Raw genomic sequence first — 56346 nt, forward strand, 5'->3', positions numbered from 1 at the left:
TTTATTAAATCTACTTGGTAAATTAGAATTTGTAAGTATATCTATACTTACAATTCTTTCTTCAAATAGACCATGTCAGTTAATCGCTTTCCACATTCATAAATTGGATTATCATAATTTTCTATAAAGAAATCTTTAATTCTATGAGATTCTATAAATCCACATTTTTCATAAAAAGGTACTGTTAAAGGGCTATCACCTGTTCCTACATACATAGTGTCACAATCATTTTTAAAGTATTCAAAAATATACTCAACCAATTTTTTTCCATATCCCTGACCATGAAATTCTTTATAAGTAGCAATATTTTTTAGTTCAGATGTTCTATCATCTTCTTTAGTCACTACACAAATTCCTTTTAAACCATCATCATATATTGCAAACATAATACCTCTTTCAATGTATTTATCAATCATATTTTCTTGCTCATCTGCTAATAGTAGCAAATCTAAAAAATGTTTTTTATTATCCTTTACTATTTCTATTTTCATTTTAAAACTCCCTAATATAAAATAATCGCTCCTACAAATTCCTATTTATCTACATGATATCAAAAGTACCTTTGTTTCGTATTATATAATAATTTTAAACTTTCTTACATTTTATACCACATAGTTGCAATCAAAACGAATACAACAAACATCTTCTTCGCTTAACCAAAATTCAATAAACCAATCTTTTTCTTTGTCTATTCCCCCTATTAACCAAAGACCTACTAGCAAAAATATAGAAAAAAATATTTATCCTCACAATTATAATAATAATTGCGTACAATCTTCAATCTGCATAATTCCAATATATAGACATATTGAAAACATCACTATAAGAACAGTTCCTGCTATTAGGCTTATTTTTTTTCATTATTTTATTTAAATAAATTAAGCTCTCTCAACCCTAACCCAAATGAAAATATACCTAAAGCCATAGGACTTACTACTAAAATATTTGTATCCATAAACAAATTAAACATTAAGCTACTAAGAAATATAAGACCAGCAATAATAGTCACTGTTTTTGCACTTCTGTCCCATTCACTTATTTCAACTTTCATATAAAATCCCCTTTTCCAATGATATAATCACTTTTTAATCTACTATCCAAATTGGAATTTATCTTCATATATAACTTATTTTCATTATATATTACCTAATTATTTACGATACTTTGTTAGTAATTCTTTAGGAATATGACAGTAATCATTCGGGTGTTTACTTAATCTATCTTGATGTTCATCCGCACTTCTTACATAATTAGTAAGCGGTTCAACTTCAACAACTATTTTATTACTATCATTTCGGCTAGATATATAATTTATTGCTTCCTCAAGGTGGTTATTATTTCCACTATAAATACCTGTTCTATATTTTAGACCAATGTCATTACCTTGTTTATTAATGCTATACGGGTCAATTATTTCAAAAAAGAATTCTATTAGTTGAGTAACTGAAATAACACTTCCATCAAAAGTTGTTTTGACACACTCTGCATAACCGTCATAATCACTATTTAAAGAATTAGTTTTACCATTCGCCCTTCCTGCTTCAGTAGCTACTACTCCTGGTAATGTTTTAATAAATGCTTGTACACCCCATAAGCATCCACCAGCAAAATAAATAATATTCTTATCCATATATTCTTTCTCCTCTATATTTAAAGTTTATTCCAAAAATTATTATTATTGAATTTATTTAACATTATAATAAAAATATTAATCTAATTGTTAAATTCCTATTTATCTATTAAATAATTTTTTATTATTACTTAGATTTAATCTCATAACTTGCAGTCTTATAAGTTATAGCCTTTCCTTTTAAATCATCATTTTCATATTGAACAACTTCAACCTTATGAGTTCCTTCTTTTAATGCATCTTTTTCTAGTGTTAAAGTTGTTTGAGTCATTTCCCCAAGTTGTTCTTTTGCATTAAGCATCCCATCTACATATATGTATGATAATTTACTTCCATCAAAAGTTTCTGCATCTAGCCCTATTTGGCTCATCATTAAATCTTTATCAGCAAATAAAACTGGAACATTCCTATCTTTAGAAGTTCCTCCTTCTGTTGATAGTACTATTGTCCCATTTCCTAATTCTTCACTAAGTCCTTGTGGTATATCTTTTTTAGCCACAGTTTCTTGTTTTTTAGTAGTTTCTTTCTTGCTAGAATCTTCTTTAGAAGTAGGATTTGTTTTATTTGAACAACCCATCAAGCTCATTGATAATATAGCACATAATGCTAAACCAGTTATTTTACTATTAATTTTCATAATTACACTCCTTAATTTATATTTATTATCTATAGTATAGGCTATTCTTTATGTCTAATTTTGTAGAAATATATATTTTCTTAAAAATATAAGTAACGAAAAAACCTCTTTCATCCTCATTTTCAACGTACTTAATTAAATCAAATGATTTTTTTAAATTCTCAAAATCACTAGGTTGAATCAAATCTTCCTCCCTAATTTTGCAATCAACTTTATGTTTATGCCCAAAACCACAAATAAACAAAATTCCATCATCAGATAAATGTCTTTCAATCTCATCAAGTTGATCCTTGCTTAATCTGTAATGATTTATTAATATATTATCAAATACACCAATATCATTTAATGAGTTTTGTTTGCTTAAATCAATTAATTTAGTATCCACCGAATGATTATTTCTTTTAGCAAATGTGTTTAAACGCTCAATAGCTTTAGCACTAAAATCAACTCCTGTTACTTTAAAATTATTTTTAAGTAAAAATAAAGTATTTCGACCATCTCCACAGGCTACATCAAGGATAGAACCTTCTTTAAAATACATAATGTTTTCAACTATTGATTTTTCTGCGCTAAGTGGACTATCTTTTCTATTGATGAATTTATCATCCCAAAATGCCTTATTCCCCATATATTCCATTTCTCAACCTCCATTTATAGAATGTCTTGATTTACATAATAAATTTTCATTAGATTTTTTAAAAATTAGTGATGATAATAAGACTTTAAAAATGCCATTAGAGTTGTTGAATTAAACTTTAATGGCATTTATATTAATAAATATTGTAGATATGAATGGTAGTGTAAATTAATTTGTAAATCTTAATAAATAACCATTGGGGTCTTGTAATAAAAATTCTTTTTGTTCAGTTATTTTATCCCCCTGCTTATAATTATTAATCATTAGTTCTCTAAAAATAGTAACATTATGACTAGTAACTTTATAATACAAACTATCAATATCTTTAACTTCAATAGAAAAGTTAATTCCTCTTCCTAAAGGATATTTCAGCTCACCTATATTCCATCCATCATCATGCAATTGTTCAAACATAAATTGGCTGTTTTCAAAAGATATAAAAATAAAACTATCTTCTATCCTTTCATACTCCAATTTAAATCCTAAAATATTCAAATAAAAATCTCTTGTTTGTTCTATGTTAAATACGGTTAATTCAGGTATTAACTTATTAAATATCAAATATATCACCTCTAAAAATTGGAATTTATCGTTATAACTTATTATTTTAATGATTTACTTAAGTCTTAATTTTATAATCGATTAAAATACTTAACCCAGCAAATAGAATTACTAGATTAACAAGAGTTCTTCCTGATATTATTTTTAATATTACTAATAACCCCATTATTGCATAAGAAAATCCCTTAACTAAATTTATAAGAAATTTAATTTTATTATATTTTTCTATATATGTTTTATCATATCCTTCTTTTATAGTTGCAATCACAAGTGAAATTCCCAATACTATAAATAATACGCTTAATATTGTTATCATCTTAATCTCACCCCCTAAATTCTAATTTCCGGTGTAACTATATCTTTATAATTGAATCCAATATCGTTGTTTTATATTTCCATCCTCTATAACTTCATTTTCTAAAATACCACCATTTTTAATAATAGTATTAGCTGAAGGAACAATTCCATCTTTCAAATTTATGCCTTTTGAGTTATTGTTAGATTCAATTAAAAACTCCTCAAACTTATTATCATTACCTTTCATTGAAAGTGGAGTTTATTTTGCTCTAAGCAATTTTATGGTGAAAAATATAATTGAACCAAACATTAAAATTAAAAATACAGGGAGAAACCATATAGGTAAATTCTTACCTAACGCTGAAATTATTGTTAAATACACAAAATTCATTACAACTAATAACTTAACTGTAACAAGCATATTTTTTAGAATTAGATATACACGTTCTTTATTTTCTGCTGTAACTGTAACTCCTGTATTCCAAGCCTGTGGAAACTGTTCTAGGGTTGTCATTCCTAGATACGTTATCCAGCCAACTATAGGAAGAATCAGTAATTCTCCTTTATTTCCCCATCTATCTACTACTCCCATAGAATTGTAGTGCCCTGGTATCTTATCTGGGATGTTATTCCAATTTATCCCTAGGTATATTATTATTCCCAGTAATAATATTAAACAAATAAGATTTGCTACAATATGATATTTACTTCTTTTTATTTGCATAAATATCATCTCCTTTCAACTTACAATTTTTAAAACTTTTATAAATTTCTATTTATCAATCAGCTAAATTGAGATAAGTATCATCTAATAAAAAAGGCATGTTATTTTCTAATATATTACCTATCCATTCTATCCTTTACATTTTGATAGTCCTCAACTGTATTAGATGGATAAATAAATTCTTTATTTTCTAATGTTATATAAATTTTATTTTTATCATGGGTTATATTAAGTGTACTATTTTCATCATCTAAAATATCGTGTTTACCAGAATCTAATGAACATCTATATATTCCCTTATCCGTATAATTTCCATCTTCATCTGGGAACATATATAAATCCCAAGGCTGTAGATTGTATTCTTCTTCACCTATAGTTACAGTTCCTTTTAACACTTCACTAAACATGAGTCTTTGCCAAACAAAGTAAGATTTATGTATTTTCCCGTCTAGTTCAATATCAATTGTACTCACTTTATTGCCATTTTCATAAACTTGCACATCTTTATATGTTTCCTTAAATGATTTAGGATATATAAATAAAACTACACCTATTACGCCTATCACTATCAATTTCTTTAATGTCTTCATTTTTATCTCCCATATCAAAATATTAATTCCCCAATTTATAATAATTCTAAGCTTAATTCTAGCACCGCTTAGAACTTAACTATATGTCTACTAAAACAGATGTTTTATTGAACAGTAAATGAAGTTACTAATTTTCAAATATATATTATCATTAGCAATTTCATATTATTTCTAAATACTTCTTAATAACTAATTCATGTCTTTTTAATAACTTATCTGGGATTTCTGATATATCAAAAAATCTACAATCTAGTGTTTCATCTCCATCTGCGCATAAAGTTCCTGTAAAACACTTAGTATAATAAGCAACTAGTACTACATAATATTCATCACCGTTTTGTAATTTTATATAATTATCTTCCTCTCCTGAAAATACACCTATCAGCTTCAAATCTTCTACTACTACACCAGTTTCTTCAAATACTTCTCTTTTTCCAGCTGATTCAGTTGATTCACCTAACTCTATTAATCCACCTGGTATTCCCCATGAACCATAAGGCTCACTTCGTTTCTGAAGCAATATTTCATTTAATTCATTTACTACTATTACGGCTGTTGCAACTAAATTAATAGCTTTATTTCCGATTAATAATCGTAAATCTCCTACATATCCCATAAAATTCCCCTTTTTTAATATTTTAATTTATTCTCACTATTACTAGATTAATTATAACAAAATTCTTAAATTGCTAAGTGTCCACTAAAACAGATGTTTTATTGAACATTTACTTCTTATTACCTTCCTGCAAATTGATCTCCCACTATTTCTTTCAAATCAGATATTATTTTTTCATCATCTCCAATATATTGAACTATAATTTTTCCTTTTTTATAAAAATGAGGAGTTTTTGACCATTCAATTTGTATCGGATTATCAGTTCTATTAATTTCACTAGCATCTTTATTTATAGTACTTGCTTCTTTTTCCATTTCTTCATTATCTTCATAAGAATATATGATTACATCTGTATCATATAAAGTAACTTGCTTACCATCGATTATTGTACTTTTATTTAAAAGCATATATTGAGATATAGGTGTTAGTAAACCTTCTTGCAAATCCTGTCTTTTATATTGATATCGTTTTGATTTCATTTCATTTTCAAATTGTTTTAAATCAAGCACACGCTCTGATTTCTCTGCACTATTACAACCTATTACTCCAATTAAACTAATAATTACTAATAACCCTAAAATTAATAATTCCCTTAATTTTTTCATTTCCATTCCCCCGTTTTAAATACTATATAACTTAAATAATCTCTTCTACAAATCCTTATTTATATTATTTAACCTTAATTAATGTATCTATATTGTCATATAAATCTTGTGTTATCTTCCAAATACCACTATAAGGTTGTTCAATATAATATCTGTCTTTTGTTTTGTATACATAAGCTATACTACTTCCATCTTTAGAATGAAAAAACTCTAATTTTATACAATAGTCTACACTTGTTGGTGTGTCATTAATGGATTCTTTATTTGTTTGTTTAGAATTTGATTTAATGCTGTCTATAATCTTTTTTATTTCTTCATTACCTGTAATTGTAATGTGTTTATTATTTTCTTCTGTATATTCTGATAAAACTATGCTTTCTAAATCAGCTTCATTTGGCAAAGTAATTTGCATTTTGTCACAACCCACAAAACTTAAACTTAATAATAAAATCACAATTAAAGTGCTAAAAATTTTACTTCTGTCCATCATTTATCCTCCATTAAGTTCTTATTTTGGATATGCTCTACTATAGAAACTTTATTTATTTTTATTACTATCTAATACTACCCCAATAAGTAACCCAAAGGATAAACCCATAGCTAAATTTTTAAATACTAAACCAAAAATAACACCAAAGCATAATCCTAACCCCAAATAACTTATATTTTCATTTTTCATATATTATACTCCTTAATTTCTATAGATTATCTATAGTATATTCTATTCGTTATGTCTATTTTTGTAGAAATTTGTTTTAAATGGATATATGCTAAAAAATCAGCTATCCATTATATGAGATAGCTGATTTATATATATTAATTAATGCTTAATTTATTTTTCTGTTTAACATAAATTCTAAAACAAACATCTTCAATTAATGAATACATACTACTTGTTATAAAGTATAGCCCTATTGATACAGGCGTTTTAGCTGTTAATATAAAACTCATTATAACTGTAGTTATAGCCATTTGTTTATTAAATGCTATTTGAGTGCTTGCCTTAAAATATGGTATAAAGCTTATCAAATTTGGTGCTAACATAGTTAAAGCGTATATACAAGGTATTATAAATAAATTATCAGATACATTTAAACTACTTATCCACGGAATTAACGCACTTGAAGATACTTGTGTCATATTTAAAAATGTATTATAAAGCGCATAAACCACTGGCATTTGTAGTATAAGTGTTGAACATCCTAGCATACTTTTCATACTTTCTGCTGAATGTTTTTGTAGTTGCTTTTCAAGTTCCTTAGTATTATTTTTGTATTTTTCTTTTATATGGCTCATCTGTCCTACCAAGTCTTGTTGTTTTCTCATAGCAAACCTTTGTTTTAAAGATAGTGGCATTAATAGTAACTTTACCATTAAGGTTATAAGCACTATAGCTATACCTAAATCTCCTGTGAAACTGAATAATGTATTTAATAAATCTTGTAATATACTTGAAATGAAATCCATTTTATTTTCTCCTTTAAGTTTTAATTTTTGGGTTATAAAAGGTTCATTTCAATTTAAAATAAGCTACAATATCTCCAAACATCATACTTTTGAAAACCAAAGTATTGCTTAGGCTCTAGTATTTGAGAATACTTGAATCTGTTTAGAAATATATTCTTTATTAAGATATATTCAATTTTATGAGATATTCTTCTTTTACAAAAGTAAGCTAGACATCCAATTACTGATAGTACGAAAGTCATATAAATTAATATGTATATCATACTGTCTAGATCTAACTTCATTTGTTCACCTCATTAAAAATTCATAAATATTAATCTAAGTATAGTATATCAATCTTATGTTGTAAATATTAATCTATGATTATAACTATTTTTATCTAAAACTGTAACTATTTTCATAATAAATTATATTAAACAGTTTTAACTATTACACAAGTTTCAATTACTGAAAAATCTACCCCACCTTGACCTGCTGGTGATACATTACCTAATATTGCTTCATCATTTTACTTGATCTATATTATTTTTTTAAAAATATAAGTAACAAAAAAACCTCTTTCATTCTCATCAAGATGATCCTTACTTAATCTGTAATGATTGATTAATATATTATCAAATATACCAATATCATGTAATGAGTTTTATTTGCTTAAATAAATTAATTTAGTATTCACTAAATTAATTTAATTGTATGAGAAATCACAGTTTATCAGCTGTCCACTAAAACATATATTTTTATTAATAAACTAAAAAAATTACAAAAATAATATGTGTAATGAAAAAAGAGCTACATTAAGATTTAAAGTAGCTCTTTGAATTAAATTGAAATTTAATCTCTACATTTTTTATTACATCTACAACATGAAGGACAACATCCACATCTACTACACCTATTTCTTATTAAAAATCTCCTGCGACATCTAGGACATCTAAAACGTCGTTTAAAAAAGCAACATATATTCATTAAATCACCTCTATAAAAATAATTAAAAAATATAAATTTATATCAATACTTTTTATATTATATGCAGAAAATGTATTTTTTGTGATTATTTTGATAGAAAAGATATAAATTGTTATAAAAATGCTTGAGCTTAGCATTATACCAAGCCTTAGAATGGATATAAATATATTAGATTAAGGAGTGAATTTAAAATGAAAAAATTTACCTATTCAGAATTATTAAAGGTATATAAAGAAAGATTAGTGAATGAGTTTCACAATGAAGAAATAAAACCTTATGAATTAATAAAAAAATTATTAGAAGAAGATAAATATATGGGATATGGGCTTTATGAAGATGATAAACTCGTAGCATATGCATTCTTATGCAAATGTGAGGATAGTGAATACATAATGTTAGACTATTATGTGGTAGAGTCTGAATTTAGAGGGTCAGGGTATGGAAGTAAGTTCTTAAGTGAGCTATACGAAGTTACAAAGTCATATAAAGGTATAATAGGTGAGATAGAAGATCCAAATTATGCAGTTGATAAAGATGACTTAGAATATAGAGAAAAAAGAATTAAATTCTATGAAAAAAATAAGTTATATCACACAAATGTTAGGAGTTCTGTATTTGGAGTAAAATATATAATTATGACTAGTGGCGAATTCATTGAAGAACAAGTTGTAAAAAGTTTAAAAAGTATATACAATGAATTGTTTGGTATAGACGCATTAGACAAACAAATTGAAATAAGTATAGTTTAATAAAAAAGGTGTGGTTAAAATATTTTGAAGAATTATACATCAATGTTTTAAAATTAAAAATCAATTTTTAAGTTCCATATATTGTCTTAAAAATTGATTTTTATTTATATATTAACAATTTATAGGAATGACCTTATTCCCTCGTAGGTTAAACATCAACTGCCGAATTTAACATTTATTACTTTCCAATAAAATTACTTCAAGCTATACAAATCAATACATCTTATTGCTCTCTTTAATTATCTTTTTGAAATATTCCTGTAAATCTGTTTCATCGTTGCGTCGACCTAAGTTTAACTCTTTTGACATGACTTCAATTTCTTCAAGCATGTCATGAATTTGAACTTCAATGGTAAATTTGTTCCAAACACCAATGAGTTCTTGTACTTTAGGATCAGTAATAGGTAATTGTTTTTGATAGCAATATTTTAGATTTTTTTTGAATTTTTTAGCATTCTTGATAATCGCTATCTTTTCAATAAAAGAAATACTTTCTTTTATAACGAGTGCTTGCGTTAAAACTTTTTCTTCTGGTCTTAAGTTATCAAAAAAGGTTTTATTAATATCTAAAAGGTGATGAAATTCATTTAAATATTGAAAGACTAGGGTTTGATTCACAAATTCCTCTCGTGTTTGCGGTAGCGGTTGATTTTGAAATTCTTCCATAATTTTATCGCTCTCTGCAATCGAGTCAACAGTGTTATTCGCATCGTGGAGATTTCGGGTAAATTGCTCTGTTAGGTTAGCAAGAATCGTTTCTTGTTTTGAATTAAGTTTTACTTTATCGAGAATTTGGGACAATCTAGCAAGGACATCAAACTGTAAAAACCTCATCTCCATGTACTGAGCATAGTAACTTACTTCAATCAAGACGTAGTTTTCCTGATCTTTATTTGCTCTCGTTTTTGCTCCTTCTAATAAATCTTTAACTGATGAAAATAATTTTTGTTCATTTACCTCATCATCTGTATGTCGATGAATTTTATCTACTAGATAACCAACAATCGTTTGAAATTGTTCTTCAATTTGATCTTGATCATCAGTAATTCGTCCCAGCATTTTTGGCATATAAGTATTCACGATAAGTGCAACTCCTGTCCCGACTACCATCAATGCAACTTCATTTAAAAGTAAAGCCCCGCTAATAAAACCTTCTCCTAATAGATGCGTCACTAATACGGCGCTCGTTGAAATTCCTTCGCTTGCATTAAATTTAACAGCGAGTGGGATAAAGCATAATAAAGATAATCCAAATGCTACTGCATTAAATCCAAATACTAAAAACATGACACTCCCAATCGTCAATGATAATACAGTCGCTTTTAATCGCTGATTCACCACATCAAAGGATTTACGTCGTGTATCTTGAATACTTAATAGTGTAATAATGGCTGCCGCATAGGGATAGCTTAGTCCCAATACTTGGGCCAAAACAATCGCAACTGTCCCTCCAATTGCCGTCTTAATGACTCTCAGTCCTATTTTTATCATTTTTCATCACTCCTCTTGTATAAAAAGTTAACTCATTTTCTCAAACGAGCTTCTTTATGTCTTATCAATAAGTTATTCATTATTTTTTTTAAAAAAACTCACTCTTTTTTCACTTTTTTATTAGCATCACCTCTTATTTTTTTTATATGATATAATTCCTAAATTTTTTATTCTAAATATATAGGCTAATCCCTAAACCTAAAATCTATAAGTTCTTTAACATTTGAGAAGATATTGTATTTTCAGAATAATCACTCACTTTCTTGCATAGCTATATATTATCATTACGCCACTATATTGTAAAGCAATATAGCTAAAATAACTATTCCCTAAAGACACATTTAAAGAGTTTTAATAAAAAAGGCACATTATTTTCTAATGTGCCTTTAACTATGCTCTAAAGTGAAATTTAGCCAACTAGTTACTTTTAATTTAGCTTAAAATTTTTTAAGCTCGTGAGTTGTCGCAATTGTACTTATAGCACCTAATGTTCCTAATGTTATTAATAGTTTTGATGTATAGATAATTCCTAGGGCTATCCCTCCTATACCAAGTACTACAGAAAAAGCTCTACTTAATTTTAAGCCTGATTTTGTAGGCTTAGGTATATCCATCTCAACCCCAACTAAGGTATTAACCTTATCTAATGTTGAATTTAATTTTTCAATCATAACTACACTCTCTTTCTAAAATAGATTAACTCAATACAAAATTTATAATAGGATTAATTAATAATAAAAAGCTTGAAATAAGGATTCTTAATCCATACATTCTTTTTTTATAAATCCTATAGCAACCAATTAAAAATATGGCTACTGCAACAATAATTGAAATATAACTTAATTTAGTTACTATATCTGGACTTAATTGAATAATAGGTACTTGCTTTGGAATTGTAAGTGAAAAAATTTTCATTTCTAATCTTCTCCTTCATTAATATCAAATATTCGATTGACCGAACTCTCTAATAAAAACTCAAAAACTTCATATTTGTTATATTCAAAGTCTTTTTCCATAGTTGATGTCAGAAGTAAGGTACTAAATATCCCATACGCTTTTTCTTCTGAAATTTTCAACTTTAAGTTTGAATTTTTTAAAGTATCTTTAAAGAAAACTTCATTATGTACTTTAAGCAACTCAATATTTTCCTTAGGCAATTTATTTAAAAACAAAAGATAGTCAGGATTGTTGAAATCATATAGCTTAGGGTACTTGGAATATTCTTTAAATAGCCATTTAAGTGCATTTTTAAATCCATTAATTCCTGCATTTAATTCAATTACCCTATTCCAATTTTCTTTCAACTGATTTTGAATCATATAAAATACTTCAAAAAATAATTCTTCTTTTGTTTCATATAGTCTATAAAATGATCCCGTTGAAATTCCTATCTCTTTTGTCAATGAAGCAATATTTGTCATTTTATATCCTTTTGTACGCCAACTGTTTTCACAGGCTTTTTTTAATTCATTTTTCAAATTAACAATATCGTGTTCAGAAAAAATTTTAGCCATTTCTTCTCCTTTCTTTAAAATATCTATTCATGAATAAAATAAAAATAATATTCATGAATAGATTGTAATTTATATTCATGAACGTGTCAAGAAAGAATGCTATTTCCGTATATAAAAAGAGACCTATAAATAGGTCCCCTAACAAACTTTACTCTATTAATGTTTGTTTAAGTATTCTCTTTCTATATTTAAGTCTTACAAACTAATTTTATTCATAACAGTTGTATATACCTTCTTCTCTTTTTATTTTTGCATTACCACTTATGTAAGATCCCTCTACTACATTTTTATAACCTTTCTTTATTACTAAACTCTTGATATAGTCTGCATGGGGACATCTATCGTAGTGATGATTGTCAGTTACAACGCAAGATGCCAAGTGAACTACAACTTCATCTTTACTGATATTATTTTTTTTATATACCTTCTTAGAGAAATGTTCTAATTTGGAGGCAACTCCCTTTCCACAACATCCACCACAAGTAAAAGAAATATATCTTGTAGTACCATCATAATCTTTAAAAACTTCATCCTTATTGTAAAAAGCGTTTGTGCATGCAAATCCACTACACCTTCTATGTGCAATATCGCACTGAATTATAACAACATATTTAGTATTCATACTTACCCCTCCCTATATTTGTTCATCTTACATTTGTGCATTAAAATACTACTATACTTCGCCCTACATTGAAATAACTTATACATTTATCAAGTATAGCTGCATCACTACCAACTAATGATCCGATTTTAGACCCGCACCACACATAGGTATTAAAGTATCCTTTATCTTACCGTTAATTTCACAATATTTTATATATGCTGCATATGTAGCAGCCGTTGTATGTTCACAATAAATTCCCCTAGATGAAAGAATTTGTCTAGCTTTTAGGATTTGATCCTCTGGTGCTGTGATAACATCAACATTATATTTATAAATATACTCAAGTATCTCTATACCTCTCTTAGGATCTCCTATGGCAATACCCTCTGCCATCGTGTATGAAGGCTTTACTACTGGAGGCTTTTTATCTCCTTTAAGAACTGCCTTTACAAAAGGATCACAGTTTTGACTTTGAACAGCTATGATATTAGGCATTTCTTTTATTAACCCGCTTAGTTTTAACTCTTCTAATCCTTTTATAACTCCAATAAATAAAGTTCCATTGCCTAGTGGTATAAAAATATTATGAGGTATTTTACCTAGCTGTTCATATACCTCATAAATATAAGTTTTTGTACCTTCATAGAAAAAAGGATTGTATACATGATTTGCATAGTACTTTCCTTTTTTGTCAACTTCCTCTCTGCATACATCTGCACAATGATCACGAGAACCTTTTACAATATTAACTCTAGCATTGTGAGCTTTAATCATATCTATTTTTTTAGGGCATGTTCCCTCAGGTACAAATATTTCACAATCTATACCTGCTTTTGCACAGTATGCAGCTATACTATTTCCTGCATTACCACTACTATCTTGAACCACTGAATCAACACCAATTGACTTGCAATGTGAGATTAGCATAGCAGCTCCTCTGTCTTTAAATGATAGTGTCGGCATAAAGTAGTCCATTTTTAACATAAGATCATCATCAAATGAAACTATAGGTGACATACCTTCTCCAAGAGTTATAGACTCCCAAGTATTATCTTCTATTGGCATAAATGCTCTATATCTAAATATCCCCCATGTACTTTTGTCTACTAAATCTAAGTTAAATATAGGTGGATTAAAATCTAGTTTCCATAATCCACCACAATCACATTTTGATTTAAGTGTTGTAGCTTCTTCATAGTGATTACATTTTTTACAAATATATTTCATGTCTATACCTACCTTTCAAAATCTACTTCATCTACATATTCCTTTTGGTCTAACATATAAAAAAATGATCTAATTAATTATAAATTTCTAACATACGATACTATAAACTTTATATTATCTTTATTGGTAAAATTCATTGGATTTATATAAGCATCTAACATCCCTCTAGTATCCTCATCTCTATCTTCTTCTTTTATTCCCTTTAATTTAATTTTCAACATATTCATCATAACTTTATCTATCATATTTAAGTTTTGATAATTGAATGCACCTCTTAAATAAAAGTGTTTTATATCCTGTAATCCCTTAAAATTCATTTGCTCAACAGCTCTTATATCTTCTTCTCTTTTACCAGTTGAACATCCTACTGAAAATACTACAATATTTTTGTCTTTTAATTTATCAATATCTTTTGATATTACCTTAAATCCTTTTATATTTCCTGCATGTAGCCATCCACCATAAATTATAGTATCAAAAGTTTTCAACTTTTCTACCGTAGCATCCTTTGTCTCAATTAATGTACATCCTAAATCTTTTGCTATCCACTGTGCATACTTTTTAGTACTTCCGTATCTAGATTCATAAACAACTACTATATTTTCCATTATATTCTCCCCCTTAATTTATTAGTGCATTTTCTACTGATTTTAAATAAGCCTTAGATGTTGCTGTCGCACCACTTATAACATCTATTTTTATATTTTGCTCTTTTATTATTTCTTTAAATAAATCATCACTTATATCTGGTGTAAGCGGACTTGATAATAATTTTATGTCCTTTATTTCTTTATCCTTTACAGTAACTTTAACCTCACTTAACCATCTCTCTTTAGAATAGTTCCCTATATAATCTCCATCTTTTATAAGCTTTATCTCTACATTATTAATAGGTGTACTTGCAACTTCTTTTAAGCCCTTTGTTGCTACTATAAAAAATCCTATTCCTACGCTAAAAACTAGTAGTATAAAAATTTTTATCTTTTTAGATTTCATACTCTTACTCCCCTTCATTTATCATCTTTAAATATTCCATATATCATAAAATCTAGATAATCATCAATTATCTTATCTATAAACTCTTTATCTTTATTAGAAGATAATATTATATTTGAAATAAGTCCATTGATTGAAATCCATGAAAAAAATGCATATTTTTCTGTATCTACAGTTCTCAGTATCCCAATTTCTAAATATTTATCATAATATTTTTTTATATCTTTTATCCTTAAATTTTCTTTCTCCTCTTCTGTAAAATCAAAATAAATCCTGCTTATTCCTTCTATATCGTTTAGCATTATAGCCCTATATTCCTCAGGACTTTCTAAAATTAAGGATATATACGTTTTATATAAATGCTTTATATTTTCTTTTTCATTATCGCTAGTTAACTTTAACTTACTCATAGTATCTATAATTTCATTTGCATTTTCTTTCCATATTGAACTTACAATATCTGCCTTATTCTCAAAATAGTTATAAATAAAAGCTGGAGAATAATCTATTTTTGAAGCTATTTTTCTTATCGATAATTTTGCATACCCTTCATTAATGATTATCTCACTTGCTGCTTTATATATTTCCTTTTTTATCTTCTGTCTTTCATTTTCTCGTCTTTCTTTGGTCCCCATAACTCCTCCTTTGAACACCATTATTTTTATAAACGCAGTTCATTTTATAAACACTGTTCACATACTATAAATTGTATTCATATTTTTCCATTTTGCAACTATTATTTTAAATATTTTTCTAATTAAACAAAAAAATATTACTAGAATTTATTATTTCCAGTAATATCAGATATCCCAAATTATATTAAACAGTTTTAACTATTACACAAGTTCCCATTCCACCACCTATACAAAGTGATGCTAAACCATTATGCACATCTCTTTTTTTCATTTCATGTAAAAGTGTTGTAATTATCCTAGCACCAGATGCTCCAAGTGGATGACCAAGTGCTATTGCCCCTCCATTTACATTAGTTCGCTCCTCAAACCACTCATCACTTACTCCATGATTTTCTTTTAACTCTTTTATAACTCCAAGAGATTGAACTGCAAAGGCTTCATTTAACTCTATCAAATCCATTTGCTCTAGCTTCATATCAGCTCTATCTAATGCATTTTTAACAGCCACAACTGGTCCTAATCCCATCACTGAAGGGTCTACTCCACCTTGACCGACTGCTACTATTTCTGCTATTATATTTAAATTATATTCTTTTACAGCTTTTTCTGAAGCTACAATGACCACACTAGCACCATCATTTATACCAGATGCATTTCCTGCAGTTACAGTACCATCTTTTTTAAATGCTGGTCTTAATTTTAAAAGCTTTTCTAAGCTTGTATTTCTATTTGGATACTCATCTGTATCTACAATCACGCTTCCCTTTTTACTTTTAACTTCTATTGGAACTATCTCATCTTTAAATCTTCCTTCATCAACTGCTTTTATTGCTTTCATTTGAGATTTTATAGAAAACTCATCTTGTTTTTCCCTACTTATATTATGTTTTTGAGCTATATTTTCAGCAGTCATACCCATATGGTAATTATTAAATGAATCAGTAAGTCCATCAACAAGTAAACTATCTCTAAAATTCATTCCTCCCATTTTACTACCAGTTCTTATGCTAATATCACTTACATATGGAGCTTGTGACATAACTTCAACCCCACCTGCTACTATTAAATCTGCCATATCAGATTTTATTTGTGAATATGCACTCATTACACTTTTCATTCCACTTCCACAAATCATATTTATTGTATATGCTACAACTTCACATGGAATATCTGCATATATTGCAGCTTGTCTTGCAATACCTTGTCCTTGACCTGCTGACAACACATTACCTAATATTACTTCATCTATTTTACTTGCATCTATATTGTTATTTTTTATAACACTTTTAATTACTTGTCCTGCCAATTGAGATGGCGAAACTGTTGATAAATTTCCTAAAAACTTACCTATTGGACTTCTCTTTGCTTCTACTATATATACCTTTGACATCTTTTTTCCCCCTTGTTTCATGTTTTATATTTTTTAAATATTACCTTTTATAAATCTATGAAACTTCAGAAAATATATACTTAGATTTTCTATTTATATCCATTTATAAAGTTTCCTTATGCTATAATATTAAGGACTTTAAAACCTAGGAGGAATTTATGATGAAAAATTTAAAGCATTATTTTATAATAGCATCTATATTAATGTTTCTATCAGCTATAATGTTTTTTATACATTATTTAGTATTTGGTCAAGCTTTAAATACAGCTTATTACTCTCTTATGAACTTATGCTTTATACCTCTAAATAGCTTAGTTGTGACTATAATACTTGAAAAATTAATAGATTCAAAAGCTAAAAAGCAAAGGATGGACAAGCTAAATATGCTAGTGGGGATATTCTTTACAGAAGTCGGTTGCAAACTTATGCGCTTAATGATAAGTGCCGATAAAGAAGCAAAAAACGCAATAAAGTCTTTTAGTGATTTAGATAAAATCAAAACTATTGTACTAAATCATGACTATAAAATTGATATGAATTGTATAGATTTAGATATTTTAGAAAAGTTGTTAGTAGATAATAGTAATTTCTTTATAAACTTAATAAGTAATGAAAGTCTTCACCAACACGAGATTTTCACTGATTTGCTTATGTCTGTTGTGCATTTAAAAGACGAGATTGTATTTATTAAAAATGATGGTAACGGTGAAATAAATATAAGTCATTTAGAAAATGATATATTAAGAACTTACAAAAACATTGCTATTCAATGGGTTTATTATCTTGAATATTTAAATAAATCTTATCCATTTTTATATAACAATGCTATAAGAATTAATCCTTTTAAGTTTGAAGAAACAATAGAGGGATAATATTTTATTTAGTATAATGAAAAGAGGACTTAAAAATCAAGTCCTCTTTTTTATTACTTAATTATAAAAGATAGTATCCCTATAATTATACATGCGATTCCACTTAACAATTGTCCTATTCCAGATGCTTGTCCCATGAATATTAAATTGAAGATATTTTTACTTTTTTGGTCTTTTCCAAATAATGCCTCATCATTTTTCATTCTATGTATTCCCCAAAGTGTTAGTAATACTCCAAATATTATAAATAATACTCTAATCATTTTTATTTCTCCATTTCTTATTTTTATTTGTCATCGTCATCAAATATAAAAGTTTCTTCAATTGATAAACCAAAAACTGAAGCTATTTTATATGCAAGTAGAACAGATGGATTGTATTTTTGTTTCTCTAAAGATATAATTGTTCTTGAAGACACACATACTCTATCAGCTAATTCTTGTTGTGTTAATCCATTCTCTAATCGTAATTCTTTAACTCGATTTATCATTAGATATCTCCTAACTAGATAGTATGGTTATAATATTTTCTAGATAAAAATTCAATAATCATAAAAGATATTAAAATAGCAAATAAAGCAACGTTTGTTTGAATCATAATCCAATTAGAGAGGAGCATAATAATAAAAATTACACATATTAAAATTCTTAAAGTGAATTTAGCTACTTTACCATCTATTAAATCATCTCTTTCGTCATACTCTTTTGATAGTTCCTTGTCTATTTCTTTTTTATTATTTTGATATTTAATATAAGAAATCATAGAAATTATTAAAAATATTGCTCCTATGAATATATTTAAATACCCAAAATCAAATCCTGATGATGGATTGAATATTTTTTCAATACCACCTATTAAAATAAGCATTACTGATACTATAATACGTTGTACAAACTTATTTTCCAAGCAAACCACTCCTAACATAATATGAAGTTAAGTTCATGTGAAACAAACTTCACATGAACTTAACTTCATATTACACATTTTCCGAATAAATGTCAATATATTTATTAATTAATAAAAAATTTGCAAATTAATACCATTTTGCATTCACTAAGACAAATGTTTTAGTGAACACAAAATGGTATTTTTTAAAGTGAATTTAATTTAAAAGCTAAAAACAAATAGTTTCTCTATTGGTGTATCAAGCTCCTTTGATATCCTAACCGCTAATTCAAGTGAAGGATTATACTTAGCGTTTTCTAAACGGGCTATAGTTTCTCTTCTAACATTAACCCTATTAGCTAATTCTTCTTGGGTTAATCCATTAAACTGGCGATATTTTTTTAAATGGCTAATAAAAGTTGTCATATTATCTATTCTTTCATATCAAATCTATAAGTTAAAAATGCCCATAGATTAGCTGACATTGCAAAAGTAAGTGATATTATTAATACTTGCATCCTATAAAGTGTTAGTACATCTGATGTATATAGCCTAATTAATACACTTGCTACAACTGCTAAGACAAACCCTGTATAAAATGCTATGGAACCTGCTCTATGTTTATTATAAATTAAGCGTTCATCTTCACAACTACCTAACTTGCACCACCAATAGACAGATAAATTACCAAAGAACCCAAAATATAAAAGCCCTAGTGGGTCACCGTTTAAATCTTTAAAGCCTAAAAATCCAAAAAGTGCAAATAAAATTGAATACTTGTTTACCCCTTTCATAAATAATTTCTCCCTTCAACGTGATATATTTGTATACTTATATTACATATATATCACGTTAAGTTTGATATTATTACTCAAAATTAAGAAAAATGATTACTAATAATATTAAAAAATGAGCTATCTAATTTAGAAAGCTCATCTTTTAATATATAATTATTTACTTTTCAAAGTCGTTACTACTAACTCTGGTTTATTAAACACCCTAAGTGGGAATAGGCTATTTCCAAGACCTCTACTTACAATCATATGAGTATTGTCTTTATTATAAATTCCACTAGTGTATTTTGGAAATAAACCTTGATCTGGTGCTAAAATACCTCCAATAAATGGAAGCCTAACTTGACCACCATGTGCATGACCACTAAACACTAAATCTATACTCTCTTTAGCATATAAGTCTATAAGGTCAGGTCTATGTGATAATAAAATACTTAATTTACTATCATCTTTATTTTTTAGATTATTTATTATATTTGAAAGTTCTTCTTTACGGTTTTCTTTTTGTATAAACGAAATATCCCTAACACCTATTAAGTCTATACTATCGTTATTTATTTTTATGCTTTTACTTTTATCATTTAATATATTTACACCTTGCTTAGCTAATCTATTTTCAAAATCTTGGTATTCGCTAATTCTACTTTCATGATTTCCCGGTGAATAATATATCGGTGCTACTTTTTTAATTTGATTGATATATCTAATTGCAACGTCTGTGTTAGTTCTTCTGCTATCTATTATATCTCCAGTTATAACTATTATATCTGGCTTTACTTCTTTTGTTAATTCAACTAATTTTTTATTGTCGTCTCCAAATTCTTTATTGTGAAGGTCAGATATCTGTAGTATCTTGTAACCGTCAATCTCTTTTGATATTTTATCATTTTTAAAGTCTATATTTGTAATTTGTATATCGTTGTTTTGATAATAGCAAAATAGCCCTAAAATTATTAATACCCCTATACCTATGGCTATTTTCTTCTTCATAAAACTTCCTCCAGTAAAACATTTAATTTATTTAAACTTTAAGTTCCTCAACTGCTTTTCTTGTTACTATAAGTTTTTCTTCTATTTCCTTAAGGTTATTTTTAACCATACCTATAAATAACATATCTATTACTGCTAACTGAGATATTCTAGAACTCATAGCGCCTTCTCTTAATGACTTTTCAACAAAAGGTATCTTAAGTGTTATATCAGATAAATTTTCAAGTTCATTGTTCATACTAGCTTTTGTAATTGATATTACAGGTACATTAAGTTTTTTAGCATTTTCAACACATTTTAAAACCTCTCTTGTGCTACCAGAATATGAGATTGCCACAGCTACATCTCCGCTTTGCATAAGTGCAGATGATGTTACTTGAAGATGCGTATCAGTATGCGCTATACATCTTTTATTTATTCTACTTAATTTATAATAAAAGTCAAGTCCAACAAGACCAGATACCCCTACACTATAAATATATATATCCTTAGCACCTATAAGTAAATCTGTAGCTTTTTCAAGTTCTTCTTCTTTTATAAGTTTAACTGTCTTTTCCATAACTACATCAATTGAATTTTTTATTCCATAGATTATGTCTTTAGTTTCTAAATCTTTGTCTAAGTATTCAAAGTTAGAAGTTCCTTCGTTATCATTTAAGCTCATAGATAACTTTAGCTTCATTTCATTTAAACTATCAAAGCCTAATTTTTTAGAAAATCTTACAACTGTTGCAGCTGATGTATTTGTTATATCCCCTATTTCCTTTGCCGATAAGTTTATTATGCTTTCTTTATTTGAAAGCAAATAATTAGCAATTAATTTTTCCCCATCTGTAAAGTTTTCATAACTTTGCTTTATATACTCTAAAGTATTCATTTATTTCACATCCTAAATATATCTAAACTTTTAAATTTAGTTTATTTTCCTAAAGTAAAACTTTTTACCATTATTTATATATTTTAATAGATAAAAGTCATTCTGTAAAATAAATCCTACAACATTTGTTCTATCATCAGATTTTTGATTAGTTGTTAAAATTTGAAGTTCGCCCATATACCTCATGTATCCCTCGTTATCTATACTTATATCCCCATATTCTTTATCCACAGTATTAATTGCTTTTATTTTATCATTATTAAGAATCAATCTACTTTCAGCTGCCCTTATAGCATCTCTTGCAGAGTCTACTCTTGAACTATAAGTTTCTCTAAGTAATCTTAAACAAACTTCATCATCAACTAATGTATTTATTCTTAGTTCTACTGCCTCAGGGTTTAGTGATGCTAAATCTTTTAATTCATCTTTACTTGGAAGAGAATCTCCAATAAATACAGATTGATTTTTAAGTGCAAATAAATGATTAGAAGCTTGTCTAACATTTACATCTCTATGGTCTTCAAGTGTTGGGAGCCCATCTTTCATAGGGCTTCTTTTTCTATTATTCGATTGAACAAATGCAGCTACTTTTATATTTTTTTCATGTAACATATTATTCTTTTGTACCATAAGTTCTTCGCTAATACCAGTTCCTACTCTTGGATAGAAGTTATGAAGTGCATCTATATTTTCATAATTTGGTGAAAATCTATCTAAGTTCTCTAAAAACCCTTTAGTTATAGTTGAAGCATTTAACTGTATTTGTATTCCATATTTATTTTTACTCATCTTAACTATTTCTTCTTCGCTATAACCAAAGTCTATTCTTATAGTTTTTACTCCCATATCTCTTAACCCTTTTAAGTCCATATCATCTAAATCTAGGAAACTAAAAGTGTTTGGAGATATATCACTTATTATATCCATATTGTATTGTTTAGCTAACTTAAAAAACTCTGCTACTTCTACTTTTAATACATCGTAGTTTGCCTCTGGAATATGAAGTGATGTGAATATCCTTGTAAATCCTAATTTGTGTGCATCCTTTAATAACTTTATATTTTCTTCCTTCGTGTTATCTAATCCAAAATAAACTGAAAATCCAAAATTCATGTCTTTATCCTCCAAATTTTTATTTTAATAATTATATTTTTTATTTAATTTGTATTTCTTACTTAAAAAGGATGATACTAACATTAAATATAATGCACATATCACCCTTTTATTTTACTATATTATTCTATCGGATCTTCAAATCCTATCATTGTTGTAAAGAAATATCCTGCTACATATGACGCTAAAACTCCTACTAAAAATACTAACATCTTTCCATCTGCTATTAATAGTGCAAGTGGAAGTCCTGATACTCCAAGTGCAACTGCTCCAACTTTGAAAAATGCCATTACAGCTCCACCTACTCCAGCTCCTAAACAAGCACCAACAAATGGTTTTCCAAGAGGTAATGTTACTCCATATATTAAAGGTTCCCCAATTCCTAAAAACCCTGGTATCAATCCGTTTTTAGCTGTTTTCTTTAAACGTTCGTTCTTTGTCTTTTTAAGTACTGCTATTGTTGCTCCAACTTGTGCCATACCTGCTGTTGCTAATATTGGAAGTAATACTGTAGAACCAACAGTAGCTATTAAATCAGCATGTATTGGTGTTAGTGCTTGATGCATTCCTGTCATAACAAGAGGTAGGAAAAGTGCTCCTGATATTGTTCCTGATACAACAGAAACTATCATATTATCAGATGCTACAGTTTGTGCAACTATTATTCCTATTGAATCTGATATAAATCCACCTACTGGTTGAAGTATAAATAGTGCTGCTAATACTGAAAGTGTAAGTGTAACTAAAGGTGTTATAAATAAATCAAGTACATCTGGTACAACTTTTTTACACATTTTTTCTATAAAGCAAGCTAGTAATACAACTAATATTACTGATATAATCCCACCCCTACCTGGAGTTAGTTTCCCTCCAAATAAAGTTATATCTGCAAGTGCTGGTGATGATAAAATACCACCAAGTACACCACCCATCATAGGCATTTGTGAACCAAATTCTTTAGCAGCATTTACCCCTACTAAAACTGATAATATAGCAAATACTCCATTACCTACAAGTGATATAATTTGAGCCATTGTTGTAGTTTTGTAAACATCACCAAAATACACACCTGCTATATTATTTACAGCAAGAACAAGACCGCAAGATACAAATAAAGGTATTAGGGGAATAAATATACTACCTATTTTTTTAAGTGCATTTTTAAGTTTTGTATCATTTTTTTCTTGTAACTTTGCTTTAGTTTCTCTTACTGCATCTTCTCCTAGTGCTACTCTTTTTCCTAATATCTTGTTTAACTCATCAGTTATCTTATTAACTTTTCCTGGTCCATAAATAACTTGTAACTGTCCTTGTGCTTTAACAACACCTAAAGCACCTTCTGACTTTTTTATTTCTTCCATATCCACTTTTGAATAATCTATAATTTCTAGTCTACAACGTGTCATACAATTTTGTGCAGATGCTATGTTTTCTTTTCCTCCAACTAACTGTATTAGGTTTTTAGCAATTTCTTGATTTGACATTTTGATACCCCCAATCAATTTTTTGTTTAAACTTAAATTTTTAAAGCTTTAGCTATATATCCTCTAGACTCTTGTAACTTAGCTTTTGCTTCTTCTTTTTTTAGATTTGATAAAATCATAAATATAGCTAACTTAACATCAAAACCTGTTTCATCTAAAACTAAAGTTGCTTTACTTATACTAACACCTGTTGCATCTGCTACTATCTTTTTAGCTCTTTCTACTAACTTTTCATTTGATGACTTTACATCTACCATTAAGTTTCCATAAACCTTACCAAGTTTTATCATAACTCCTGTTGATAGCGTATTTAAAACTAGCTTTTGTGCAGTTCCTGACTTTAATCTAGTAGAACCTGTTATTGCTTCTGCTCCAACTACTGGTGCTATTTTTATACTAGCTACTTTTGATACATCTGAATCGTTGTTGCATGTAAGTGAAACTGTAAGTGCTCCTATTTCATTTGCATATTCAAGACCTCCTATAACGTATGGTGTTCTTCCTGATGCTGCAAGTCCTACTACTGTATCATTTTCTTTTAAACTTTTTTCTTTTAAATCTATAACTGCTAGTTCTTTGCTATCCTCTGCACCTTCTTTAGCTCTAAATATTGCTTCTTGACCTCCAGCTATAATACCTTGAACTAATTCTTCACTAACTCCATATGTTGGTGGACACTCTGATGCGTCTAATATTCCAAGTCTTCCAGAAGTACCTGCACCTATATATATTAGTCTTCCACCTCTTTGCATTCTCTCAACTATTTCATCTATTGCTTTTGCTATGTGCGGTATTTCTTTTTCTACAGCTAGTGCTACCTTTTTGTCTTCGTTGTTTATTTTTTTTACCATTTCTATTGTTGAGATTTTATCTATATCTAAAGTGTCTTGATTTCTGCTTTCTGTTGTAAGTTTTCCTAAGTTTAGTTTATCCATATCTGTCTTCCTCCATTTTTTTGAATACGTTTTCAATTGATGATTTTATATTATCATATCCAAAATAATATTTCAATACTTTTTTATATTTATGAAATATCATTTCATCAAATTGCAAAAACAGCATACAAAAATGACAACATTCGTGAAGTTCTAGAGTTAAAAGAGGAATTAAAGGAACACTTAATATTATCATCTAATGAATTTATTGATAAGGGGTATTGTGAAGAAGAATCGTACAAAATGGCAATCGAAAAATTTGATGGTGGATCTAATATGCTTAAAGAATTGCATATAATGTTAAAAGAAAACACAAAGGTAACATAACAATAGAAAATTCAACATATACGTACCAAAGTAAAATATCTTCAGATTCAATATCATATTCATCTAGGTCTTCTTCTAAATTAAATGGTAAGTCATCTAGTGATAATAAAATTTTTTATGTAATAGACGTCAATCAATCGCAAAGAACTATGATTGAAAAAGTTCTTACTGCTATTGTTATTTTAACTATAATGTCACTTATAAGCTATATGTATCTATTAGCTAAATAAAAGTTCAAATATAAATTTATGCATCTATAGAGTAATAATATATAATCATTGAAAGAAAGTAAGTAATAATATATAATTACTTTAATAAATTAAAAGAGGTGAATACATAAAAATGAACAATTAATCTTATTCTATAAACAAAATATTTAAAAATAGTTAAAAAGGTCTTTTATTATGAAGGCTTATTAAGTTTACTAAAAATACTATTTTTAATGTTAGGAATAAGTGTATATTTTTATGTGTGTTTTTATTTTTATTTTTTAAATATAGGTTAAATATACTATCTTCCTTAACGTTTAAAATAGTTTAATTTAAAGGAGGTTTTTTTATGTCTAAAAATATAGGTCCAAATCCAATGGATATTTATCCAAATGAAAATATTAAAAGTGTATGTTTTATAAAAAATACTATTAAAAATCCTAATATACAAGTTGGGGATTATACTTACTACTCTGATATAAATGGATGTGAAGATTTCGAGAAACATGTAACTCACCATTATGATTTTATAGGAGATAAGTTAATAGTAGGCAAGTTCTGTGCTATTGCTAGTGGAGTTGAGTTTATAATGAATGGAGCAAATCACAGAATAAATAGTGTAACAACATATCCATTCAACATAATGGGTAATGGTTGGGAAAAAGTAACTCCTAATTTAGCTAAATTACCTTACAAAGGCGATACCATTGTAGGTAATGATGTATGGATAGGTCAAAATGTTACTATTATGCCAGGTATTGAAATAGGAGATGGTGCTATAATAGCGGCTAATTCTACTATTACAAAAGATGTGCTCCCGTATCATATAGTAGGAGGAAATCCAGCTAAAATAATACGTAGGAGATTTGATGACAGTTTAGTATCTTATCTTTTAGATTTGAAGTGGTGGGATTGGGATAAAGAAAAAATATTTTCTAATTTAGAAATATTATGTAGTGCTGATTTAGGAAAAATAAAGAGTATATTATAATTTAATTAATGTAAGTATTATTATATTAGTGTAACTTAAAGGAGTGCGAATAATGATATTTGAAACTGATAGATTATATTTAAGAGAAATGGAACAAACTGACTTTTCTTCACTATGTGAAATATTACAGGATGAAGAAGTGATGTACGCCTATGAACATGCATTTACTAATGATGAAGTACAAGAATGGCTTAATAGACAAATAAAACGCTATGAAGACTATGGATTCGGATTATGGGCAGTTATTTTAAAAGATACTAATGAGATGATTGGTCAATGTGGTTTAACAATGCAAGATTGTGATGGGAATCAGGTACTTGAAATTGGTTATTTGTTAAAAAAGAAATATTGGCACAATGGATATGCTATAGAATCTGCCATTGGATGTAAAAACTATGCTTTTGCAGTATTGGGGACTGATGAAGTTTACTCTATAATTCGTGATAATAATATTGCATCACAAAATGTTGCAAAAAGAAATGGAATGCACGTATCTAGTCAATTTGTTAAGCATTATTATAATATAAATATGCTACATTATATATATTCTATAAAAAATAGTGATTAAGTTAGTAAATATATATTTTTATTCAATAAAATATTTCTATTTATAAACAATGTCAATTATTAAATCTGTTGTCATATTCTTATCAAAGGTGTAGCCTACTATTTTCTTTGTATGTAAGTCCATGACTGATGCTAAATAACACCAGCCATCTTTTATAGTGTGTATGTAAGTTATATCCCCTACCCACTTTTCATTTATTGTATTTGTGGAAAAATTTCTATCTAAAATATTATCCTTTTCCTCTACTTTAACTTTGGTAGTATGGTGCTTATACTTTTTTACTATCACAGATTTTAATCCTAATTCACGCATAATTCTTTGAACTCTCTTTATGCTAATATTAAAATCCTTAGATAGTATTTTGTGAATTTTAGGGCACCATATACACCATTACTGTCATCATAGATAGATTGGATTTTTTGCTTTAATATTTCTCTTTCAATATCCCATTTACAAGGTTTCTCGTACCTAAAAAAATAGTACGTACTCCTTGGAATACCTAATACTTTACACAATAAAGCCACTTTATGTTTCTCTCTAAATTCATTTGTATATCTTGCCATTTTAGACACGTCCTTTCTAATCTAACTATATTATAACTAGTTCGATTATTCATATCTATATGACTATACTAACATCAAGTTATTTATATTGATTAAAATAGCAATTTTGGAACAGTAAGTAAAAGATTTCTTTGATATCATTATTTTAGATAAACCCAATAAATAATGATGTGATAATATAATATATTTAGCAAAAAACTTAAAATAAGTAATCATTTACTAACAAAGCGAAGGATATAGATTTTAAATAAGGAGGTTTAAATTGAATTACAGTGAAGTTATGTCAAATTGTATTGAGTATATAGAAAAAAATATAAAAGAAAATTTGACACCAAAAACTATATCTGATGAAATGGGATATTCGCTATTTCATTTTTGCAGGATTTTTAATGTGTCTAGAGGGATTAGCTTGATGGACTATGTAAAACAAAGAAGGTTATCTTTAGCATCACTTGATTTATTTAAAGGCAAGAAGGTAATTGATATAGCAGTAGAATATAGATTTGAGACACATGGTGGATTCTCTAAGGCATTTAAAAAAGAGTTTGGTTTTAGTCCTACACAATATAAAAAACGAGCTGGCAACGGATTTTATAGCGAAAATTCATTAAAAATTAATGGTGATATTATGAAACCCAAAATTATAAAAAAAGATGGATTTAGAGTTGCCGGATATGGAATTCAAACAGATATATCTGATGGAAACTATACAAAAGATATTGCATCATTTTGGAGTCATTACGAAGGTGAGAACTTAGAAAGTAAAATGTATGAGATTCTTAAACCTAAAGTACATGGAGAATATGGATTATGTGTACCAGCAGATAAAGAAAGTTACCAAGCTATATATTTACTTGGAGTTAAAGTAGATAATTTTGAAAATGTAACTAATGATATGATTACTGTTGAGGTACCTAGTGCAGAATATGCAGTTTTTACAACACCACCTATAGATACAAGTAGTGATTCATTACAAAAAGATTTTGCAAAGTTAATTTCAAGTACATGGAAATATATTTTTGAAGAATGGTTTAAAAATAGTGAATACAAATTTGATGAAAGTAAAATAGATTTTGAATTCTATGATGAGAGGTGCCATTCAAGAGTAGATACAATAATGGAAATTTATGTTCCAATAGTAAAATACAAATTAAAGGAGTAAAAATATGAAAAATTATTATGGAAGCTTATGTACAACAATGTATGAAATCCTACACCCTGTTGCACCAAAAGATGAGCTAGATTTTTATTTATCTTATGCAAATAATGCTAGTACGATATTGGAACCTTTGTGTGGTAGTGGTAGATTCTTAGTCCCATTTATGGAGAATGGGCTTGATATACAAGGATTTGATTTATCTAAAGAAATGTTAGATGAGTTATTAATTAAAAAACCTTTAGCCAAAGTATTTCATAAATCCATTGATGATTTTGATACTAATAAAAAATATGATTATATCTTTATAACATCAGGTTCAATGTCATTATTTACAACAGAAGAAGAAGTATTTAGAGTATTAGTTAAAATGAAAAAACTACTAACTAAAAATGGAAAGTTTGTATTTGCTGTTGCTAGTACTGTAAATAACCAAGTTCCACATGATGACTATGTAGAAGATTGCAGTGTTGAAACAGATAAAGGATATAAATTAATATTAAAGAGTAAAAGTTACTTTAAAGAAGATAGTAAAGTTCTATATAATCCTAGCATCTATGAACTTTATGAAGGTGATAAATTGATTCAAAGTGAGGAAATGGATTTTAGAATTAGACTTTATGATATAGGTGAATTAGATAAATTAATATTAAAAGCTGGATTTACTGATACAAAACTTTATTCATCATTTGATAAGTCATTACCTATTGATGAAAATAGCAAAACACTACTATATGAGTGCAAATAAAGTCCTTAAATTGTATTAACTATTCCTTAAAAAACATTTTAAGGAGTCTAGTAAAAAAAAGCCAATTAAGGATTAAAAATCTTAGTTGGCTCTAACACGTTCATAAACCTAAATTTTAGAATCTAATTAACTTAATTAGATTCTAAAACCTTATTAATCGATTTTTTTAATGCTTCTATAAATTTACCTTGCAATTCTGATGATAACTCAAGAATTGAAAGATAAGGGTTCAAATCTTCTAATTCAACAAGAAGAAGATTTCCATTTTCATCTCTACAAGCATCAATTCTTTGAATCCCATGATCTATGTTATTCCAATTGAATCTGCACCATCCTTTGGTTTTATAACATACTTATCAACTTTAGGTAGTTTGTCAAAGTTATCTATTTTATCGATTGTTCTAATTACTGGATAATCTAAATCTGTTAGTTCCATTAAATAATCTTTGCCGTTCATATCGCTCTTACCATCAAAGGAATTATATGTTTTAAGATTCTTTGTTTTTATTTTATTTCTAAATTAATTATACTCATTAAGGAAGTTTGATGCAGGTCCAGCATTCCTAAATATTGTTAAATCAAACTTATCATTAAATGAATCCATATCTTTTGGATTACATATAACTAGCTTTAAGTTTTCTCTTAACTTAGAAGTTATAAATAAATCTTCTTCATAATAACGTCTACCGTTAGCGTTGTAATACAAGTCCGTTACAAATAATATTTTTTTCATTTGCCAATCCCCTTTTTAATATACTTTAGCATATAATACTAAATATTCAAGCATTATTTATTATTGACCTTTCATATTATCTATTCGCTAAAATAACTAGCTGTAGCAATTCCTATAAGTATATACATAGGAGTAAGAAGATATATTCCAAATGTATCTGCAAAAAACATTGCAGCACAATACAATATTAACGCCAATGCTACTAATATAAATTCCTTTTGAAATTTCATATCCACTCCCCTTTAGAGTTTTACTAAATGAAAAACAAACTTTATTATATAAAACTAACATTTATTTTTTTTCAATAATATAAAACACTTATATTCTCAAAAAAACTATTCAACTATATTTTAGGGCTTTTTATATTATCCTTTTGACTAACAATTCTTGTAGTTATATAATATTTCGATTTCCCACATAAAAAAAGACCTCTTCTAACTATTATAAAAAATCCTAATAGTATAAAATATATAACTGATGATATATTTTATCAATTATTTATAAAAAAATTAAGATTAAGTGATAATAAATATTTTTTTATTCGTTATATATAATGTAAAAGCTTTTACTTGCAATTATTCAATACTAGAAATAAATATAGGAGGTTTATATGGGTTGTAATGAAACAAATTATATAAAAAGATTAAAAAAGAAGAAAGAAGACGCTTTAGACTTTATTGTTGATATTTACTTGCCTTTAGTTAAAGGTGTAACGTACAAGGTACTTTCACCTCTTAGAAATGAAGGCATAATAGAGGAGTGTATTAATGATGTATTTCTTTCAGTGTGGAACAATTCAGAAAAATTCACAGGAGATACGAATGACTTTAAAAAGTGGATATGTGCGATTGCTAAGTTTAAGGCGATAGATTATTACCGAAAAGAGATAAAAAAAGCAGAAGTTATCTTAGAAGAAACTGATGTATTCGATAATAATTTAGTTGAAGATGAGATACTTGCTACCGAAGAAAGAAATGAGCTAATAAGAGTTATTAATTTATTAGAGCCTATGGATAGAGAAATATTCATTATGAAGTTTTTCTTAGGAATGAAATCAGAACTCATAGCTTCAAAGCTTGGCGTTACAAAGGCTAGTATAGACAATAAAATATACAGAGGTAAGAAAAAACTCAAAACAAAATTAGTAAATTTGAGATTGGGGGTAATGTAATATGAAGGATATCTATGAATTATTGAATGATGTTGATATAGATGAAAGTGAATTTGATGAAATAAAAGTTAATTATATTGAAAAAACTAAAGTTAAAAGAAAATTAAAAGATTCTATAAAAAAAGATTCTATAAAAAAGAAAAATAATTGGAAGAAAAAAGCTATTGTTGCAGCTACCATAGGGGTTATTGCTACAGCAACTTTTGGAACAATATTTCCTTCATATGCAAAAAACATCCCTATAATAGGCGACATATTTAGAGCATTAGATAATGATAGAACGGGATTATATGATAATTACAAAGAAAATGCCAATGAAATTAATGTTACTAAGGAAAGCAAAGGAATTAGTATAACAGTAAATGATGCTGTCTTTGATGGAAAGACAATAAACTTAACTTATACTATAGAAAGTGATAAAGACTTAGGAGATAAAATTTCCTTTAGTGGACGTTCGATTGTAATAAAAGGAGATGAATACACAGGTAGCACTGGAAGTTCACAAGTTGTAAAAATTGATAAAAATACTTATGTAGGACAATATAACATGACTATATCTAATTTTGTTGATAAGCCAAGGGATTCAGTACATCTTCAATTAAATATTAAAAAACTTATCTTACCAAATAAAGATACGAAAATTACAAAAGAGATAAAAGGACATTGGAAATTTGATATTACTTTAGATGCTATAAAAGGAAATACTCAAGTTATTAACCAAAGTGTTCAAAAAGAAGGTGCAACAGCTACTATAAAAGAATTGAATATAAATCCTATGTCTATGAGTATGATATACTCACAAAAAATTTCAAAAGATATATTGGATAAGTGGGATAGTACATATTTGGATATAAAAATAAAAGATGATTTAGGAAATAGCTATTCTGGTCAAGATAATGGTGGATCTGGAGATATATATGGTAATATGACTTGGAGCAAGACTTTAGAAAAACCAAAAGAAAATGCAACTAAGCTTATAATAACTCCGATTGTAGAACTTAGCATTAATACAAAAGATAATTCCGGTGGAGTTGAATATGATGCTGATGGAAAAGAAAAACCTATAGTTTCTAAGCTAAGTAATGATGGTTCTAAAAAAGAAATAGTATTAGATGATATTATTGTTGAATTAAATAAGTAATTAAGTTTTAGATATCTTAAAATGAAACCCAGTAAATAAAATATTTACTGGGCTTTTACATGTTAATCTTATAACTAAACCACTATTTGGTAACGAAGACAGTATTGGGTCAACGCCTATGCCATCACCACCATTACCTCTTATGTCTATAATAAAATTGTTATAATTATCGATGTCTTTATATAATTTTTTTATTTTCTCAGCATCTTCATTAGTAAACTTCATAAAGCTATTGATTTTAAGATAAGCTATATCTTTATTAATTATTTTTGCTTCTACATTATCTATATTACTTAGCTCTGCTAAATTGGTGTGTCCATCCTTAAGCAAACTTATTGAAAAATTCATTACATCATAAAATTCCTTATTATTATCACTATTTTCTATTTTTCCCTTTAAAATTTCGTATAAGTCTAGATATTCTATATTAAATTTATTATAAAATGCACCAAAGTTACAATAATTATCCTTCATCGTATTTATAAAGTAATCAAAATCCTCTACTTTTTCTTCCTTAGTTAATTCATTTAATTTTTAGTCACTACTACATCCAACTGATAAGATAAAGTTAATAACAAGATTAACATAACTAAATTTATTATTTTTTTCATCTTAATTCCTCCTTAATATAATTAGCTAAAATACAAAAAGGATATATTATAAAATTCAATATTTTATAATATATCCTCTACTAACTTTCAATAAGTAATTTAAACTATACTCAAAAATACGTCTAAATCGTAAGTAATATTCATAATTTTAAAACTATATTATATTTTTATTGAAGTAATGATGTTTCATCAACTATTTGAGAATATGTAAAGTTTAGCGATAAAGAAATAACATTTATTGTTTTATTTACCAAGGTCTTTTTTTATCAAGCCAACCATTTTCTTCCCAATAGTTTTTGTCAACCATATTCCAATCATTTGATTTTTGCATCATTCTCATTATGGTAAACATAAATTTCAACCTAAAGTTTGGACTTGCTTTACCTACTTTGGCTTTCGCTTTTATAGAAATTTTAGAAGTGTCCTTTGCAATTGGCCCTTTAATTTTGTCAGTAACTGTTTCCCAACTTGAAGCATTTACACTCTTACTATATTGAATTACATTAGATATTCCCATCCAAAACATTTGCTGTGCTAATGCTTTTGTGACTTTATTCGCTCCTGCTCCTGAAGCTGTTGAAACAACAATTCCCACTTTATTAAACATAGCTTCTTTTGGTCGATGAGAAAGCCACATATACCCAAGATGGTCAAAGAAAGTTTTCAGTTGTCCTGTCATTGCATAGCAATAGGTTGGCGAATCAATAACAACAATATCAGACAACTCCATAGACCTAACAATCTTTTGCACTTTTTTTGCTTGTGGACAATCGTCCTCGCTTTCATTGAAGCACTTGTAACACCCTACACAAAATTTAGGGGTATCACTTGGCATAAAATACTCATAAACTTCTTTGTCATCACTTAGTATTTTATTAATTATTTGGTTAGTTATGTGGTAACTACTCCCCTTATGTAATTGCCCATGTATTACAGTGATTTTCATAATCTTAGTCTCCCCAAATTTAAATAATCTTTTTATCTTTAGACATTATGAATATAGTTAAAAGGAGCGTTATTAATTAATGCTCCTTATACTATGCCCTAAAGTGAAATTTTAGAACTAATTAACTTAATTAGATTCTAAAACCTTATTAATTGATTTTTTTAATGCTTCTATAAATTTTTCTTGTAATTCTGATGATAACTCAAGAATTGAAAGATAAGGGTTCAAATCTTCTAATTCAACAAGAAGAAGATTTCCATTTTCATCTCTACAAGCATCAATTCTTTGAATCCCATGATCTATGTTATTCCAATCAATGAACTTCATAGCAAATTCTAAGTCTTTACCAGTAGCCTTATACTCTTGAAGTTCCCATCTTTTTGATTTATCTGGAGCGTAAAGGCAATATTGGAAATCTCTATCTATAAAATAAAAAGATACCTCATATTCAAAGTTTATAGCAGGTTGAATAAGTGTATTTCTATCTTCTTTAGAGACTTTTTTATAAAGTTCTTCCTTAGACACAAATTCCATTCCAATTGAATCTGCACCATCCTTTGGTTTTATAACGTATTTATCAACTTTAGGTAGTTTGTCAAAGTTATCTATTCTATCGATTGTTCTAATCACTGGATAATCTAAATCTGTTAGTTCGATTAAATAATCTTTGCCATTCATATCGCCCTTACCATCAAAGGAATTATATGTTTTAAGATTCTTTGTTTTTATTTTATTTCTAAATTGATTATACTCATTAGGGAAGTTTGATGCAGGTCCAGCATTCCTAAATATTGTTAAATCAAACTTATCATTAAATGAATCCATATCTTTTGGATTACATATAACTAGCTTTAAGTTTTCTCTTAACTTAGAAGTTATAAATAAATCTTCTTCATAATAACGTCTACCGTTAGCGTTGTAATACAAGTCCGTTACAAATAATATTTTTTTCATTTGCCAATCCCCTTTTTAATATACTTTAGCATATAATACTAAATATTCAAGCATTATTTATTATTGACCTTTCATATTATCTATTCGCTAAAAAAGTATAAGAAAGCTTTACACCTTTTTTACATTTTTAAACATTTTTGGTCAAAAAATGATTTTCCTTGTTGACTTCAAAAACATTTTACTCTATTATCTTATTAATAGTCACGTTAATGACATGTCATTAATTAATATTTTACTTTAGGAGGAGTTATGGAAAATAGAAAAAATCTCACAAAATTAATGATAGTTGGATTACTTATAGTTATGCTTTGCGAATTTATAGGTAGATTCACACTAACATTTGGATCAGTATCTTTAGTGCTTTTCCCTATGCTATATGCAGTACTAGTCGGAATTATAATAACACCAGATTTACTTGGTCAAAAAATTAAGATTTTAAAAGAAGCTATAGGGGAAAAAGAAATAAATATTGCTGGAGAAGTAGTTGGTATAGCTCTAGTAATATTAGGTATTAAATATGGATCTACAGTTGGTCCAAACATAGAAAAAATAATAGCAGCAGGGCCAGCTTTCTTAGCTCAAGAATTTGGCCATATATTAGCACCATTAATAGCACTTCCCTTAGCTTTACTTTTAGGGTTTAAAAGAGAAGCAATAGGTGCTACTTCTAGTATAAGTCGTGAAACTTCACTTGGAGTTATCTCTGAAAAATACGGAATAAATTCACCAGAAGGTAGTGGTGTTCTTGGAACTTACTTAATCGGGACTGTTTTAGGTACAATATACTTCTCTATATTAGGATCGGTGTCAATATACTCAGGTCTTCACCCTTACGCACTTGGGATGGCAACTGGAGTTGGTAGCGGTAGTATGATGACAGCTGCAGCATCTTCACTTTCGACAGTAGTTCCTCCAGAAATGGCTGATACTATATTAGCATATGGTGCTACAAGTAACATGATGTCAAGTATAACAGGACTTATATTCTTAGTATTTATATCATTACCACTTACAAATAAGCTTTATGACATATTAGAGCCTAAAATAGGTAGAAAAAATAAAAAGAAAAAAGTAGCATAATCAAAGAGAGGAGCATTAAACAATGTTTAGTAATATAAATTTAAAAAGAAGTTCATATCAGCTTTTAGTTATGCTATTAGTTGGCGCAATGATACTTGTAGGACAAAGGATAAGTATTGGAACACCTATAACAACTGCTCTTCCAGGAATGCTTATAATGATATGTGCAGCTATGGTTGCTATGATGTTAAAGGATTTATTTCCAAAATCACTTTTCCCTGCATTTGGATTTGCAACTATATTAGGGTTACTTCTTAGTTTACCATCTAGCCCTACATCTGATTTTTTTGTAAAGCACGTTAATAACATAGACTTTATGGCAATAACTACTCCACTTTTAGCCTTTGCAGGTATATCAGTTGGTAACAAAATACAAGAACTAAAAGCTATGTCTTGGAAAATAGTAATAATATCGCTTGTAGTATTCACAACAATATTCTTCGCTTGTGCATCTATAGCTCATATAGTTTTAAAAATGCAAGGAGTTATATAATCATTTCTTATAAATCTTAATTTAGGGGGCATTATCATGGACAAACAACAATTAAAAGAATTAGTTATAAAAGCAATTGAGGAAAACAAAGAAAATATATTAGAAATTGGTCGTAAAATCTACCAAAACCCAGAGTATGGATATAAAGAATTTAAAACTAGTGAAACAGTTTCTAAGTTTTTAAGAGAAGAATTAAATCTTGAAGTTGAAGAAAACATAGCAGTTACTGGTTGTGTAGCTGTAGCAAACGCTAACAAAAAAGGACCTCACGTTTCTATACTAGGTGAATTAGATGCTATATCTTGTAAAGATCACAAAGATTCAAATGAATTAGGTGCGTCTCATACTTGCGGTCATAATATACAAATAGGCGGTCTATTAGGAGCTGCAGTTGGTTTAGTTAAAAGTGGTGTATTAGATTCTTTAGATGGAAAAGTTTCTTTCATGGCTACTCCATCTGAGGAATTTATACAGTTAGAGTATAGACAACAATTAAAGGACGAAGGTAAAATAACTTACTTTGGTGGTAAGCAAGAGCTTGTTAAAAAAGGATACTTTGATGATATAGATATGTGTATGATGTTCCACTCTTTAGATATGGGAGAAAATAAAGCTTTAGTTGGACCTGAGAGTAACGGATTTATAGGTAAAAAGGTTCAATTTATAGGTAAAGAATCTCACGCTGGCTCTGCTCCATCAGAAGGAATAAATGCCCTAAATGCTGCAATGTTAGCTATAAACAATGTAAATGCTTTAAGAGAAACTTTCAAAGAATCTGAAAGAGTTAGATTCCATCCAATCTTAACTAAGGCTGGAGATATAGTAAACGTTGTTCCTGCTGATGTTCAAATGGAATCATACGTTAGAGCTAGAACTATAGATGGTATGGTAAAATACAATGAAAGTATAAACAATGCTCTAAGAGCTGGTGGAATGGCAGTTGGAGCAGAAGTTAAAATAACTGAAATACCAGGATACTTACCAATACTTCGTTACAAAGATATGGACAACTTATTTGCAAACAACTTAGTTGGATTAGGTATAGAAGAAAACAAAATAGTTGACGGTGGAGATTTCGCAGGTTCATTTGACTTGGGAGATATATCTCACATAATGCCTACTCTACACCCTATGATAGGTGGAGTAAGTGGAAACCTTCATACTAGAGAATATGAAATAGTTGATGAAGACTTAGCATACTTAGTACCTGCAAAGGCTATGGCTATGACTGTTATAGATTTATTATTTGATGATGCCAAATGCGCTAAGAAAATATTAGATAACTTTACTCCAGTTATGACTAAAGATCAGTATCTAGACTTCTTAGCTGACCTTGATAAAACTATAGACTAATAAAATAATAAAAAAGTGAGTATTTCTTTATCAAGAGTAAATTTCTACTCACTTTTTTATTTAGACTTTTTAAAATAATATTTCTATTAAACTTTTAGGTCTTCCACCATTTCTACTGCTTTCTTTTCCATAAACCCTAGCCAAGTCTGCATCCATAATTTTTTGTAATATCCTTCTAGCACTTCTTTCGCTTATATCTAAATATCCTGCTAATTCTTTAGAATCATATACACTACTTTGCCTAGATTTATTTATTGACATAATTTTATTTACATACTCACAACTTAGACTTGTTTTTTGTGATATGTTTATAGTATTTTCATCATTATTGATAATACTATAGCTTATCTCATTCTCATTTCCTAAAGGACCTGTAAGATTATTTTTTTCATCAACTAAAAATATATCTCTACCTTTAGAATTATTAGATTCTTTAAGAGCCTTATGAGCATTGCTTTCTGCTTCATATGCAGTTTTTCCAAGACCTATCCCTATATTTAAGGTAAAGCCTATAGACTTAATATGTTTTTTTAGATTATGAAGTTTATTGTAATTTTCTTCATTATTTATAGCTCCTTTATTTATAAAAACTATAAATTTATTACGACCAAAAGGAAATAAAGCTCCGTCTATGGACCGAACATACTCTACTATAACCTTATTTATATCTGACTTTTTTATCATATTGCTATAATAGTTATTAATATCTTCATCATAATCAGATATGTTTAAAATCTCTACAGCTAACTTTGAGCATTCAGCATTATTAAAAGCATGTTGAGTCATTATTTTTTTGTAGCAGTATTTAACTAAAGACTTGGTGGGTTCTAATTTAAACACTGGATAACCTAGCCTTTTTAGTTCATTATATACAGCTTCAAATCCAGTTATCATTAAATTTATTTCTTTTTTCTCAAATAAGTCCATATGCCATTTTATATAATCTGCTTCATCTATATTTTTTAAAAATGGAAGATAATAAATTTTTTTTGGATTTATTCCAATTTCTTCGATAACTTCATCTACCATATCTTCGTTTACTACATCTATACTAAATTTGTCTAAATCTATATTTGAATTTCGTATATTCCAAAATGCCTTTAATATACTGCTGTCTCCTCTTGATACAAAAGTATATGGCTTTTTTATTTTATACTTTGACTTAATAGCTTCATCTACCCCACAGCCTGTAAGTATTATTCCATCACATTCTTTTTCGCAATCTTCAATGACTTCTATTGCATCTATTACTTTTTCTCTTATGTATTGTTTTATTTCTAGGTCAGGATTTACTTTTTTCAAATCCTCTTTTATTTTCTTTGACGAGTCTATTGGACCTACCACTCCTATTATCATATGTTCCTCCATATTTAAGTTCTTTTTAATATGTTTACGTAAATATTATATCATGTTAAATGAACTATTAGTTATGAATATTGTTAATTTTAAGATAAGCTATCTCTTCATCAATTATTTTGGTTCCTACATTATCTATATTAGTATCTACATCTTTAAATTATTTTTTCCATTATATATTCTTTATGAGCAGAGTCTTCATTAGCTTGTTCTTTTATTATTTTAAATCCTCTATGAATATAAAAGTCTACTGATTTCTTGTTGTCTTTGTATACTGCTAAATTTAATTTCTTGTATTTATTCAGTGCATAATCTATTAAACATTTTCCTATACCATTATTTTGAGCATCTACATCCACAAATAGTGCTCCTATAAATTCATTATTTATGATACTTATAAATCCTTTTATATCCTCATCGTCTTCATATACAAATGTTTCAGCTATTGGTATGTATATATCTTTTACAGTATTATAGCTATTTTTCCAATATTCCTCAGATATAAAGTCATGAGCTTTTATAGTGCTTTTTAACCATATATCCATTATTTTATCTATATCTTTATTTTCTAGATTTCTTATCATATTAATAAATGTCTCCTTTATTGTGTTGTAGATTTGGTTTTATCATCAACTTATAGAAAATAATACTTCCATATATATTTATGTACAATTTTTATGCTTTCAATATATAAAAATTATTAATTTAATCGTTAATGTATTTTTGTAATTTTTTAACTATGCTTTTAATTGTATTTGAGTTATCTTCTGCAAATATGTTTTCAAAATCTTTGCTTAAAGATGACATTTGATCTTGTGAAAGAGATGGTTTTATTGAAGGTTCAATTTTTAATATTAAATCTACTAAATCATAGTCAATAAAATTAGATACATCTTCAAAATTATTAATTAAAAATTTTGCATTTTCATATGATGTAAAATCAGAATCTCTTCCATGTTGTAATAAATATTCACTAAGTTGGTAATCCTCGTTTGCATATCTAATGAAATCACCTGAAGGATCTATTATATTTTCTTTAGAATTTAGATACTCAATAATTTTAATTTGTTTTATTAACCTATCTTTTTCTGATAGATTTTTGTAGTGGTAATTAATAAAAACAACTAACCCATAATCAGATTTTAAAATTTCATCTTTATAATCTTTATGCTCTTGAATTGACTCTTTTCCATATTTACTAAGGTCTTCTAAATTTTTGTCAATATCCTTATCTCTAATTTTTGTTAATTGTTTAATATTTAAGTCCTCTAAATTTTTAGGATTAATATTTTTATTAAACTAATTGAAATTATCTTTTTTTTATTAAACATATATTTTCTTTAATTGTGCCTTTCTTTATTAATAGTCACATTTAAATGTCTATTAAGCTATTTTCCATTATCATCTAAAGATATTTTTTTAAGCTCATTATCTAAAGATGCTTTTTGATTTTTTGAAAGTGATGTTTTTATTGAAGGATTAATACTTTCTAATATATCAACTACATCATAGTCAATAGAATTAGATACGTCTTCTAAATTATTAATTAAAAATTTTAGATTTTCATATGATGTAGTATCTGAATCTCTTCCATTTTCTAATAAATATTCACTCAGTTCGTAATCTTTATTTACTACATTAAAGTAATCACCTGCTGAATCCATTATTTCATTAATAGAATTTAGATACTCAATAAGTTTGATTTGTTTTATCAATTTCTCTTTTTCTGTTAGGTTTTTGTAATTTTTATTAAAGAAGGCAACTAATCCTAAATCAGAATTTAAAATTCCATCTTTACGATTTTGAAATGTATTACTAAGATCTTCTAAGTTTTTGTCAATATCATTATCTCTAAGTATTGTTAATTGTTGAATACTTAAATCCTCTAGGTTTTCAGACTTAGAATTTTCATTGTTAACAGCAGTTTGTTTTACATTACTATTAGTACTTTTATTAAAAACCACTAATAGACTAACTAATACAATTAGAATTATCATTAAACTAATTGAAATTATCTTTTTTTTATTAAACATATATTATCTTTAGTAAGAGAGTTTATTGTAAATGCCAATCCCTCACTAATTCCTCCTTTCTTTCTTAATAGTCAAGTTTAAATGTCTATTAAACTATTTATCATTAGCTTTTATTTGTAATTTAAAATAATTACTATCCATTATAATCCTCAGCTATTAACGCGTACATAGCACAATCACAAATTCCTTGATTGTTTATGTCTGCTTTTCTCATTGTACCTTCATATTTCATTTTACATTTTATCATTACTTTACCCGAACCTGGATTAAGTGGGTCATGTCTTGATTCAACACGATTTACTTTAACCTCCTTTATAAAATATTTAATTATAGCATTTAGTGATTCTGTAGTAATACCTTTATTCCACCATTTTCTTCCTATGCAATAACCAATATGAACCATCCCTATTTCTTCATCTTGACGCACAGTACTTATAGTTCCTATCGGTTCTTTTCCATTTGACTTCAATACAATAGCCCATTGATAGAAATTTTCTTTTTCATATTCATCCACCCAGCTTTTTAAAACACCCTTTGAAGCCTCAACACTTTCCATAGGTCCCCAAGTTAGAAACTTTGTAACTTCTGAATCACTTGCCCAATTTTTATACACAGCCTCTGCATCTGATATTTCAAATTTTCTTAAAATCAAATTCTCAGTCTCTATTACTTTTGTTCCATTATGATTCATAACATGCCCCCTATATATTTAATAATAATTGTTTATTTAATTATAGCAGAACTTACAGTTTCTCATATGTCGACTAAAATAGCTATTTTTTTTAGCACCATAAAAGAACAATAGTTTTATCTCTATTGCTCTTTTATTGACAATACATTTAACTAACTTTAATGTTGTGGAACAACTGCAAAGAAAATCAAATCTTCATTACCATCATTAATCAAACTATGTGCATGACCTTTAGGGCAATAATGGCATGAACTTTCTCTAACTTCTTCATATTCCCCGTTATATAAGACCTTACCTTCTCCGCTTAAAATATAAATAACTTCACTATTTGTTTCATGTGTATGTAATCCGATAGACGCTCCTGGAATTAGCTTCCCACGCATAATCTTATTATTTTCATCAGTATACATTTTAGTCGATAGTTCTTTTTCACCCTTGTGAAAATTTGGCATTACCTTTTCATCAATCTTATTAAAGTCTATTATCATTTCCGCTACCTCCACTATTTCATAGTATAATATTTTGGTCATATGTATAAACAATTTTAAGTGCACAATTATAACAATCTTAAACTCTAATTAAATTATAACCTTAGTAATAATCATAGTAAATAAAATACTCTGTCCTAAACCCTTAAAATTATTTAAGAGTTAATGCTAATATATCTACATTATGGTTTTCATTTCCCATGCTTACAGTTGTTGATTTTACTTTTTGGTATCCTAATGAGTCCCAAAATTTTCTTCCATTAATATTTTCTTCTACTACTCCTATTCGTAGTGTGTCAGCTCCTTGGCTTAGAGCATATTCTTTTATTTCTTCGTGGATTACTTTACCTAATTTTTTATTTCTTTCATTTGGTGAAAGTAAAAGTAAACCTATCATCCAAGTTCCGTTGTTCGGATAGTTTTTAAATATGTCTACAATACCAATTAATAAATCATTATATACTCCAAGTGTTAACGAATCATCTAATGTCTTTTTATCAGTGTATTTGAAAATATTATCTATATCCTCATCAGTTGCATTTGTGCCATTACACATTATATGATAGTCAGAACATAAATCATATAGATATTTAATTTCGCTATGATTAGAAGATGTTATTGGTTTAATTAAATACTTATTTTCTAATATTGCTTTTATCATACTATCACCCCCTAATATAATACTTATTAACTAAATTATAGCAGAATCTATATTTAAATTAATAAAAAATGACCATTCACACCTATTACATTTGAAAATTGCCCCTAAATAAAATTTAGAGTATAATAGTCATTTATTAGGATAAAAGGTAATACCCTAATTTAAGGATAATACCTTTTATAAATTTTATGGTATCAGTCTAGTTCTATCTCTTGTTATAAGAGTTGCTTCCCTAACATTTTCTAATCCTAGTATTTTACTAACAATTCTTTCTAACCCTATTGCCAAGCCACCATGCTTAGGAACTCCATATTTAAATATTTCAGTATAGCTCTCATAATCGTTAGGATCTAAACCCTTGTACTTGATATTATTTATTAACATATTATAATCATGAATTCTTTGTCCTCCAGTAGTAATCTCAATTCCTCTAAATAACAAGTCAAAACTATGAGTTTCTTCTTCTCCACATGGCATAGTATACATTGGTCTTTTTGCTCTTGGATAATGAGTTAAAAATATAAAATCACTTCCTAGTTTTTCTTTAGCATACTCACAAATTAACTTCTCAGCTTCTGGATCTAAGTCTCCCTCCAAATCTGTTTTATTATATTCTTTTCTTAATATATCTATAGCTTCATTAAGTTTTATCCTTGGAATAGTATCCTCTATCTTAGGAAGTTCTACATTTAACAATTGTAAATACTTTTGAGCCTCATTTTCTACCTTATCTATAATGAACTTTAATAGCTCCTCTTCAAGGTTCATTATATCTTCTTGATTATTGATAAATCCAAGCTCTAAGTCCATGCTAATATATTCATTTAAGTGTCTGTTTGTATCATGTTGCTCAGCTCTATATACATGCCCCATTTCAAAAACTCTTTCAAATCCAGCTGCAACCATCATCTGTTTATAAAACTGTGGACTTTGAGCAAGATATGCCTTATTTTCAAAATATTTAACTTCAAAAACCTCAGTTCCTCCCTCTGCACCTTCTGCAACAAGTTTTGGAGTAAATATTTCAGTAAATCCCTCCATAATTAAATACTCTCTAAAACCACTAACTATTAAGTTTTGTACTTTAAAAATCGCATTTATTTTTTCATGTCTTAGACTTAAAACTCTGTTATTTAGCATAGTATCTAAATTTATATTTAAGTTTTCTTTATTTATTTCAATCGGCAATTCATTTTTGCAATTATTAATTGTCTCTAAGTTATTAACTTCAATTTCAAATTTATTTAGTTTGTTATTACTTTCTTTTACATTTCCAGTTATAGCTACAACTGATTCTAGTTTTATCATATCTGATTTAACTAGTTCATTATCAATAACACATTGCACTAATCCTGTTCTATCTCTTAATATTAAGAATGTTATAGCTTTTAAACATCTTATGCGATGCACCCATCCTTCTATTTTTGCTTCTTTATCTATATACTCATTTAATTTATCTATCATTATTCTTTTCATATCTTAAGGCTCCTTTATATATTATAATTTTAATTAAAAAAGCCCCTTGAGATTAATATCTCAAGGGGCGAAAGTTCGCGGTACCACCCTTTTTAGACTTGTTTTTTAGCTTTTGTTAAAGTAAAATATCACCTTAGAATGGGCCCTGTTCTATTTTAAATATAAAAAAAGCTTCCACTTCATTATAGAAGTGAAAGCTATATATTCACGGTGCCATTCTACTTGACTAAGCTAAATAAACCTAAGTCATCTCTTATTACACTTAACGGAGTAACCCGACTTACCCTACTATTATTTTCAGATAAGCTTCTCTAGGATGTCTTTCAATATTACTTTTCTCATGGAGCTTTCACCATCCTCCACTCGCTTTAGATACTTAGTCAATATTTACTATTCCCTTCAATGAATTTTTAATATTATATTTACATTATAGTATGACTTTTATTTTAGATTGTCAACAGTTTTTTTGGATTTCATATAAAAACTGTAAGTATATAAAGGAATTATCTTCTAAAGTATCGTATCTTTACTATATACGTTTAGGCTTATCCATCAGAAAAATTAGATGTTAAATATACTAATTTACAAAAATCATACTTTGATATATCTTAAAAAGCTATAATTAAACTATAAACATTAAAATGAGGTGTAAAAGTGGTAGAGTACAAAAATAGAGAAGAATTAATTTTAGAAATTTCAAATCGTGCAAAATTATTTATCAAAGAGTTTGATGACATCGATGAAAAAGATAAAGATAAATTAATTGATGGAGTTGACAGAACCCCCGCTCAGATGATTTCTTATCAGTTGGGATGGATGAATCTCCTACTTGATTGGGAGAAACAAGAACAACAAGGACATACTGTTATAACTCCAGCTAAAAACTATAAATGGAACAACCTTGGTGGTTTGTATGAAAGCTTTTATAATGAGTACGATAAGTATACTCTTAAAGAGTTAAGTGATATGTTCATGAAAAAAGAACAGCAAATTATTGAACTAATTAATAGTTGTACAGATGTTGAGTTGTTTGAGCAAGGTGGAAGAAACTGGTCATCATCAACTCCATCTAATTGGCCAATATGGAAATGGATTCATATCAATACTGTTGCACCGTTTAAGTCATTTAGGACTAAAATACGAAAGTGGAAAAAGTTGCAGCTACAATAAAGAGACCTATAAATAGGTCAATTAATATTACTTATATATTCTTTTTTTAATAAGGCTATGTTTTAATATAGTGTTGAAATTAACAATTAAAAACATAGGGGCATTTTACCTCACCCCTATGTTTTTTAATTAGTTTTTTTAACAATTTCAATTTAAGCACCTCCTCCAACAAAAATTTGGTTTTATTAACTCATTTGATCTATGAGAGTTATATACTACTGTTTGATTTTTTTGTGTCTAAGAAATTTAAAACCGAACCCACTAGTGCGAATATGGAAATAAGAATAACAGATGCACGAACTGTAGCTGATTCTGCGTTACTTACTACTGTTAAAAATCTATTTTGTATAGATATTTCTTGAGATGTTATTAGCAAAAAAGCAGACGCTATTATACTTAGCGAACCTAAAGTTAGAATTCCATAAATAGCTCCAAGTAGAATCTTTTTGATTTTTTCCATTATTTATCACCTCCCCTTTTTTATAATATTATACTGTATCTGTGTATAATATTATAAATCAATTAAACTGCGGTACTCTAGTTTTAAACTCGCTTACTTTTGTGTACGAATATGCAACATTACTTTGTACGATAAAATTCTTAGTTTTTATAGAATCTCTCTCAGTTTCAAATGTTCTTAGCCATTTAAACCAGTACATATAGTTTGAGATATATTTACTTGCAACTCCATTAAATCTACCCATCCACTTCTTTAAATTACTGTGTAAAGCATTCACATGTTGAATATGATAAATACCTTCTTTATGTTTACCTGTTTTTATACGTTTGTGGTCTAAATTGCAATCTATAGCGAATTGAATATATGATTTATGACTGTCTGTGCATAGTATAGAATTTTCACCTATATGAACTTTATAAAGCCCTTCAAGTTCTCTGTGTGTCATTCTACCTTTACACAAAGGCTCTATTACTAAATTACCTTGTCTATCCATAGCTGTGGCTACACAAATTTGTTCCTTAGATATACCTCTTTTTTTTATTGCTTTACCTCTTTTTCGAGATTTTCGTGGCATATTAGAAGGTCTTGTTCCTTTAAAGCTTTCAGCAAAAAATATTTCATCTGCTTCTATTACTCCCTCAGCATCTCCAGTACCTAAAAAAGCACTTATACAATCAAGTATTTTATGTCTCCAAAAAAACTTGTCGCTATGTTTATACCCACTATCTTAGCAGATTTTCTTATAGATAATCCCATAATCATGCATTTAGCATATTTAAGCCACTTATCTAAAGATTTCTTACTTCTATATGTTGCAGAGTTTGTAAAGTCAGTAAAAGTCTTTCTACAATCTTTACAGATATATCTTTGTTTACCATTATACTTACCGTTTCTTGATACTAATTCAGAATGACAGTGAGGGCATACTTTCCCCTTGGCAAATCTAAATTCTTTCACTTCTTCATATACTTGCCCAACTTGAGAGCCTAACACAAGAGCTTCTTCCAAAAGAGATAGTAATTCCTCTATTTGATTTAATGGTAATGTTTGTGTATCTGTTAATATAGACTTTATATTTGGCATATTACAACCTCCAAAACATTGATATATCTATATTGTAATCTATTTCTTATAAAACATCCATTTTCAACATTGATTTAAAACATAGCCTTTAATAAAGATAAAACTACAGTATCTCTTTCTATATCATTTTGTATTATATAGTCTCTTAAAATACCTTCTTTTGTAAATCCAAGCTTCTCAAGTAAATTTAAAGAAGCTATATTTTCAGGAAATACTACTGCTCCTATTCTATTTAAATCTAAATTCTCAAATCCTAATCTTATTACTTCATTTATAGCCTCTGTTGCAAATCCTTGTCTCCAATATTTAATATTTATATCATATCCTATGTCTGCTCTTTTGTTTTTTATTTGAATTGCATCATAGCCTACAGTTCCTATTAACTGTCCTGTTGCTTTATGTATTATCCCCCATCTTATTCCTCTTTTATCAATAAAATTTGTCTCAAATTTTTTAATTAAATCATAAGATTCTCCTATATCGTTTAATGATTCTCTACCTAAGTATTTGGTTACCTCATCATTTGATAAATATTCAAATATATCATCTGCATCTTTTATAGTTATTTTTCTTAAATACAATCTGCTTGTTTCAGATAATGGAAAATCCATAGGCATATCTCCCTTTTATTTTTATATTGTTATTATTATATATATTAATTTCTATATCCTATCAAATATACTATTTCTAAAAAACTTATTTAAATAAGCTTCAAAAAAATTTATAATTAAATTAACTATTAAGTCTTAATATTTTTTCAGAAAAAAATTAACTTTCATCCAAAATGTTTAATATATTTAATACTAAAATAGCCGAATTATTAGCAGCTATTTTTTCAAAATCTATATAATTAGTAGAATTATCATCTGCGTTATCTGATATGCTCCTAATAATTAAAAATGGTATGTTATTTATACATGCAACATGACCAATTGCAGAACCTTCCATCTCAACACAATGAGGAGAATGTTCCTTTATTATTAAATCTCTTAAATTACAATCTGAAATGAATGCTTCCCCACTAACAATCCTTCCAACATGATAGTTGAATTTATTAGAATCTATTTTTTTATATGCTTTTATTGCTGTCTCTATTAAAAATTTATCTGACTCAAAATATTCTTTAAAAGGAAACCATCTTTTCATTTGTTCTTTACGCACATCATGATGAGTAACATTATCAGAAATAACAATATCGCAAATCTTCACATCTTTATTTAAACTCCCAGCTATTCCTGTGTTTATTATATGTGTAACTTCAAATCTATCAATTAGTATTTGTGTACAACTCGCCGCATTTACCTTTCCAATACTGCAAGAAGTCAGTACTATTTTTATATTTTCTTTCTTACCAATATAAAATTTAAATCCTGCATATTCTTTTTCTTCTATTATATTTATATTTTCCTTTATATGATTTATTTCAATAGGCATTGCCCCTATTATACCAATCACATTCATTAGACCATCCCCATTCTTTTAATACATATTGTATCACTATCTCATGAAAATTACTGAATATTCAGTTATTTTTATTTTTAATTTATAATAAATAGGGTTAACATAATCCAAATTTCAAATATTTTAATTACCTAAATTACTCTTTTTAAAATGCTGTAATATCTTATAACCATCACTTGTATGCCCAACATAAGGCTTGTGGAAATACTTCATCGGCAAAATAGTTATTAAAAATTGAATTGCGCTAAATATAAACAAAGCATTCAGTGATACCATCAAAATATATGGTAACTTCACATTTATTATATAAATATATAGTAAAATAGAAACTATTAGTGATATTATTGGACCTCCTAAAGTCATAAAAATCATTTTAATTTTATTATCTACTGGTGTCCAATTGACATATCCATACGCCACATCTAATAAAGACTTATATCCATTTAAATTAATTACCAATCTATTTAGGTTTATTTTCTTATTCAAATCAGAATTGCCTATATTAACACTTACCTTCTCTTTTGTTAATATCAATGCAACAATTGCGTGACCTAATTCATGAAGTACAGTTAATATAGGTGTGAAAATAATATAAACTAATGTATATACTACAAAATCCATAAAATCCCCCTTTAAAAATAAGTGTCTTGATTTTATATAAGTATTCATTAAAATCCGAAAAAATTTATAATTTCTTACTTATCAACTAAAAAGGTTTTATTTATAGTAGCACTACTCTTAATACTAAGTATAATTCTATGTATTCCTAATTCCCTACTCTTGAAAATAGTTTAATAAATATTATTAGTGGTGTTAGTAAAGTTTTGGTGGAGGTATTTCTTGCAGACTAGACTACAAAAGCTTTATCACAAAAGATATGTTGTAATGATATTAGGACTTAGATTTGAAATTTGGCATACACCCTGTCAAACAATTTTATCTATTTATACACTTTACCTTTTTATAATAGAATACAAATGAGTATATACTTGGTACTATAACCCAAGTTAAACCACAAATAGTTGCCACTTTATCACTATTAAAGAAAAATGATAAAACAAACATTATTAATGCAATAGGAAAAGATAAATAGCCTAAAATTTTATGTGCTATCTTCCAAGTTTCTTCATCTCTTATAGTCCAAGGAAGTCTTAATCCCAAATACCTATTAAACGGTATTTTAGGTGAAAGATTTCCAAAAATCATCATAAATATTGAAACTAAGGCAATGAGTAATATATTATTATTCTTAAAAGCATATAATTTTTCAGTTGGTAATAATACAGCGAATATAGAACAAAGAATAACAATAAACATGGTAAGTCTATTTAAAAACCTAAAAGTCTTAACTTTAGGATTATCTTCGGATAACTTTACTATATCAGGTGCTTTAATTTCTAACACAACTAATGAAATAATAGCTGATGATCCCAAAATAGAAGTAGCCATATTACCATCTGGCATTACAAAGCCTGCAATCAATATTAAAGCTGATATAATTAAAAATATAATTCTTGTAAAATCAATTTTTTTCATAATATTTTCCCCTTTTACTTTTTGAATATTTCCAAGAAGTTCCCAAGCACTTCTTGAATTACAGAAGTATTAATAGAATAAATTACAAATTGCCCCTTTTTTTCAGAACTTATAAGTTCTGCTTCTCTTAGAATATCTAAGTGCTTTGATATTGATGGCTTAGACATATCAAAATGTTTAGCTATCTCACCTGCACTCATATCTTTGATATTAAGCAACTTTAATATTTCCCTTCTTGTCTTATCGCTCAAAGCTTTAAATGCTTGGCTCATATGATAACCCCTTTCAATCTTCTTATAGATATTTAGCTAATTAGTTAAATACCTATATTTATATAATAGGTCCTTAAACTTTAAAATGCAACTACTTTTATTTAATATTATCTTCTTTCCATTTAAACATCATCTCTTGATATTTAGTATCTATTTTATTGAACACTAAAAAACATCAATAGTTTCTATTTGATGTTCTTATTAGTAAGTACTTTGTAATTATCGTACTATAGTTGAGCAAGCATCCTAAACTCTTTATAAGTTACTCCATCAACTTCATATTCAAATACTTCTTTTTTTTCAAATCCCATGCTTTCATACAAATTAACAGCAACAGTATTATCAACTTCTGCACTTGTATATAATTTTATATGACCATATTTTTCAATAAACAACTTTATAAATTTATTCAATGCTACTTTTCCTATTCCTTGATTTTGAAACTTTTCATCAATCATAAACCTACTCATTGACCATCCATTAATCTCATCATCAAAATCATATAAAATAAAACCGACCATCTTATCATTTTTATAAACACCTAATGGGTAAAAATTCGGTTCATAGGCTGATTGAACTAAAGAAAAAATATTTGTAGCAACAAATCTTTTTTGTTCTTCACTAGTTTTTAATTTTATACATTGATTATAGTTGCTTTTATCTATTACTCTAAACTCTATATTCATACTTATACCCCCTAATGATATTTAGCTTTTTGTTACACTTTTTAATTTAATTATAATAGAACTTTATTTAATAAACTTTCGCCAAAATTTATAATTTCCACATGGCTAAAAATCTTTTCTCATAACAACAGCAGGTAATACTTTTTTATTCCAGTTTAAAGTTATACTCTCTATACTTCTAAATCCATTCTTAATCCAAAAATCAAGAACATGTTTATCATAGTTTGTAACAACATCTATCCTTATACTACTGCTCTTACAAGACTTTACATACATCTCAAATAATTCATATATTCTAAGCCCTATCCCCTGACCTCTAATACTATTATCAATCATAAGCAAAGATAAATAAACTTCTTCATCTACTTTAAAGTCAATCAACCCTACTATCTTATTTGATTTCTTTTGAATAACTTTACATGAATAAAAACCTTCATTTTTCATGGTTTCTAATTCACCACATACCCAATTTCTAGTTATGCTTTTTTTACCTATATGACTTTTTAGAAAAAGCTCATTTGAATTATATATATTTACAATATAATCTAAATCTTCACTATCAATTAAATCTATATAAAAACCATTAAATTCAAAGTAAATAGTAATTCCCCCTCCTTAATAATTACATAGATATGATATATTCTAATTGTATTAAATTAATATTTTTTAATCTACTAACATTCTATAAAAATACATTTAGCATCATTAAATTGTATTTTTTTACCAATTGATATGTTATTATTTTATCATAGAGTTTAAATTAAGGGGGTATTACCATGTGTACTAACGTTAAAGTTATAAAAAAAGAAGTGAGTACTTTCTTATTAATTAACTTTGGGCTTATTGCCTTTATATCTATTTTTATGTTTATTTCTACCACTAAGCCATATAGCGCTGATTTAGTTGGAAGTTTTGGTGGATTATTTATGTATATTCCTGCATTTTCAGCTATTGTTGTTCTAAAGAAAATTTCTAATTATAGTTTTCCTCCATCAGTAGATAAATTTTTCAATGTATTTGCTATAGCTACACTTGTAAGAATATTTGTATCTATACTTCAGGTATTTTTTATAGGAAATATTACTATCTCTTCAATAATAGATATGGCTATATCTTGTTATCTTATCTGTGTTTTATTTAAAGATAAATTTGACTTTGAAATACTAAATTTATCTTTAAATAAAAATTTTAAAAAAGTTTTATTTGTAGTACTACTCTTCTCAATAATAAGCATAGTTCGAAGCATTCCTGCTTTCTTATCTGTTGAAGATAATTCAATAAATATTATTGGTGGCATTTTTACAATTTTAACGAGTTTGCTTGCTAATATCTTTTTTGGATTTACTTTATTTTTTGGTGAAGAGTTTGGATGGAGATATTTCTTACAACCTAGACTGCAAAAGCTTTATGGCAAAAGATGTGGTGTAATAATATTAGGACTTATATGGGGCATTTGGCATCTACCACTTTGCATGACACTTTATAGTCCTAAAACACCAATTTATTGTATAGTCTTCCATTTAGCATTCTGTACAACTTTAGGTGTATTCTTAGGATACGCTTATATGAAAAGTGAAAATCTTTGGGCTCCTATACTAATACATTTGGTAAATAATTCTATTTCTATTATATCTAATAGTGGTTCATATGAGTCTGAATTCACATTACAAACACTATTGGTAGGTATTCTTATTAATGCTATATTCTTCTTGCCATTTTTATTTACTAAAGAATATAAAAAAGCTGATGAAACAGCATCGCTTGATATCTAATATAAATTAAGTAGAGTAATAATATTATTACTCTACTTAATTTACAATTTAATAAAATGTTATATATTAATTTCCATATCATCGTATGCAAATTTTATTCCATCATAGTGATTTTCTAATTCTAAATAATCATTGTATGATTTGCCCCAATCCTCTTCTAAATGTGTAATTATCACCTCTTCTATATTGTATTTTCTTTTTATATTTTGAATTTCATCCATAATAAACAAATCATCTCTAAGTGGATTATTCTCTTTCAAAACAAATCCATCTTTTAAAATATTACCAACAATAGTATTTCCTATTATTAATAGATCTGCATCTTTTAATATATCATCATTAGGGAAAGGTTTCACATCACAAGGAGCATATATAACCTTCTTTTCATTTTCCTCAAATACAAATATTGTTGCATGATTTACTTTTATACAACTTATCTTTATTCCATCTATATGTATGAATTTATTTATAACATTCCTCTTAATCAAATTTCTAGTCTTTTCATAATAATCCAAATAAGAACCAAATACAAATTGTATAGAATTCATATCTGACATTACATGTTCCATAGCCAATACATTTATAGGATTACTGCACTCTTTTCCCTCAGAAACCTCAAGCCAGTTTAATCTAAGCTGCTCAAAAACTCGAATTCCAAGTGTATGATCTGGGTCAACATGGCTAAACAAGACGTTGTTAATCTCATTAATATTTGAATGGTTAATTGCGTGTACTATATCTTCAGGAGTATCAACCAATAAATTTATATCTTCTAAAAACAGCTACACCCAAATCTTGAATAAGGCTTCCCCTTAGTTCTTGCTTCCATACAAATTTTACATGTGCATAAGGGCTTAGGAGTTGCAACACAACCACCACTACCTATTATTTTAAATCTCATATAAATATATCCCCCTTTTATCCTAAATATATAGCAATTGTAAAAAATAACAAATTATAAGCTTAATAATAATTTGTTATTTTTCATCAATAAATTCAAATAAATGTTCAACTGTAGTATCAAAAATTTTTGCAATATCCATCGCCAATTTTAGAGAAGGATTGTATCTTCCATTTTCTAAATGTACAATAGTCTCACGTCTTACACCTACTAATTTTGCCAATTCATTTTGCTTCATAAGATTTTTTTCTCTATGCTCTTTGATACTTGTTTTTAAGATAGGCACTTATTCATATATCCCCTTTCTATCAAAGTATATAAATAAGATCAATCTTAATATTGCTAACAATAATAATATAGTAATAATAACTATACCAACATCTAAGTTTGATATATCTATATGTTGTGTAAATGGAGTTGCAAAGCATACCCCAACTAATCCAAATGAGTATAAAACGAATTTAATTCCTATACTATTAACTTTTGATAATATAGTCTTTGAAGATTCATCAATTATATCATTGAATTTCTTATTATAAATTGAAAATCCAATCAAAACTATACTCCAAACTACTAAGCCTGGCATCCCAGAACTATTAATTCCAGGCACAAATTTATTAGAGAGAACTGCAATAAAAAAAGATGTAAACAATAAAAATTCAAAAATAAGTTTAGATTTAACACCATATACTGAGTTTGACATATAAAATCACCCCTTTTAAAAAGTTACATATTTATAACACTTCATATTATAAGTATATTACTTCCTATAATTAAATGTAACTAAAATATTATTAAACTATAAAAAAAAGCACTGATTTGATAGCCTAAGCCTTCAAATTCAGTGCTTTTCTAAGGAGTAATGTTAACTACATCCTTAATCCTCTTTGACTCTTATTAAATATAGTTTGCAAATTAGCTGAAACTCTAAGCTTTTGGAATTAGACTAAGGCTAATTGCTCTCTAGTAAATAGAGGTTATCTACTAGATATATATATTTAATATGATATTTTTTCAAATATCTAGCCACCAGCACTTCAAAAGATACTACCAAAAGGTAAGATATTATCTAGCTTTTAAATAGCAAGTGTTGGTTGATAGTTAACGTTGATTAACTATCTGATTATATATTAACCATTACTAAAATTAATATGCATATATTTAAATAAATTATTGTTTTTTATAACCTACTATAAATACATCTTTCATTCCTAAGTCTTTTAATTCTTCTACTTTTTCTTCTGCATAAACTTTATTATTATAAGAACCACAAACTACTCTATAAAAAGTTTCACTATCAGTTACTGGTGGCTTTGGATTTTCTGTTGAGCTTGATGCTGGTTTATATTCAACATTTAAATATCTGCATATTCCTTTCGCTATCCCAAGTGCTAGTGCATCTTGATTTTGTGTAAGGAATTTAGCATCTGCTTTATTGTCAATAAAACCTAACTCTACAAGACATGCTCTCATACTACTATTTCTTAATACATAATAATTAGCACTCTTAGTTCCTCTATTTGCGCTATATGCCTTTGTATTTAATAATTCATAATGAATGTTGTTCGCTAAATTATTTGTCGCTGTAGTGTGTGAATAAGTTTCGATTCCGCTTGCTTTTTCATTAAAAGCGTTACAGTGTATAGATATAAAACAGTCTGCTTTCCATGCATTTGCATTATTAGTTCTTGAACCTAGAGAAACTGTTTCATCTGAATATCTGCTTAATTTAACGTCTAAACCTTGTTTTTTTAGTAATTCTTCAACTTTTCTAGCTACTTGCAAGTTGATATTTTTTTCTAATAAGTTATCAACACCAACAGCTCCACTGTCTGTGCCTCCATGACCAGGATCAATAAATACCTTCTTAGCCAAATTTATCGCCTCCTATAACTTATATATCGAGGATGATTTTTATACTTACAGGACATCCTCTTTTGTATAGTATGATTTATTTTTGTTTTTTGACA

78 protein-coding genes and 1 other annotated feature are annotated in these 56346 nt (G+C 27.6%); of the genes, 14 read left to right on the forward strand and 64 right to left on the reverse strand.

From position 1 onward, the window contains the following. Positions 1-47: 47 nt before the first annotated feature. The 15 genes from QOZ84_RS02125 to QOZ84_RS02200 all read right to left on the reverse strand — a co-directional run bounded on the left by QOZ84_RS02125 (position 48) and on the right by QOZ84_RS02200 (position 8048). The gene (locus tag QOZ84_RS02125; protein WP_284131311.1) at positions 48-491 is read right to left on the reverse strand and encodes a GNAT family N-acetyltransferase; all 444 of its coding nucleotides are present in this window, start codon (positions 489-491) and stop codon (positions 48-50) included. Between the two features lie 374 nt (positions 492-865). Continuing rightward, on the reverse strand, positions 866-1051 hold the full coding sequence (locus QOZ84_RS02130; RefSeq protein WP_284131312.1) for a hypothetical protein: 186 nt from the start codon (positions 1049-1051) through the stop codon (positions 866-868). A gap of 99 nt (positions 1052-1150) precedes the next feature. Next, a complete protein-coding gene (locus QOZ84_RS02135) occupies positions 1151-1630 on the reverse strand; it encodes a peptide-methionine (S)-S-oxide reductase (RefSeq protein ID WP_284131313.1) in 480 nt (159 codons plus the stop codon). 127 nt (positions 1631-1757) lie between these two features. Next, complete coding sequence (locus QOZ84_RS02140; protein ID WP_284131314.1) at positions 1758-2267, reverse strand: hypothetical protein; 510 nt, start codon at positions 2265-2267, stop codon at positions 1758-1760. Positions 2268-2292: 25 nt separating this feature from the next. Next, positions 2293-2904, reverse strand: coding sequence for a class I SAM-dependent methyltransferase (locus QOZ84_RS02145; protein WP_284131315.1), 612 nt, complete (start codon positions 2902-2904; stop codon positions 2293-2295). Between the two features lie 168 nt (positions 2905-3072). Further along, entirely contained in the window at positions 3073-3465 is a 393-nt protein-coding gene (locus tag QOZ84_RS02150) for a bleomycin resistance protein (RefSeq protein WP_284131316.1), read from the reverse strand. 58 nt (positions 3466-3523) lie between these two features. Continuing rightward, complete coding sequence (locus tag QOZ84_RS02155) at positions 3524-3781, reverse strand: hypothetical protein (RefSeq protein ID WP_284131317.1); 258 nt, start codon at positions 3779-3781, stop codon at positions 3524-3526. Between the two features lie 240 nt (positions 3782-4021). After that, entirely contained in the window at positions 4022-4486 is a 465-nt protein-coding gene (locus tag QOZ84_RS02165) for a DUF1648 domain-containing protein (RefSeq protein WP_284131318.1), read from the reverse strand. A 116-nt stretch (positions 4487-4602) separates the two neighbouring features. After that, positions 4603-5076 (reverse strand): hypothetical protein, encoded by a 474-nt coding sequence (locus tag QOZ84_RS02170; RefSeq protein WP_284131319.1) that lies wholly within the window; start codon positions 5074-5076, stop codon positions 4603-4605. Between the two features lie 160 nt (positions 5077-5236). Next, positions 5237-5692: an NUDIX hydrolase gene (locus QOZ84_RS02175; protein ID WP_284131320.1), complete on the reverse strand. Its 456-nt coding sequence runs from the start codon at positions 5690-5692 to the stop codon at positions 5237-5239. Positions 5693-5811: 119 nt separating this feature from the next. Next, positions 5812-6297, reverse strand: coding sequence for a hypothetical protein (locus QOZ84_RS02180; RefSeq protein ID WP_284131321.1), 486 nt, complete (start codon positions 6295-6297; stop codon positions 5812-5814). Positions 6298-6361: 64 nt separating this feature from the next. Further along, the gene (locus QOZ84_RS02185; protein WP_284131322.1) at positions 6362-6784 is read right to left on the reverse strand and encodes a DUF5301 domain-containing protein; all 423 of its coding nucleotides are present in this window, start codon (positions 6782-6784) and stop codon (positions 6362-6364) included. A gap of 51 nt (positions 6785-6835) precedes the next feature. After that, positions 6836-6976, reverse strand: coding sequence for a glycine zipper domain-containing protein (locus tag QOZ84_RS02190; protein WP_284131323.1), 141 nt, complete (start codon positions 6974-6976; stop codon positions 6836-6838). Between the two features lie 137 nt (positions 6977-7113). Continuing rightward, positions 7114-7764, reverse strand: coding sequence for a YidC/Oxa1 family membrane protein insertase (locus QOZ84_RS02195; RefSeq protein WP_284131324.1), 651 nt, complete (start codon positions 7762-7764; stop codon positions 7114-7116). A gap of 53 nt (positions 7765-7817) precedes the next feature. Further along, complete coding sequence (locus tag QOZ84_RS02200) at positions 7818-8048, reverse strand: hypothetical protein (protein ID WP_284131325.1); 231 nt, start codon at positions 8046-8048, stop codon at positions 7818-7820. A gap of 873 nt (positions 8049-8921) precedes the next feature. Between QOZ84_RS02200 and QOZ84_RS02205 the strand changes: the two genes are divergently transcribed. Next, the gene (locus QOZ84_RS02205; protein WP_284131326.1) at positions 8922-9479 is read left to right on the forward strand and encodes a GNAT family N-acetyltransferase; all 558 of its coding nucleotides are present in this window, start codon (positions 8922-8924) and stop codon (positions 9477-9479) included. Positions 9480-9692: 213 nt separating this feature from the next. Here the strand turns inward: QOZ84_RS02205 and QOZ84_RS02210 are convergent, their stop codons facing one another. From QOZ84_RS02210 to QOZ84_RS02255, 10 genes are all read right to left on the reverse strand, one after another. After that, positions 9693-10970, reverse strand: coding sequence for an aromatic acid exporter family protein (locus QOZ84_RS02210; protein WP_284131327.1), 1278 nt, complete (start codon positions 10968-10970; stop codon positions 9693-9695). A 437-nt stretch (positions 10971-11407) separates the two neighbouring features. Then, entirely contained in the window at positions 11408-11641 is a 234-nt protein-coding gene (locus tag QOZ84_RS02215; RefSeq protein ID WP_284131328.1) for a hypothetical protein, read from the reverse strand. A gap of 25 nt (positions 11642-11666) precedes the next feature. Next, complete coding sequence (locus tag QOZ84_RS02220) at positions 11667-11885, reverse strand: hypothetical protein (RefSeq protein ID WP_284131329.1); 219 nt, start codon at positions 11883-11885, stop codon at positions 11667-11669. A gap of 2 nt (positions 11886-11887) precedes the next feature. Next, positions 11888-12484, reverse strand: a complete 597-nt coding sequence (locus tag QOZ84_RS02225) for a TetR/AcrR family transcriptional regulator (RefSeq protein WP_284131330.1) — start codon at positions 12482-12484, stop codon at positions 11888-11890. A 208-nt stretch (positions 12485-12692) separates the two neighbouring features. Continuing rightward, complete coding sequence (locus QOZ84_RS02230) at positions 12693-13106, reverse strand: CGGC domain-containing protein (RefSeq protein ID WP_284131331.1); 414 nt, start codon at positions 13104-13106, stop codon at positions 12693-12695. Positions 13107-13220: 114 nt separating this feature from the next. Continuing rightward, positions 13221-14315, reverse strand: coding sequence for a threonine synthase (locus tag QOZ84_RS02235; protein WP_284131332.1), 1095 nt, complete (start codon positions 14313-14315; stop codon positions 13221-13223). A gap of 77 nt (positions 14316-14392) precedes the next feature. After that, entirely contained in the window at positions 14393-14923 is a 531-nt protein-coding gene (locus QOZ84_RS02240) for a flavodoxin domain-containing protein (RefSeq protein ID WP_284131333.1), read from the reverse strand. A gap of 13 nt (positions 14924-14936) precedes the next feature. Further along, positions 14937-15311 (reverse strand): FMN-binding protein, encoded by a 375-nt coding sequence (locus QOZ84_RS02245; RefSeq protein ID WP_284131334.1) that lies wholly within the window; start codon positions 15309-15311, stop codon positions 14937-14939. A gap of 14 nt (positions 15312-15325) precedes the next feature. Next, a complete protein-coding gene (locus QOZ84_RS02250; protein ID WP_284131335.1) occupies positions 15326-15946 on the reverse strand; it encodes a TetR/AcrR family transcriptional regulator in 621 nt (206 codons plus the stop codon). Positions 15947-16130: 184 nt separating this feature from the next. Continuing rightward, positions 16131-17336 (reverse strand): acetyl-CoA C-acetyltransferase, encoded by a 1206-nt coding sequence (locus QOZ84_RS02255; RefSeq protein WP_284131336.1) that lies wholly within the window; start codon positions 17334-17336, stop codon positions 16131-16133. Between the two features lie 161 nt (positions 17337-17497). On the opposite strand from QOZ84_RS02255, the gene QOZ84_RS02260 reads away from it, so the two are divergent. Then, complete coding sequence (locus QOZ84_RS02260; protein WP_284131337.1) at positions 17498-18208, forward strand: hypothetical protein; 711 nt, start codon at positions 17498-17500, stop codon at positions 18206-18208. A gap of 53 nt (positions 18209-18261) precedes the next feature. Here the strand turns inward: QOZ84_RS02260 and QOZ84_RS02265 are convergent, their stop codons facing one another. From QOZ84_RS02265 to murQ, 10 genes are all read right to left on the reverse strand, one after another. After that, a complete protein-coding gene (locus QOZ84_RS02265) occupies positions 18262-18471 on the reverse strand; it encodes a hypothetical protein (RefSeq protein WP_284131338.1) in 210 nt (69 codons plus the stop codon). 23 nt (positions 18472-18494) lie between these two features. Beyond that, a complete protein-coding gene (locus QOZ84_RS02270) occupies positions 18495-18698 on the reverse strand; it encodes a helix-turn-helix transcriptional regulator (RefSeq protein ID WP_284131339.1) in 204 nt (67 codons plus the stop codon). Positions 18699-18712: 14 nt separating this feature from the next. Next, complete coding sequence (locus QOZ84_RS02275) at positions 18713-19114, reverse strand: DUF2178 domain-containing protein (RefSeq protein WP_284131340.1); 402 nt, start codon at positions 19112-19114, stop codon at positions 18713-18715. Between the two features lie 201 nt (positions 19115-19315). Beyond that, a complete protein-coding gene (locus QOZ84_RS02280; RefSeq protein ID WP_284131341.1) occupies positions 19316-19519 on the reverse strand; it encodes a helix-turn-helix transcriptional regulator in 204 nt (67 codons plus the stop codon). 5 nt (positions 19520-19524) lie between these two features. After that, a complete protein-coding gene (locus tag QOZ84_RS02285) occupies positions 19525-19887 on the reverse strand; it encodes a DUF3796 domain-containing protein (RefSeq protein WP_284131342.1) in 363 nt (120 codons plus the stop codon). Positions 19888-20043: 156 nt separating this feature from the next. Beyond that, positions 20044-20877, reverse strand: a complete 834-nt coding sequence (locus QOZ84_RS02290; protein ID WP_284131343.1) for a metallophosphoesterase — start codon at positions 20875-20877, stop codon at positions 20044-20046. Between the two features lie 31 nt (positions 20878-20908). After that, on the reverse strand, positions 20909-21754 hold the full coding sequence (locus tag QOZ84_RS02295) for a MurR/RpiR family transcriptional regulator (protein WP_284131344.1): 846 nt from the start codon (positions 21752-21754) through the stop codon (positions 20909-20911). Positions 21755-21790: 36 nt separating this feature from the next. After that, the gene (locus tag QOZ84_RS02300; RefSeq protein ID WP_284131345.1) at positions 21791-22867 is read right to left on the reverse strand and encodes a DUF871 domain-containing protein; all 1077 of its coding nucleotides are present in this window, start codon (positions 22865-22867) and stop codon (positions 21791-21793) included. A gap of 122 nt (positions 22868-22989) precedes the next feature. After that, positions 22990-24351, reverse strand: a complete 1362-nt coding sequence (locus QOZ84_RS02305) for a PTS transporter subunit EIIC (protein ID WP_284131346.1) — start codon at positions 24349-24351, stop codon at positions 22990-22992. Positions 24352-24383: 32 nt separating this feature from the next. Continuing rightward, positions 24384-25286 carry an N-acetylmuramic acid 6-phosphate etherase gene (gene murQ, locus QOZ84_RS02310; protein ID WP_284131347.1) on the reverse strand — a complete coding sequence of 301 codons (903 nt, stop codon included), beginning with the start codon at positions 25284-25286 and terminating at the stop codon, positions 24384-24386. A gap of 39 nt (positions 25287-25325) precedes the next feature. Here murQ and QOZ84_RS02315 point away from each other — a divergent pair, with 39 nt between their 5' ends. The 3 genes from QOZ84_RS02315 to QOZ84_RS02325 all read left to right on the forward strand — a co-directional run bounded on the left by QOZ84_RS02315 (position 25326) and on the right by QOZ84_RS02325 (position 27381). Next, positions 25326-25613, forward strand: coding sequence for a hypothetical protein (locus QOZ84_RS02315; protein WP_284131348.1), 288 nt, complete (start codon positions 25326-25328; stop codon positions 25611-25613). 558 nt (positions 25614-26171) lie between these two features. Continuing rightward, positions 26172-26813, forward strand: coding sequence for a Vat family streptogramin A O-acetyltransferase (locus QOZ84_RS02320; RefSeq protein ID WP_284131349.1), 642 nt, complete (start codon positions 26172-26174; stop codon positions 26811-26813). 52 nt (positions 26814-26865) lie between these two features. Further along, the gene (locus tag QOZ84_RS02325; protein ID WP_284131350.1) at positions 26866-27381 is read left to right on the forward strand and encodes a GNAT family N-acetyltransferase; all 516 of its coding nucleotides are present in this window, start codon (positions 26866-26868) and stop codon (positions 27379-27381) included. Positions 27382-27417: 36 nt separating this feature from the next. Here the strand turns inward: QOZ84_RS02325 and QOZ84_RS02330 are convergent, their stop codons facing one another. Together QOZ84_RS02330 and QOZ84_RS02335 are read right to left on the reverse strand one after the other, a co-directional pair. Next, a complete protein-coding gene (locus tag QOZ84_RS02330) occupies positions 27418-27669 on the reverse strand; it encodes a DDE-type integrase/transposase/recombinase (protein WP_284131351.1) in 252 nt (83 codons plus the stop codon). A 41-nt stretch (positions 27670-27710) separates the two neighbouring features. Beyond that, a complete protein-coding gene (locus QOZ84_RS02335) occupies positions 27711-27944 on the reverse strand; it encodes a hypothetical protein (RefSeq protein WP_284131352.1) in 234 nt (77 codons plus the stop codon). Positions 27945-28206: 262 nt separating this feature from the next. On the opposite strand from QOZ84_RS02335, the gene QOZ84_RS02340 reads away from it, so the two are divergent. Together QOZ84_RS02340 and QOZ84_RS02345 are read left to right on the forward strand one after the other, a co-directional pair. Continuing rightward, entirely contained in the window at positions 28207-29106 is a 900-nt protein-coding gene (locus QOZ84_RS02340; protein WP_284131353.1) for an AraC family transcriptional regulator, read from the forward strand. A gap of 4 nt (positions 29107-29110) precedes the next feature. Beyond that, positions 29111-29848, forward strand: coding sequence for a class I SAM-dependent methyltransferase (locus tag QOZ84_RS02345; RefSeq protein ID WP_284131354.1), 738 nt, complete (start codon positions 29111-29113; stop codon positions 29846-29848). Positions 29849-30152: 304 nt separating this feature from the next. Here the strand turns inward: QOZ84_RS02345 and QOZ84_RS02350 are convergent, their stop codons facing one another. The 3 genes from QOZ84_RS02350 to QOZ84_RS02360 form a co-directional block, all read right to left on the reverse strand. Further along, on the reverse strand, positions 30153-30305 hold the full coding sequence (locus tag QOZ84_RS02350; RefSeq protein ID WP_284131355.1) for a hypothetical protein: 153 nt from the start codon (positions 30303-30305) through the stop codon (positions 30153-30155). 63 nt (positions 30306-30368) lie between these two features. Continuing rightward, positions 30369-30581, reverse strand: a complete 213-nt coding sequence (locus QOZ84_RS02355; protein WP_284131356.1) for a hypothetical protein — start codon at positions 30579-30581, stop codon at positions 30369-30371. 80 nt (positions 30582-30661) lie between these two features. After that, on the reverse strand, positions 30662-30811 hold the full coding sequence (locus tag QOZ84_RS02360; protein WP_284131357.1) for a hypothetical protein: 150 nt from the start codon (positions 30809-30811) through the stop codon (positions 30662-30664). Positions 30812-31191: 380 nt separating this feature from the next. Between QOZ84_RS02360 and QOZ84_RS02365 the strand changes: the two genes are divergently transcribed. Both QOZ84_RS02365 and QOZ84_RS02370 read left to right on the forward strand, forming a co-directional pair. Next, positions 31192-31752 (forward strand): sigma-70 family RNA polymerase sigma factor, encoded by a 561-nt coding sequence (locus QOZ84_RS02365; RefSeq protein WP_284131358.1) that lies wholly within the window; start codon positions 31192-31194, stop codon positions 31750-31752. Between the two features lies 1 nt (position 31753). After that, on the forward strand, positions 31754-32893 hold the full coding sequence (locus tag QOZ84_RS02370; protein ID WP_284131359.1) for a DUF4179 domain-containing protein: 1140 nt from the start codon (positions 31754-31756) through the stop codon (positions 32891-32893). Here QOZ84_RS02370 and QOZ84_RS02375 read toward each other — a convergent pair whose 3' ends face one another. The 3 genes from QOZ84_RS02375 to QOZ84_RS02385 all read right to left on the reverse strand — a co-directional run bounded on the left by QOZ84_RS02375 (position 32894) and on the right by QOZ84_RS02385 (position 35404). Beyond that, complete coding sequence (locus QOZ84_RS02375; RefSeq protein ID WP_284131360.1) at positions 32894-33367, reverse strand: S41 family peptidase; 474 nt, start codon at positions 33365-33367, stop codon at positions 32894-32896. Between the two features lie 384 nt (positions 33368-33751). After that, entirely contained in the window at positions 33752-34450 is a 699-nt protein-coding gene (locus QOZ84_RS02380; protein ID WP_284131361.1) for a flavodoxin family protein, read from the reverse strand. A gap of 126 nt (positions 34451-34576) precedes the next feature. Then, a complete protein-coding gene (locus QOZ84_RS02385; RefSeq protein ID WP_284131362.1) occupies positions 34577-35404 on the reverse strand; it encodes a hypothetical protein in 828 nt (275 codons plus the stop codon). Positions 35405-35653: 249 nt separating this feature from the next. On the opposite strand from QOZ84_RS02385, the gene QOZ84_RS02390 reads away from it, so the two are divergent. From QOZ84_RS02390 to QOZ84_RS02400, 3 genes are read left to right on the forward strand one after another with little or no spacing between them, the layout of a single operon-like run. Further along, positions 35654-36484, forward strand: a complete 831-nt coding sequence (locus QOZ84_RS02390) for a DUF3100 domain-containing protein (protein WP_284131363.1) — start codon at positions 35654-35656, stop codon at positions 36482-36484. Between the two features lie 22 nt (positions 36485-36506). Further along, a complete protein-coding gene (locus tag QOZ84_RS02395) occupies positions 36507-36977 on the forward strand; it encodes a hypothetical protein (RefSeq protein WP_284131364.1) in 471 nt (156 codons plus the stop codon). 36 nt (positions 36978-37013) lie between these two features. Further along, positions 37014-38330, forward strand: a complete 1317-nt coding sequence (locus QOZ84_RS02400; protein WP_284131365.1) for an amidohydrolase — start codon at positions 37014-37016, stop codon at positions 38328-38330. Positions 38331-38399: 69 nt separating this feature from the next. On the opposite strand, the gene QOZ84_RS02405 is transcribed toward QOZ84_RS02400, so the two are convergent. The 7 genes from QOZ84_RS02405 to aspS all read right to left on the reverse strand — a co-directional run bounded on the left by QOZ84_RS02405 (position 38400) and on the right by aspS (position 45035). Next, a complete protein-coding gene (locus QOZ84_RS02405) occupies positions 38400-39686 on the reverse strand; it encodes a transcriptional regulator (RefSeq protein WP_284131366.1) in 1287 nt (428 codons plus the stop codon). A gap of 155 nt (positions 39687-39841) precedes the next feature. Beyond that, positions 39842-40270, reverse strand: a complete 429-nt coding sequence (locus QOZ84_RS02410; protein ID WP_284131367.1) for an N-acetyltransferase — start codon at positions 40268-40270, stop codon at positions 39842-39844. 804 nt (positions 40271-41074) lie between these two features. Then, complete coding sequence (locus QOZ84_RS02415) at positions 41075-41719, reverse strand: hypothetical protein (RefSeq protein ID WP_284131368.1); 645 nt, start codon at positions 41717-41719, stop codon at positions 41075-41077. 133 nt (positions 41720-41852) lie between these two features. Next, positions 41853-42410, reverse strand: a complete 558-nt coding sequence (locus QOZ84_RS02420; protein WP_284131369.1) for a GNAT family N-acetyltransferase — start codon at positions 42408-42410, stop codon at positions 41853-41855. A 158-nt stretch (positions 42411-42568) separates the two neighbouring features. Further along, positions 42569-42898, reverse strand: coding sequence for a cupin domain-containing protein (locus QOZ84_RS02425; protein ID WP_284131370.1), 330 nt, complete (start codon positions 42896-42898; stop codon positions 42569-42571). Between the two features lie 151 nt (positions 42899-43049). Further along, positions 43050-43559, reverse strand: a complete 510-nt coding sequence (locus QOZ84_RS02430; RefSeq protein ID WP_284131371.1) for a GNAT family N-acetyltransferase — start codon at positions 43557-43559, stop codon at positions 43050-43052. A gap of 186 nt (positions 43560-43745) precedes the next feature. Continuing rightward, entirely contained in the window at positions 43746-45035 is a 1290-nt protein-coding gene (gene aspS, locus QOZ84_RS02435; protein WP_284131372.1) for an aspartate--tRNA(Asn) ligase, read from the reverse strand. 183 nt (positions 45036-45218) lie between these two features. After that, positions 45219-45447, reverse strand: a binding site (T-box leader). A gap of 242 nt (positions 45448-45689) precedes the next feature. Here aspS and QOZ84_RS02440 point away from each other — a divergent pair. Continuing rightward, entirely contained in the window at positions 45690-46205 is a 516-nt protein-coding gene (locus tag QOZ84_RS02440; protein WP_284131373.1) for a ClbS/DfsB family four-helix bundle protein, read from the forward strand. Positions 46206-46413: 208 nt separating this feature from the next. Here QOZ84_RS02440 and QOZ84_RS02445 read toward each other — a convergent pair whose 3' ends face one another. The 9 genes from QOZ84_RS02445 to QOZ84_RS02485 all read right to left on the reverse strand — a co-directional run bounded on the left by QOZ84_RS02445 (position 46414) and on the right by QOZ84_RS02485 (position 52147). Beyond that, entirely contained in the window at positions 46414-46665 is a 252-nt protein-coding gene (locus tag QOZ84_RS02445; protein WP_284131374.1) for a hypothetical protein, read from the reverse strand. 58 nt (positions 46666-46723) lie between these two features. Next, positions 46724-47748 (reverse strand): IS1595 family transposase gene (locus tag QOZ84_RS02450; protein WP_284131375.1). Its coding sequence is split into 2 segments (ribosomal slippage): positions 46724-47367 and positions 47367-47748, totalling 1026 coding nucleotides; the frame shifts between segments, so codons are not numbered across the junction. Between the two features lie 74 nt (positions 47749-47822). After that, positions 47823-48359, reverse strand: coding sequence for a GNAT family N-acetyltransferase (locus QOZ84_RS02455; protein WP_284131376.1), 537 nt, complete (start codon positions 48357-48359; stop codon positions 47823-47825). A gap of 157 nt (positions 48360-48516) precedes the next feature. Continuing rightward, on the reverse strand, positions 48517-49209 hold the full coding sequence (locus QOZ84_RS02460; RefSeq protein ID WP_284131377.1) for a 5'-methylthioadenosine/adenosylhomocysteine nucleosidase: 693 nt from the start codon (positions 49207-49209) through the stop codon (positions 48517-48519). 123 nt (positions 49210-49332) lie between these two features. After that, a complete protein-coding gene (locus tag QOZ84_RS02465) occupies positions 49333-49830 on the reverse strand; it encodes a hypothetical protein (RefSeq protein ID WP_284131378.1) in 498 nt (165 codons plus the stop codon). A gap of 315 nt (positions 49831-50145) precedes the next feature. Continuing rightward, positions 50146-50745 carry an SdpI family protein gene (locus QOZ84_RS02470; protein WP_284131379.1) on the reverse strand — a complete coding sequence of 200 codons (600 nt, stop codon included), beginning with the start codon at positions 50743-50745 and terminating at the stop codon, positions 50146-50148. A 14-nt stretch (positions 50746-50759) separates the two neighbouring features. Then, the gene (locus QOZ84_RS02475; protein ID WP_026901533.1) at positions 50760-51017 is read right to left on the reverse strand and encodes an autorepressor SdpR family transcription factor; all 258 of its coding nucleotides are present in this window, start codon (positions 51015-51017) and stop codon (positions 50760-50762) included. Positions 51018-51244: 227 nt separating this feature from the next. Next, positions 51245-51703: a GNAT family N-acetyltransferase gene (locus QOZ84_RS02480; protein WP_284131380.1), complete on the reverse strand. Its 459-nt coding sequence runs from the start codon at positions 51701-51703 to the stop codon at positions 51245-51247. A gap of 105 nt (positions 51704-51808) precedes the next feature. Then, positions 51809-52147, reverse strand: coding sequence for a GNAT family N-acetyltransferase (locus tag QOZ84_RS02485; protein ID WP_284131381.1), 339 nt, complete (start codon positions 52145-52147; stop codon positions 51809-51811). Between the two features lie 332 nt (positions 52148-52479). Between QOZ84_RS02485 and QOZ84_RS02490 the strand changes: the two genes are divergently transcribed. After that, positions 52480-53475: a CPBP family intramembrane glutamic endopeptidase gene (locus QOZ84_RS02490; protein ID WP_284131382.1), complete on the forward strand. Its 996-nt coding sequence runs from the start codon at positions 52480-52482 to the stop codon at positions 53473-53475. A gap of 59 nt (positions 53476-53534) precedes the next feature. On the opposite strand, the gene QOZ84_RS02495 is transcribed toward QOZ84_RS02490, so the two are convergent. From QOZ84_RS02495 to QOZ84_RS02515, 5 genes are all read right to left on the reverse strand, one after another. Beyond that, a complete protein-coding gene (locus QOZ84_RS02495; protein ID WP_284131383.1) occupies positions 53535-54233 on the reverse strand; it encodes an MBL fold metallo-hydrolase in 699 nt (232 codons plus the stop codon). A gap of 14 nt (positions 54234-54247) precedes the next feature. Further along, a complete protein-coding gene (locus tag QOZ84_RS02500; protein WP_284131384.1) occupies positions 54248-54376 on the reverse strand; it encodes a hypothetical protein in 129 nt (42 codons plus the stop codon). Positions 54377-54452: 76 nt separating this feature from the next. After that, positions 54453-54662 carry a helix-turn-helix transcriptional regulator gene (locus tag QOZ84_RS02505; protein ID WP_284131385.1) on the reverse strand — a complete coding sequence of 70 codons (210 nt, stop codon included), beginning with the start codon at positions 54660-54662 and terminating at the stop codon, positions 54453-54455. Beyond that, positions 54663-55079 carry a hypothetical protein gene (locus QOZ84_RS02510; protein ID WP_284131386.1) on the reverse strand — a complete coding sequence of 139 codons (417 nt, stop codon included), beginning with the start codon at positions 55077-55079 and terminating at the stop codon, positions 54663-54665. 467 nt (positions 55080-55546) lie between these two features. Continuing rightward, positions 55547-56251, reverse strand: a complete 705-nt coding sequence (locus QOZ84_RS02515; RefSeq protein WP_284131387.1) for an N-acetylmuramoyl-L-alanine amidase family protein — start codon at positions 56249-56251, stop codon at positions 55547-55549. Between the last annotated feature and the right edge of the window lie 95 nt (positions 56252-56346).

It is taken from the genome of Romboutsia sedimentorum, from assembly GCF_030131845.1.
Lineage (GTDB): Bacteria > Bacillota > Clostridia > Peptostreptococcales > Peptostreptococcaceae > Romboutsia_D > Romboutsia_D sedimentorum.

Bases quoted from the DNA above. Each gene is read 5' to 3' on its own strand.
- QOZ84_RS02125 (WP_284131311.1), bottom strand. From the start codon at position 491: ATGAAAATAGAAATAGTAAAGGATAATAAAAAACATTTTTTAGATTTG.
- QOZ84_RS02130 (WP_284131312.1), bottom strand. From the start codon at position 1,051: ATGAAAGTTGAAATAAGTGAATGGGACAGAAGTGCAAAAACAGTGACT.
- QOZ84_RS02135 (WP_284131313.1), bottom strand. From the start codon at position 1,630: ATGGATAAGAATATTATTTATTTTGCTGGTGGATGCTTATGGGGTGTA.
- QOZ84_RS02140 (WP_284131314.1), bottom strand. From the start codon at position 2,267: ATGAAAATTAATAGTAAAATAACTGGTTTAGCATTATGTGCTATATTA.
- QOZ84_RS02145 (WP_284131315.1), bottom strand. From the start codon at position 2,904: ATGGAATATATGGGGAATAAGGCATTTTGGGATGATAAATTCATCAAT.
- QOZ84_RS02155 (WP_284131317.1), bottom strand. From the start codon at position 3,781: ATGATAACAATATTAAGCGTATTATTTATAGTATTGGGAATTTCACTT.
- QOZ84_RS02165 (WP_284131318.1), bottom strand. From the start codon at position 4,486: ATGCAAATAAAAAGAAGTAAATATCATATTGTAGCAAATCTTATTTGT.
- QOZ84_RS02170 (WP_284131319.1), bottom strand. From the start codon at position 5,076: ATGAAGACATTAAAGAAATTGATAGTGATAGGCGTAATAGGTGTAGTT.
- QOZ84_RS02175 (WP_284131320.1), bottom strand. From the start codon at position 5,692: ATGGGATATGTAGGAGATTTACGATTATTAATCGGAAATAAAGCTATT.
- QOZ84_RS02180 (WP_284131321.1), bottom strand. From the start codon at position 6,297: ATGAAAAAATTAAGGGAATTATTAATTTTAGGGTTATTAGTAATTATT.
- QOZ84_RS02185 (WP_284131322.1), bottom strand. From the start codon at position 6,784: ATGGACAGAAGTAAAATTTTTAGCACTTTAATTGTGATTTTATTATTA.
- QOZ84_RS02190 (WP_284131323.1), bottom strand. From the start codon at position 6,976: ATGAAAAATGAAAATATAAGTTATTTGGGGTTAGGATTATGCTTTGGT.
- QOZ84_RS02195 (WP_284131324.1), bottom strand. From the start codon at position 7,764: ATGGATTTCATTTCAAGTATATTACAAGATTTATTAAATACATTATTC.
- QOZ84_RS02200 (WP_284131325.1), bottom strand. From the start codon at position 8,048: ATGAAGTTAGATCTAGACAGTATGATATACATATTAATTTATATGACT.
- QOZ84_RS02205 (WP_284131326.1), top strand. From the start codon at position 8,922: ATGAAAAAATTTACCTATTCAGAATTATTAAAGGTATATAAAGAAAGA.
- QOZ84_RS02210 (WP_284131327.1), bottom strand. From the start codon at position 10,970: ATGATAAAAATAGGACTGAGAGTCATTAAGACGGCAATTGGAGGGACA.
- QOZ84_RS02215 (WP_284131328.1), bottom strand. From the start codon at position 11,641: ATGATTGAAAAATTAAATTCAACATTAGATAAGGTTAATACCTTAGTT.
- QOZ84_RS02220 (WP_284131329.1), bottom strand. From the start codon at position 11,885: ATGAAAATTTTTTCACTTACAATTCCAAAGCAAGTACCTATTATTCAA.
- QOZ84_RS02225 (WP_284131330.1), bottom strand. From the start codon at position 12,484: ATGGCTAAAATTTTTTCTGAACACGATATTGTTAATTTGAAAAATGAA.
- QOZ84_RS02230 (WP_284131331.1), bottom strand. From the start codon at position 13,106: ATGAATACTAAATATGTTGTTATAATTCAGTGCGATATTGCACATAGA.
- QOZ84_RS02235 (WP_284131332.1), bottom strand. From the start codon at position 14,315: ATGAAATATATTTGTAAAAAATGTAATCACTATGAAGAAGCTACAACA.
- QOZ84_RS02240 (WP_284131333.1), bottom strand. From the start codon at position 14,923: ATGGAAAATATAGTAGTTGTTTATGAATCTAGATACGGAAGTACTAAA.
- QOZ84_RS02245 (WP_284131334.1), bottom strand. From the start codon at position 15,311: ATGAAATCTAAAAAGATAAAAATTTTTATACTACTAGTTTTTAGCGTA.
- QOZ84_RS02250 (WP_284131335.1), bottom strand. From the start codon at position 15,946: ATGGGGACCAAAGAAAGACGAGAAAATGAAAGACAGAAGATAAAAAAG.
- QOZ84_RS02255 (WP_284131336.1), bottom strand. From the start codon at position 17,336: ATGTCAAAGGTATATATAGTAGAAGCAAAGAGAAGTCCAATAGGTAAG.
- QOZ84_RS02260 (WP_284131337.1), top strand. From the start codon at position 17,498: ATGAAAAATTTAAAGCATTATTTTATAATAGCATCTATATTAATGTTT.
- QOZ84_RS02265 (WP_284131338.1), bottom strand. From the start codon at position 18,471: ATGATTAGAGTATTATTTATAATATTTGGAGTATTACTAACACTTTGG.
- QOZ84_RS02270 (WP_284131339.1), bottom strand. From the start codon at position 18,698: ATGATAAATCGAGTTAAAGAATTACGATTAGAGAATGGATTAACACAA.
- QOZ84_RS02280 (WP_284131341.1), bottom strand. From the start codon at position 19,519: ATGACAACTTTTATTAGCCATTTAAAAAAATATCGCCAGTTTAATGGA.
- QOZ84_RS02285 (WP_284131342.1), bottom strand. From the start codon at position 19,887: ATGAAAGGGGTAAACAAGTATTCAATTTTATTTGCACTTTTTGGATTT.
- QOZ84_RS02290 (WP_284131343.1), bottom strand. From the start codon at position 20,877: ATGAAGAAGAAAATAGCCATAGGTATAGGGGTATTAATAATTTTAGGG.
- QOZ84_RS02295 (WP_284131344.1), bottom strand. From the start codon at position 21,754: ATGAATACTTTAGAGTATATAAAGCAAAGTTATGAAAACTTTACAGAT.
- QOZ84_RS02300 (WP_284131345.1), bottom strand. From the start codon at position 22,867: ATGAATTTTGGATTTTCAGTTTATTTTGGATTAGATAACACGAAGGAA.
- QOZ84_RS02305 (WP_284131346.1), bottom strand. From the start codon at position 24,351: ATGTCAAATCAAGAAATTGCTAAAAACCTAATACAGTTAGTTGGAGGA.
- murQ (WP_284131347.1), bottom strand. From the start codon at position 25,286: ATGGATAAACTAAACTTAGGAAAACTTACAACAGAAAGCAGAAATCAA.
- QOZ84_RS02315 (WP_284131348.1), top strand. From the start codon at position 25,326: ATGATTTTATATTATCATATCCAAAATAATATTTCAATACTTTTTTAT.
- QOZ84_RS02320 (WP_284131349.1), top strand. From the start codon at position 26,172: ATGTCTAAAAATATAGGTCCAAATCCAATGGATATTTATCCAAATGAA.
- QOZ84_RS02325 (WP_284131350.1), top strand. From the start codon at position 26,866: ATGATATTTGAAACTGATAGATTATATTTAAGAGAAATGGAACAAACT.
- QOZ84_RS02335 (WP_284131352.1), bottom strand. From the start codon at position 27,944: ATGGCAAGATATACAAATGAATTTAGAGAGAAACATAAAGTGGCTTTA.
- QOZ84_RS02345 (WP_284131354.1), top strand. From the start codon at position 29,111: ATGAAAAATTATTATGGAAGCTTATGTACAACAATGTATGAAATCCTA.
- QOZ84_RS02350 (WP_284131355.1), bottom strand. From the start codon at position 30,305: ATGAACGGCAAAGATTATTTAATGGAACTAACAGATTTAGATTATCCA.
- QOZ84_RS02355 (WP_284131356.1), bottom strand. From the start codon at position 30,581: ATGAAAAAAATATTATTTGTAACGGACTTGTATTACAACGCTAACGGT.
- QOZ84_RS02360 (WP_284131357.1), bottom strand. From the start codon at position 30,811: ATGAAATTTCAAAAGGAATTTATATTAGTAGCATTGGCGTTAATATTG.
- QOZ84_RS02365 (WP_284131358.1), top strand. From the start codon at position 31,192: ATGGGTTGTAATGAAACAAATTATATAAAAAGATTAAAAAAGAAGAAA.
- QOZ84_RS02370 (WP_284131359.1), top strand. From the start codon at position 31,754: ATGAAGGATATCTATGAATTATTGAATGATGTTGATATAGATGAAAGT.
- QOZ84_RS02375 (WP_284131360.1), bottom strand. From the start codon at position 33,367: ATGAAGGATAATTATTGTAACTTTGGTGCATTTTATAATAAATTTAAT.
- QOZ84_RS02380 (WP_284131361.1), bottom strand. From the start codon at position 34,450: ATGAAAATCACTGTAATACATGGGCAATTACATAAGGGGAGTAGTTAC.
- QOZ84_RS02385 (WP_284131362.1), bottom strand. From the start codon at position 35,404: ATGAAAAAAATATTATTTGTAACGGACTTGTATTACAACGCTAACGGT.
- QOZ84_RS02390 (WP_284131363.1), top strand. From the start codon at position 35,654: ATGGAAAATAGAAAAAATCTCACAAAATTAATGATAGTTGGATTACTT.
- QOZ84_RS02395 (WP_284131364.1), top strand. From the start codon at position 36,507: ATGTTTAGTAATATAAATTTAAAAAGAAGTTCATATCAGCTTTTAGTT.
- QOZ84_RS02400 (WP_284131365.1), top strand. From the start codon at position 37,014: ATGGACAAACAACAATTAAAAGAATTAGTTATAAAAGCAATTGAGGAA.
- QOZ84_RS02405 (WP_284131366.1), bottom strand. From the start codon at position 39,686: ATGATAATAGGAGTGGTAGGTCCAATAGACTCGTCAAAGAAAATAAAA.
- QOZ84_RS02410 (WP_284131367.1), bottom strand. From the start codon at position 40,270: ATGATAAGAAATCTAGAAAATAAAGATATAGATAAAATAATGGATATA.
- QOZ84_RS02415 (WP_284131368.1), bottom strand. From the start codon at position 41,719: ATGTTTAATAAAAAAAAGATAATTTCAATTAGTTTAATGATAATTCTA.
- QOZ84_RS02420 (WP_284131369.1), bottom strand. From the start codon at position 42,410: ATGAATCATAATGGAACAAAAGTAATAGAGACTGAGAATTTGATTTTA.
- QOZ84_RS02425 (WP_284131370.1), bottom strand. From the start codon at position 42,898: ATGATAATAGACTTTAATAAGATTGATGAAAAGGTAATGCCAAATTTT.
- QOZ84_RS02430 (WP_284131371.1), bottom strand. From the start codon at position 43,559: ATGATAAAAGCAATATTAGAAAATAAGTATTTAATTAAACCAATAACA.
- aspS (WP_284131372.1), bottom strand. From the start codon at position 45,035: ATGAAAAGAATAATGATAGATAAATTAAATGAGTATATAGATAAAGAA.
- QOZ84_RS02445 (WP_284131374.1), bottom strand. From the start codon at position 46,665: ATGGAAAAAATCAAAAAGATTCTACTTGGAGCTATTTATGGAATTCTA.
- QOZ84_RS02455 (WP_284131376.1), bottom strand. From the start codon at position 48,359: ATGGATTTTCCATTATCTGAAACAAGCAGATTGTATTTAAGAAAAATA.
- QOZ84_RS02460 (WP_284131377.1), bottom strand. From the start codon at position 49,209: ATGAATGTGATTGGTATAATAGGGGCAATGCCTATTGAAATAAATCAT.
- QOZ84_RS02465 (WP_284131378.1), bottom strand. From the start codon at position 49,830: ATGGATTTTGTAGTATATACATTAGTTTATATTATTTTCACACCTATA.
- QOZ84_RS02470 (WP_284131379.1), bottom strand. From the start codon at position 50,745: ATGAAAAAAATTGATTTTACAAGAATTATATTTTTAATTATATCAGCT.
- QOZ84_RS02475 (WP_026901533.1), bottom strand. From the start codon at position 51,017: ATGAGCCAAGCATTTAAAGCTTTGAGCGATAAGACAAGAAGGGAAATA.
- QOZ84_RS02480 (WP_284131380.1), bottom strand. From the start codon at position 51,703: ATGAATATAGAGTTTAGAGTAATAGATAAAAGCAACTATAATCAATGT.
- QOZ84_RS02485 (WP_284131381.1), bottom strand. From the start codon at position 52,147: ATGAAAAATGAAGGTTTTTATTCATGTAAAGTTATTCAAAAGAAATCA.
- QOZ84_RS02490 (WP_284131382.1), top strand. From the start codon at position 52,480: ATGTGTACTAACGTTAAAGTTATAAAAAAAGAAGTGAGTACTTTCTTA.
- QOZ84_RS02500 (WP_284131384.1), bottom strand. From the start codon at position 54,376: ATGAGATTTAAAATAATAGGTAGTGGTGGTTGTGTTGCAACTCCTAAG.
- QOZ84_RS02510 (WP_284131386.1), bottom strand. From the start codon at position 55,079: ATGTCAAACTCAGTATATGGTGTTAAATCTAAACTTATTTTTGAATTT.